The sequence below is a fragment of the Enterocloster sp. OA13 genome (assembly GCF_022440595.1).
GTDB classification, from domain to species: domain Bacteria; phylum Bacillota; class Clostridia; order Lachnospirales; family Lachnospiraceae; genus Enterocloster; species Enterocloster hominis.
On sequence record NZ_JAKNTF010000001.1, the window covers coordinates 922,745 to 980,415 of the forward strand.

Genomic DNA, 57,671 nt, shown 5'->3' on the forward strand with positions numbered 1-57,671 from the left:
GGACCAGACGCCGGAGGCAACCCTGGCAGTGGCGGACCGGAATGCGCCTGGGATTGCGGAGGCAATCCGCTATAAATCCCTTCAGATCACAGACAGGGCCATGCTCAGCAGGGGCGCGTCCGTAATCCGTAAGAAAACATTGATCGTAAACCTTCCGGGCAGCCCCAAGGCGGTTAAGGAAAGCCTTGGATTCATCATGGATTCCCTGGAACATGGGATTAAGATACTGCGCGGAAGCGCATCCGAGTGCGCCAGACACTGAATGGCGGGATACGGGGCGGACGATTGCCGCGGCAGGCAGCAACCGTTTAATCACAGCATATAACGGATACAACCGGCAGGCCCACCTGTCATGGGTGGGCTTTTGCCTGGACTTCGATATATCCATTCGAGTATAACGGACGGTTCTTGTCCGTTTACAATACATCATATTATAATAAAAAGGAGCAGAAGATTATGAAAAAACACATTACCATGATGATGGCGGCCGTGATGGCAGCAACCGTACTGGCAGGATGCGGGGCATCCAAGGAAGCGGCAACCACAGCAGCACCTTCTGAGACTGCGGCAGAAGCCGGGACCACGGCAGGGACTGAGGCGGGGACAGAAACCGAAGCAGATACCAAGGCGGAGGCAGATACCAAGGCGGAGGCGGCCTCCGGCCAGGAGACCGAAATCCTGGTGGCGGCAGCGGCCAGCCTTAAGAATGCCTATGAGGAAGAACTGATCCCCATGTTCCAGGCCAAGTATCCGGGCGTTACTGTGAAGGGGACCTATGACAGTTCAGGCAAGCTCCAGACACAGATTGAGGAAGGCCTGGAAGCCGATGTATTCATGTCGGCGGCAACCAAGCAGATGACGGCCCTTGACGGGGAAGGGATGATTGCTTCTGACACCATCACCAACCTGCTGGAGAACAAGATCGTGCTGATCGTACCCGCGGGCAGCGGTTCTGGCCTTGCCAGGTTTGAGGACATTGAAAAGGCTGAGAGCATTGCACTGGGAGACCCGGCCAGTGTCCCGGCAGGACAGTATGCGGAAGAAGCATTGACGAGCCTTGGGATTTGGGATAAAATTCAGGATAAGGTAAGCTTTGGCACAAACGTGACAGAGGTGCTTAACCAGGTTGCGGCATCCAGCGCGGACGCAGGCATCGTATATGCAACCGATGCAGCCAGCATGGCAGACCAGGTTCAGGTGGTTGCAGAGGCTCCGGAGGGCAGCCTGGCCAAGAAGGTAATCTATCCGGTTGCCGTTGTGAAGAACACTGCCAATGAAGAGGCTGCTAAGAACTTTGTCGAATTCCTGAAAACTGATGAAGCCATGAAGGTGTTTGAGTCTTACGGATTCACAAAGGGAGAATAATGAAGGTAGAGAGGGGATATACATGGATTGGTCACCCATACTGATTTCGATGAAGACAGCCAGCCTGTCGATTTTGATTACATTTTTCCTTGGGATTTTTGCTGCCTGGGCAGTGGTAAGCCTTAAAAATGAGGTGTGGAGGCTGTTCTGGGACGGGGTGCTGACGCTGCCGCTGGTGCTTCCGCCTACGGTGGCCGGCTTTTTCCTTCTCTATATATTTGGGGTCAAACGCCCGGTAGGGCAGTTTTTTATTGACTATTTCAGCATTAAGATTGCATTTTCCTGGGCGGCCACCGTCATTGCGGCCATCGTCATGTCCTTTCCGCTGATGTACAGGTCGGCCAGAGGCGCATTTGAACAGGTGGACCAGAACCTGGTGGCGGCGGCCAGGACCCTGGGTATGAGCGAGTGGAGTATTTTCTGGAAGGTATTGATTGCCAACGCAGTGCCGGGCGTTGTCAGCGGGGGCGTGCTGGCCTTTGCAAGGGGGCTTGGGGAGTTTGGCGCCACGGCCATGATTGCCGGCAACATCGCGGGCAAGACAAGGACCCTGCCCATGGCGGTCTATTCCGAGGTGGCTGCCGGAAACATGGATAAGGCATACAGCTATGTGGCTATCATTGTGGTGATTGCATTTATTTCGGTTTTTCTTATGAACTGGGCGGCCCTTCGGACCGGAAGCAGGAGGGGTTAGGATATGGTTGTGGATTCAGGACATGATCTCCGTTTGGGAGTGGATATAAAAAAGAAGCTGAAGGAATTCAGCCTGGACATTGGATTTGAGGCCGGAAGGGGATGTCTTGGGATACTGGGACCATCGGGCTGCGGCAAAAGCATGACCCTTAAATCCATTGCAGGCATTGTAAGGCCGGATTCGGGCAGGATAGCAATCCAGTATGCCCAGGGGGAAGCGGCAGGGGGAAGGGTGCTTTACGATTCATCCTTAAAGGTCAATGAAAGGCCCCAGGTGCGCAGGGTAGGCTACCTGTTCCAGAATTACGCCCTGTTTCCCAACATGACGGTGGAACAGAACATATTGACCGGCTTAAACAGCGCGGGCGGAAGGAAGGCCGTGTCCAGGAAGCGCCAGCCCCTGACCCAGAAGGAGAAGGACGGAAAGGTCAGGGAAATGCTTTCAAGGTTCAGGCTGGAAGGCCTGGAACAGCGCTATCCGGCACAGCTTTCCGGGGGGCAGCAGCAGAGGGTGGCCCTGGCCCGCATCCTTGCATATGGGCCGGAGGTGCTATTGTTAGATGAACCATTTTCAGCCATGGATACGTATCTCAGGGAAGGGCTGAGGCTGGAACTGGCCAGCGTCCTGAAGGATTACGACGGGGTCAGCGTCATGGTGACCCATGACAGGGATGAGGCGTACCAGCTTTGTGACAGCCTTCTCCTGCTGGACAGGGGAAGTGTGCTGGCTGGCGGGAAGACCAGGGATATATTCCAGTGTCCCATCACCTGCCAGGCAGCCAGGCTCACGGGATGTAAGAACATATCCAGGATTGGACGTCTGGGTCCGCGGCGCATAAAGGCCCTGGACTGGGGCGGGTTAGAGCTTACAACGGACCGGGATGTGGACGGTTCCATCACAGCGGTGGGTATCAGGGCACATGATTTTGAACCCCTGTCCGATGGGGAGGCAGAGCAATGGAAAGGCAGGGAAAACGGAAACCTGATCCAGGTGGGTTCTCCCAATATTTCCGAGATGCCCTTTGAGTGGTACATTACATTGTCCAACGGCCTGTGGTGGAAAAAGGAAAAGGATATCCACACCCACAATACCGCCGGGCTTGTACCGGGGTGGCTGCGGGTGGAGCCTGCGGCACTGCTGTTACTCACAGGGGAGTTAAATGGATAAAAGGAGAATGTGGATATGAGGACAGGCGCAGTGGTTGTTGCGGCAGGGCACAAAAGTTCCGTAAGCAGTTTTTCACCCATGCTTCCCATAGGGGACAGTACGGTCATCAGAAGGATCATCATCACCCTTAAGCGGTCCGGCATTGACCCGGTGGTGGTAATCACAGGGGAACAGGGGGATGAGGTGGAGAAACACATTGCGGGCCTGCGCGTCATCTGCCTGCGCAATCAGAATTATGGGCATACCCAGATGTATAACAGCATCTGTCTGGGCCTGAACTATATTGAGGATTTATGCGACCGGGTATTCATCCTGCCTGCCAAGTTCCCCATGTTCCTTCCGGAGACCATAAAGCGGATGATGGATACCGATGCCCAGGTGGTCTGCCCTGTATTTGAGGGAAGAAGGGGGCATCCGGTGCTGGTTTCCAGCGCCGTCATCGGTAAACTGCTGAATTACAAGGGGGAACAGGGGCTTCGGGGCGCCCTCAGGCAGGCGGATGTGTACCGGTGCGCGGCCGAGGTTGAGGTGGAGGACCAGGGAATCATCCTGGCCGTGGAAACGGATGAGGACCGCGCCCAGAGTAACCTGGACAATGAACGGCTGGACATTTTCCCCCAGGTCCAGCTGACTCTGGAGCGGGATGACGGGTTTTTCGGTCCCTCCGTGGCCCAGTTCCTGTCCTTGATTGACCATACGGGTTCCATGCAGACAGCCTGCAGACAGATGCACATGTCCTATACCAAGGGCTGGAAGATACTGAAGGCAGCGGAAAAACAGCTTGGATACCCCCTGCTGATTACCCAGTCAGGCGGGGCAGAGGGAGGTTCGTCCCTGCTGACCCCCAAGGCCAGGGATTTCCTGGCCCGTTTCCTCCGGATGGAGAAGGAACTGAGGGAGGATGCGCAGAAGCTATATGAAAAATATTTTTCCATGGAGGATGAGACAGGTCTATGAAAGCATTATTTGAAGAGTTATCCAATGTATTGGCAAAAGGGGAGGAGGCTGTGCTGGTCACGATCATAGCCAGCTCCGGCTCCACGCCCAGGGGCGCCGGTTCGCGCATGCTGGTGAGGCAGGACGGCACCATCAAGGGGACCGTGGGCGGCGGATCAGTGGAATACCAGGCCATACTCACGGCCATGGAAGCCATGAAACATAAATCTTCCTATACAAAGGGATTCACCCTGAACCGGAACCAGGTAGCTGATATCGGCATGGTCTGCGGCGGCAACGTGGTGGTTTACTTTCAGTATATCCGCCCGGATGACAAGGCATTTGCAGAATTCTGCACCAAGGTGCGGGACGCCCTTGGCAGGGATGAGGACAGCTGGCTGCTCCTGGACATAACGGACGAAACCTGCTGGCAGATGGGGCTTTACAGCAAAAGCACAGGCCTTACAGGCATGGACAGGCCGGAGCAGGCAGAGCTGGCGCTTCAGGAACCGCTCTTTACAGGCAGGACCCTTCAGCAGGAAATCGGGGGACGCAGATATTACATCGAACCCTTGGTCCAGGCAGGGACGGTCTATATCTTCGGCGGCGGACATGTGGCCCAGGAGCTGGTGCCTGTCCTGTCCCATGTGGGGTTCCGGTGCGTGGTCATGGACGACCGGGAGGAATTTGCCAACCGTGAAGTATTTCCCCAGGCAGCAGGAACCATTGTCGGGAACCTGGAAGAGATTGGCAGTTACATTGACGTCAGGCCCTGCGACTATGTGTGCGTCATGACCAGGGGCCACCAGTTTGACTACTATGTGCAGCGCCAGGCCCTGTCCATGAAGCCGGGCTACATCGGCATCATGGGAAGCAGGAATAAAATCAGGGTGGTAACGGACAAACTGCTGGCAGACGGCTTTACAAGGGAAGAGATAGAAGCCTGCCACATGCCCATCGGGACGGAAATCCGGGCGGAGACACCGGCAGAGATAGCCATCAGCATTGCAGGCGAGTTAATCTGTGAGCGGGCTGCCAGGATGGGACGCAGGAAGTGAGGATAAGACTTCGTTAAATAAAATACAAAAATTTTTAGGTAACCTAAAATAATTTGTATTAATAAACAAAAACAGAGGATGTACGGTCTGAAAGATCATCTATATTGCGGATTGTGCGCCAGCGGGTTCCGGGCTATAATCAGAGTATCCAAATGATAAGCAGAATACTTTGAAAGAAGGGAACGCAGATGGCAGTAATCGCAATCATACTTGCATACGGCATCCTCAGTGTGGAGCTGTATGGCGTCATCAGGGATAACATCCGTAAATAAAATGGGAAGCAATTGACCAAATGATAGGAAAAACAGTCAGGAACACAGGGCAGGGCCGCTGGTTCCCGGCTGTTTTTGTGCGTTTATGGCTTTCCTTAAATTGTAATTTATGTTAAGATAATCTGTACGGGAAACTGAAGGGTTGGAATGGGAAGGATTGGAATGGCGCACAGGAGGGAGGATGGGCATGGATGCATACTATAAGGACGGAGGCGGATGGAACCGGTCGGACAGGCTTTTTGACGCGCTGGACCTGAAAGGGCGGATGGGACAGAAGGCAAAAAAAGGCAGCGGGCCATATGTGATTTCCTTAACAGGCGGAGGCGGAAAAACCTCCCTGATCCGCCGTCTTGCATGGGAGGGGATGGAACGGGGGCTTAAAGTCCTTGTGACCACCACCACCCACATGGCCGTGCCGCTGCGCCTGGGCGTTTTTTCGTGCAGGGAAGAGGATGTGAAGGCAATGCTTGACCGGGAACACGCCGTGGTGGCCGGGCAGACCAATGGGGAAGGGAAGATTTCCTACATGGGGGACGCGGCCTATCACAGGTTGTGCGCCCTGGCCGACCTGGTGCTGGTGGAGGCGGACGGGGCCAAACGGCTGCCTCTCAAGGTGCCGCGGGGCAATGAGCCGGTCATACCGGACAATACGGATTTAATCCTCTGTGTCAGCGGACTTACGGCCGCAGGCAGCCTGGCCGCTGAAAGGTGCTTCCGCCTGGAGACGGCGCAGCGTGTCATGGAGATCCATGGGCGCAGGGATTATGATGGTGGGGAAGACGGACAGTGGCGGATAACCCTGGAGGACATGGGCTGCCTGATGCGGTATGGGTATCTGGAACCGCTCCGGGCGCAGTATCCGCAGGCAGAGACCATACCTGTATTGAACCAGGCCGACACGGTGGAACTTGCACGGGCTGCGTCCGGGCTTTTGGATGAAATGAAGGAGGAGGGCGGGATTGCAGCAGGCAGGCTGCTGGAGGAAACGTCCGCAGGATTATTTTAACATGAATATATCATTTATCTATATGGCGTCCGGATATGGCAGCAGGTTCGGTTCCAACAAACTGTGCGCCATGCTGGACGGCAGGCCGCTGTACCGCCATGGGCTGGAATGCCTGCTGGCGGCGGCCGGGGAACTGAGGGAAAAGGATGGATTTGACGTGCGCCTGATACTGGTCAGCCAGTACCGGGACATATTGGAGGATGGGAACGGCCTGGGACTGGAAACCGTGTATAACGGTTCCAGCAGCCAGGGGATTACGGCTTCCCTGCGCCTGGGCACTGAAGCCGCGGGGGAGGATGCGGACATCCTTCTGTTTTTTGTGGCGGACCAGCCCTATATGAGGGGGTCCACCGTGGCCTCCTTTGTCCGCGGGTTTGCAGGATGCGGATCCGGGATCGGCTGTGTGGAAAGCGGGGGCCGGAGAGGGAATCCGGCGGCATTTTCCCGCAGATACAAAAAGGAGCTGCTGGCGCTTATGGGGGACCGGGGCGGCAGCGTGATCATGAAGGCGCACCCGGAGGATGTATGGACCATGGAGGTCCCGGAAGGGGAATTAAAGGACATCGATGTGCAGGAAGACCTGGAACGGTAACCGTACCGCGGGACCGTGCGCGGGCCGTGCCTGTGGGAAAGGGGGGATTGTATGAGTGAGATGAATGACTTTTCAAAGGGCAGCGTCATAAAGAATATCCTGAAGCTGGCCCTGCCCATGACCCTGGCCCAGCTGATTAATGTACTGTACAATATCGTGGACCGGATATACATTGGGATGATACCGGAAAACGCCACCCTGTCCCTGACCGGATTGGGGCTGTGCCTTCCCATCATATCCATTGTCATTGCCTTTGCGAACCTGTTCGGCATGGGAGGCGCCCCGCTGTGTTCCATTGAACGGGGGCGGGGCAATACATCTGAGGCAGAGTCCATCATGGGCAATGCCTTCGTGATGATGATGGCAGTGGGGATCCTCCTGACGGCCACGGGGCTTATATTCAAACGCCCCATGCTGTATCTGTTCGGGGCCAGCGACGCAACCATAGGCTATGCGGACGCCTACATAACCATCTACCTGATGGGCAATATCTTCGTGATGACAGGTCTTGGCATGAACAGCTTCATCAACTCCCAGGGGTTCGGGACCGTGGGCATGATGACCGTGCTGCTGGGCGCTGTGAGCAACATCATACTGGACCCCATATTTATTTTTGTGTTCCACATGGGCGTCAGGGGGGCTGCCCTGGCAACCATCCTGTCACAGTTCCTGTCTGCTGCGTGGATCATCGCGTTCCTCACCGGAAAAAGGACAATCCTGCGGCTGCGCCCGTCCGCCATGAAGCTGGAAGGCGCCCGCATCCTGCGCATTGTGGGGCTGGGCATGTCCGGCTTTACCATGTCCATCACCAACAGCTCCGTGCAGATCATGTACAATGTCATGCTCCAGAAGTTCGGCGGTGACCTGTATGTTGGGATCATGACGGTCATCAACTCGGTGCGGGAGGTCATTTCCATGCCAGTCAATGGCCTTACCAACAGCGCCCAGCCGGTGATGGGGTTTAATTACGGGGCAAGGGAATACGGCAGGGTCAGGAAGTCCATTGTGTTCATGTCCGTGGTCAGCATTGCATACACGGTGGTTGTATGGCTCTTTGTACATGAATGTCCGGAATTCTTCATCCGCATCTTTAACCGGGAAGGGGAACTGGTGGAAGCGGGCGTTCCTGCCATGCGGGTGTATTTCTTTGGATTTTTCATGATGTCCCTCCAGTTTGCGGGCCAGGCCGTGTTCGTGGGGCTTGGAAAATCGAAGAATGCGGTGTTCTTTTCCATTTTCCGCAAGGTCATCATTGTCATTCCGCTGATTCTGATCCTGCCGTCCGTATTCAATCTGGGTACGGCGGGAATATTAATGGCAGAGCCAATCTCCAACTTTATCGGCGGTACGGCATGTTTCGGGACCATGATGCTCACGGTGTGGCCGGAGCTAAAACGCGGGGCGAAGGAGAAAACCAACCAATGAAGAGAAATGTACTTAGGATAACGGCAGCACTTGGGGCGGCGGCCTTTCTGTTCACCACCGGATTTGCCAGGGCGGAAGACCATGCATCCGGCAAGGCGGGATATTTAAGGTCCGCCACCTATTATTCCGATGACTGGGTCATCAATTTCTGGAACAGTGAAAGCAGCCGTATGGATGAGGAACTGGCGCAGATTGCCGAAGACGGGTTCAACAACATCATCCTTGTGGTGCCTTGGAGGGAGTTCCAGCCGGACACATCGCCCTGCACCTATAACAGCTATGCATGGGATAAGCTGGACCGGGTCATGGAAGCCGCCGCGGACCAGGGACTGAGCGTCATGCTGCGCGTGGGGTATACATGGGATTATTACGGAAGGGATAATGTGCTCTCCCGCTACCGGGGGCTTATGTATGACGGGGAGGTCCGGGACGCCTGGATGGAATATGTGGGCCGTCTTTATGAACGGGCCTCGTCCCATGGGAATTTCTGCGGGGGCTTCATCACATGGGAGGATTTCTGGAACTTTACGGACACCAGCGCCAGCCTGGGAAATAAAGCCAGCGGAAAGAAAATGGCCAGGCAGTGCGGCTATACGGAGTATGCCGGGGAACATTACACCCTTGAGGAACTGGAGGACATATACGGGCATTCCCTGGAAAGCTATGACGACCTGTATTTTCCGGAAAAGGATTCCTATGCCAGGAAGATATTCTTTGAGTTTTATGATGATTTCCTCAATGGACTGCTGGCTGAAAGCCAGGAAGCATTTCCCGGCCTTTCCATGGAGGTACGGCTGGATGTGGATCCTGTGGAACACGGGGACGGGTCGCTGGAGGGATTCATGCATTCATCTACCTTCCCATGCGGGGATGCAGCCTATACAAGCACCATGTACAGCGTGCCAATGGGCTTTTTGAATGAACATGAAAGGGTTACGGCAGAGGAGGTCCTGGAGAAACTTCCCGTGTTCATGAACCGGCTTCACGTGTACAGCGGCGGAAAGCCGGTGTACATCGACCAGTTCCTTTTCACGGACAACACAGTGGGATATGAGCACAACGCCCAGCTGATGGACGACCAGAAGGCACTGTTCCTGGAGAAGGCGGCCCCTGTCTTAAAAAGCATGACCATGGGATACGGCATATGGACATACCGGGATTACGGCGACAATAAGCTCTACAATGCCCAGTTCGGGCTGGGACAGGAAGGCTGGAGGTTTTCTGGCGGCAGCAGCGTGGTCACGCGGGACAGCACCAGGCAGGCCATGATCCCGGGCGGCGCAGGCATTTACCAGGATATCGGAAACCGTATGACAGGCACAACAGGAAAGGATACACATGTAAGGTTCCTGGCGGAAAGCGAGGGCAGCAGCCAGCTGTCCGTCAGCGCGTTAGGGCGTACCAGGACCTTGGAGGTAAAGGGCGCGCGCACGGTTGAGCTGGTTTTTGAAAATTGCAGCGCAAAGGATTTCTCCATCAGTGTCAGCGGAAGCACCGCCTATGTGGATGACGTCCAGGTATTTACATTCACGACCCAGGGCGAACTGTACCAGATGGACGGTTCCGAGGGAAGCTGCATTGAAGCGCTCCGTCTAATGAATCAAAATCTATAAAAAGCGCATACTATCCTTGTCATCGGTAGACGTTTAAACCATGAGAAGGAGGAAATGATCATGACTAAGCTGGAATGTAGCGTTAAGAACTGTGTGCACAATGCGGATAACTGCTGCTGCAAGGCGGCCATTGCCGTGGACGGGAACAAGGCAAAGGAAGCTGAGCAGACATGCTGTGCAAGCTTTGACGAGAACAAGGGCGGAAGGTTCACCAACCTGTTTAAGACTCCTGAGACAAGGCTCGATATTGCCTGCGACGCCGTAAAATGCATTTACAACGAGGAGCACCGCTGTACTGCTGAGCGCATTGACATCAGCGGGGACGGGGCCTGTGAATGTACGGAGACCAGGTGCAATACATTTAAAGCAAAATAAGATTGGCTTTGGCTGCAGATTGAGGCTGCCATACCGGAAGGATACGGTATGGCAGCCTCAATTTTCTGTTTTTCACGAAATTCCGGTTGCCAAGGGACAGGATTAAGGGCCGGAATGTGTGAACTGCTTGCAAATCAGGGCGTTTTATCATATAATAATCTGGATAAGGGTCCAAGATTTTTGCCTTGGGAAAAGAGGAGATGAAGCATATGAGCCGCAGCACAGCCGGGAGGATTGCAGGTATATGGTGCATTGCCATGCTGTTGGGGGCATTGACAGGCTGCAGCAGTCAGGCAACAGAGGAAAAGACCGTGATCAGGGTTCTCTATTTAAGCAGCTTTAAGGAGGTGGAGGCACTGGTTGAGTCCACCTATGACGATATTGACCTGCAGGTGGAGATATCGCCTTATTCCAGCGAACAGCTAAGGCGCCTGGAACGGGGCGTGGGTCCGGACCTGGTGGTCACCATGCAGCCGGATTCCAATATGGTGGAAAAATATCTGCTGGACATCAGCGATACAAAGGCCAGTACGGCGTATGACGGCACTGTCATGAACGCCTCCAAACTGGATGGGAAGACATATCTGATCCCGCTGCCCGGTGTGTACAGCGGATATGTGGTCAATGAAACCATGTTTGAGCGGGCAGGCCTGCCATTTCCCACAAGCAATGAAAACCTGGTGGACTCCCTTTCCAGGCTGAAGGAAAAAGGAATCGGCATCGGGGAAGATGATATTAATTTTTCAATCATGAGTGATTATAACACGTCGGTGGGCATGTTTTACGTGGGTTGCATGGTGCCTGATTTCCTGGGGACCGTTGAGGGGGTTAAGTGGCTGGCGGATTTTAAAAATAAAGAAGCGTTCTTTTCCGGGGTCTGGGAACAATGCTTTTCGCTGTCGGATTCCCTGGTGGAGGCCGGTGTCATGGATCCTGTCGCCATTGCCCGGCAGCGCAATTCAATACTATGCAAACAGCGTTTAAGCAACGGTACCCTGGCAGCGGCTTTTGGGGATTCGGCATTGTACTATGAATGTATTGAAGCCAACCGGAAAGAGGCAGAGGAGGGGATTTCGGAGGCATATACCTACCGGATGCTTCCGCTTTTCAGCGATGAAGGGAATAAGCCCTGGTTTCTGTTTTCACCCTCAGCCCTCATGGGTATTAACAATGCCGCCAGCCAGGAAAAACAGGATGCCTGCAAGCGTATACTGGACCTGCTTTCAACGCCTGAGGGGCAGGACGCCCTGATTAAGGATTTGGGGGCAGGCATGTCCTGCCTGCGGGATTACAGCCAGCAGAAGGATCTGATCCCAAAGGGCGTGGAAGGATATGTGGAATCAGGATACATTTACAATGTCCTGTTCCCAAGTAAAACCGTGGAATACCTTGGCGGTTACGTAAGGAAAATCATGAATGGGACATGCTCTGTGGAGCAGGCATTACAGGCAATCGACCAGTTTTACTGCGAGGGGACGGACCAATCTGCCTACGATTTCACTGTCATCGGAACTGTAAGCCATGACCTGATGGCGCAGGATTTTAATGTGCGGCGTGGCGAGACCGAGATTGGGAATTTCATAGCGGATTGTGTTGCCCAGGCATCCGGGGCACCGATAGCGGTGGTCAATGGAGGCGGGATCCGCGCCAGCTTTTATCAGGGTGTGGTCTATGGCGGGGATATGGCAGCGGTATGCCCCTTTGACAACCAGGTCATTGTTCTGGAAATGGACGGCAGGACCGTGTGGGATATGCTGGAAAACGGTGTGTCTGCCTGCACGGATGAGTTTCCCGGCGGCCGCTTTTTACAGGTCTCAGGTCTCAGGTATACCTTTGACAGCAGCAGACCTGCCGGAACCAGGCTTGTAAGCGTGACATTGCCGGATGGTCAGGATCTGGATTTAAGTGCGGACTACCAGGTGGCGGTCACGGACTATATGGCCGGTGCAAAGAGTTACGCTGAAGGCAACGGGGACGGATATACCATGCTCAACTGCTATGACGCCGGCCTGCCGAAGGGCAATGTGGAACTGGTAAAGGAAACAGGGCTGTATTACCGCGATGCCATGTCGGCTTATTTTGAACAGCACAGGGACATCGTGGCAGATCCCCGGTTGGAAGGAAGGATCTGCGATTTAGGGCAGGACGGATAGACAGACAGGCCTCCTGCGCGGAAAGGATAGGTGCCATTGATGACTCACAACAAGAGGAATGGGGAATACCGGATACCGCTTTTTGTTTCCGCGCTGCTTCTGATGGTGGCTGTCCTCTGTGTGTTTGCGGTTAATGTGTATAAAAAAGAGTCAGAACGCACCGTGACAAATATCAGTAAGGTTTACTTACAGGAAATGGCCGCCCAGATCGGCAGGCATTTCAAAACCAACCTGGACAGCCAGTTCTTCCAGATCCGCACCATTGCCAGTGCAGTATCTAAGGATGACTTAAAGGATGAGGAGAGCCTGGAACGTTTTCTGTCGCAGGTGCTGCTGGCGGACAATGACTTCACGCACGTGGCAGTCATCAGTGATAAGGGAATCGCCTATTCTCCCAGCGGCCCGGTTCCGGCCATGTCGAAAATCTCCGGTCTTGATAAGCTTCTGGCCGGTTCGCAGGAATTGATTTCCGTCAATGAATCAATCTGGGAAAGCGATACAATCCTGCTCGGCACACCCATAAGCCCCTTGCCGTTTAAAGACGGACAGCTGGTTGCCTTCATTATCGGAATCCCCACTCCTGACATGGGGGCAAAGCTGGGACTGGACAGTGAGAAGGAAACGAATTCCTCTACCAATATCATAACCAGGAACGGGGACTTCGTGATTAAGAGCGCCTTTTCAGAGGACGTGCTATACGGTTCCAACCTGTTTACAATCTATGGCCAGCAGGCTGTTTTTGATGAGGGCTATGACCTGGAGGGAATACGCACGGCGGTCAGGGCAGGGGAAAGCGGCATGACGCTGCTTACCGTGGGCAACCGCCATGATTATATTTATTATATGCCGATTCAGGGAACGGACTGGTATATGGTTACCAGCATGGCATACGAGATAGTGAACCGGCAGATTTTATATCTCAGCCAGTTCATGGTTACTGTATGCGTGGGTATTTTCCTGATCATACTTACGACGGTCCTTGCATTCTTTTTATTGCTGAGGCACAGGGAAAAGCTCAGCAGTGAACTTCTTCTTGCGGAAAAAGAGCGGGCAGAGGCGGCCAACAGGGCCAAGAGCGACTTCCTGTCCCAGATGTCCCACGAAATCAGGACTTCGCTCAACGGAATCATGGGCATGGCGGAGCTTGGAAAAAGCCATACAGGGGAGCCGGACAGGATGCGCAATTGCCTGGATAAGATCACGCTTTCATCAACACACCTTCTTTCCCTGATCAACGACATACTGGACATGTCCAAAATCGAAAGCGGGAAAATTGAACTTCATATGGAACGGTTTGATCTGGGACAGCTTCTGCGTGCCCTGACAACCGTGTTCCATGTGCAGGCGGTCAGCCGTCAGATTGATTACCATATTTTCCTTTACGGGGAGATAGAGGAATATCTGACAGGGGATTCGCTCCGTCTGAACCAGATCCTGACCAACCTGCTGTCCAATGCATTAAAGTTCACGCCTGCACAGGGGCAGGTCAGCCTGAACGTATCGGAACTGCGGCGTGATGAAAGCGGGATATGGCTCCGTTTTGAAGTCAGGGACACCGGACGGGGGATTGCCCCGGAGAATATTGACCGGGTGTTTGAGGTTTTCACACAGGAAAACAGCGGAATTGCCCGCCAGTACGGCGGGACCGGGCTGGGCTTGCCCATTACGAAGAACTTTGTGGAAATGATGGGCGGCTCCATAACCGTTTCCAGCAAGGTAGGCGCCGGCAGCATATTCACGGTTGATATACCCTTTGCCTATGCAGGGGATGAGGGGGAACGGGATGCGGATTACTGCGGCAACGGCCAGCCGGTCCTGGTCATGAATCAGGTTACGGAATTGGAAACACATCTGGCTGCCCTGCTGACAAAGGAAAGGTTCGTGGCTGACAAGGCGTCCACTGAGGATACTGCCCTGCGCATGATGCGGGCGGCCGTGGAAAACGGGAATCCATATGAATTGTGCTTTATAAAGTGGGATTTTTCGGAAGATATGAAGCGTTTTACTGAAACTCTCCGAAAAACAGGGAAAAATAGCAATCTTAAAATCATCCTGACAGGACAGGACCAGGATGAACTGGACGATGCCGCCGCATTATGTGATGCCGATGCAACCCTGTGCCGGCCTGTATTCCATTCTGACCTTGCCGGGCTTATGACGGAGTTCAGGGCCCGGGCGCAGGGAAAGGGAATCCCGGAACAATCCGGCGGATTGAACGGGGAACAGGTTCTGGTGGTGGAGGATAATGAAATCAACCTGTATATTGCAGTGGCCCTTCTGGAGGATGCAGGGGCCATTGTCACCACGGCCAGTAACGGGCAGGAGGCGGTAAAACGGTTCCGCGAAGCCCCGGAAGGTTTCTATAAACTCATACTGATGGATGTGCAGATGCCGGTTATGGACGGTTACAGCGCGACGCGGGCCATCCGCGCGCTTCCCCGCTCCGATGCAAAACGCGCCATCATCATCGCGATGACGGCCAATTCCTTCCATGAGGATATCCAAAAATGCCTGGACAGCGGCATGGATGCCCATATTGCAAAGCCCTTTGTCATGAATGATATTTACAGTACATATGCAGAGGTCTTGGATGAAAAGGACATGATTGATGAAAGGGAACAATGATTTGAAATACGAGATGATGATGTATGAGAGGGTATACCGGATTTTAAAAAATAAAATAGAAAGCGGCCTGCTTCCGGCCGGGTCCAGCCTTCCCTCCCGCGCGGACCTGCGCCTGGAATTCGGGGCTTCGGAAAAGACAATCCGCCGTGCCCTTAACATGTTAAAGGAAAAGGGATTCATCGAAACCGCACAGAGGAAACGCCCTGTGGTGGCCGGTCATATAAGCACGGGACATCTCGCCACAACCCTTGCCTTAAAAAGAATTGACACTGACATCACCAATGATGTGCTGAAAACAGGCGTGCTGCTGTGTTATCCGGTGATTAAAAAGGGAATCGCCCTTTGTGGACAGGCTGACCTGGACATTCCGCGCAGGATCCTGGAAAACATGGACCCCCAGGATCCGTCAGGGTTTTGGAAACTGTCCAAACAGTTCTTGCGGTTCTTTGTTGCCCGCAATGGGAATGCCCTGGTTTTGCAGGCAGTGGACAGCCTGGGCCTGTCCGACTTGAAACCCCTGCAGGACAGCCTGGAAGCCAGGATTAGATATTACGGACAGCTGCGGGAGCTGATGCATGCCATTGAAACCGGAGGCGCACCGGAAAGCGTCCGTTTTGATGATATGTCCGGGATGTATGGGCTGACGGGCAAAAGCCGGCCGGCCTTTAAGGTTGCCTCCGACTCCGCGGTCCTTCTTGGCAGGAAGCAGCTTGAAAAGATGCTGCAGGGAGCCGAGGTACGGTATTCTGCGGTGTATATGGATCTTATGGGGCTGATTGCGGCGGGACGCTACCAACGCGGGGACCAGCTTCCTTCCCACAAAGAACTTCAGGAAATTTACGGCGTCAGTGTTGACACGACCCTTAAGGCGGTACAGATCCTGCAGGAATGGGGTGTCGTGAAGACCGTCCGGGGCAACGGTATATTTGTGGAGATGGACCGGAACGATATCCGGGACGTCCATATACCTCCACGCCTGATTGCTTACCATGTCAGGCGCTATCTGGATACCCTGGAACTTCTGGCCCTGACAATCGAAGGCGCCGCTGCCTGCGCGAAAGCCCATATCACCAAGGAAGGACTGCAGGCAGTGAAGGCGGAGATAGACCGCCAGTGGAATGAGGATTATCTGTATGAGCGCACGCCGGCCATCCTTCTGGATTTCATTGCCAGCCACATAGGCATAGATGCGTTCGGCGCCATTTACATGTTCCTGCAAAGGGATTTTAAGATTGGCCGCAGCATTCCGGGCCTGCTGGACACGGAAAAAATAACCGTGAACCGCCAGGTCCATGAACAGTGCGTGGAAGCCGTTGACTCGCTTTCCATGGGGAATGAAGGGGGATTCCCTGAAAAATGCGCCCGGCTATTTGATGCCATACGTCACCTGGTAATTGGGAAATGCCAAAGCCTGGGATACTATGAGGCTGCAATGGGCGTCTATGACGGAACAGCGCTATGGAAGTAACCTGTAAAAATAACCTGTAAAAAAACATTGACAAACGGTCCGGAATGTAGTAAAGTAATAAAAGTTGTGAGAACGACTGACAGGAAAGCAGGTATCCGCCTCACCCTGGCACGAGTAAGTGACCCGGGTTCATAGATGAAGTGATGTGCTGTAGCATTTCCATGGGAGATGGGTCAGCAGATGATTTTATGTGTGTTAAGAGTGGATGGTCTGACTGTCCGCTTTATTTTTTGCCCTGGAGACAAAAACGGGGCGTGCTGATTCCTGAACATATTGACTTATTTATTATGGAGGTGTACGACCATTAGCGAATTAATGATTAACGAACAAATCAGAGACAAGGAAGTAAGACTGATTGGCGAAGACGGAGAGCAGTTAGGCATAGTCCAATTTAAGGACGCACTTAAGATGGCTCAGGATGCTGAGCTTGACCTGGTAAAGATTGCGCCTACCGCGAAGCCGCCGGTATGTAAGATTATCGACTACGGTAAGTACCGTTATGAGCTGGCACGCAAAGAGAAGGAAGCCAGGAAGAAACAGAAGGTAATCGAGATAAAGGAAGTTCGTTTGTCCCCCAATATTGACACCAACGACCTGAATACAAAGGTGGGGGCTGCCAGGAAGTTTTTAGAGAAGGGTGATAAGGTGAAAGTCACACTCCGTTTCCGCGGACGTGAGATGGCCCACATGTACAAATCCAAATACATCCTGGATGATTTCGCTGAGAGTCTTAAGGACATTGCAGTAATTGATAAGCCCTCTAAGGTAGAAGGAAGAAGCATGGTAATGTTTTTAACTGCAAAACGTTAAAATAGAAAGTTTTAAGGAGGAAATTAATATGCCAAAGTTAAAAACCAGCAGAGCAGCAGCAAAGCGCTTTAAAAAGACAGGAACCGGTAAGTTAGTCCGCAATAAAGCTTACAAGTCTCACATCTTAACTAAGAAGTCCACTAAGAGAAAGAGAAATCTTAGAAAAGATATCGTTACCGATGCTACCAACTCAAAGGTAATGAAGAAGATTTTACCATATCTGTAAGTTGAATTGTAGAAGGAGGAAATACCGATGGCAAGAGTTAAAGGCGGTTTAAATGCAAAGAAGAAACACAATAGAGTCTTAAAGATGGCAAAGGGCTACAGAGGCGCCCGTTCCAAACAGTATAGAGTAGCAAAACAGTCCGTAATGCGCGCACTGACCAGCTCCTACGCAGGCAGGAAAGAGAGAAAGAGACAGTTCAGACAGCTGTGGATTGCACGTATCAACGCAGCAGCACGTATCAATGGCCTGTCCTACAGCAAGTTCATGTATGGCTTAAAGTTAGCTGAGGTGGATTTAAACCGTAAGATCCTGTCCGATATGGCTATCAATGACGCTGAGGGATTTGCAAAGTTAGCTGAGCTGGCTAAATCCAAGATTGCTTAATTATCTGCATAATTGAATCTGTAATCATAAAAGGTGCTGTAAACCGATGGCGGGTAACCGCGTGAAGGGCTGCAGCACCTTTGTTTGTTACCTGGCCTCCGATAAGGTGGACAGGACGGCCTTTATATCCGGTTCATTGGCCTGGTCTGAGACAGCGGCAAGGACGGCGTAGTAGCTGCCCATGCTCCGTACATATAGGTAACCGGACAGGGAACCGGACTGGGCAGGAGGGAAGTAAAAGCGCAGGAACTCAAGGTTCCCTGCCTGCACTGCTTCAATCCTGCCGCCTTCCTCCAGCGTGTGGGAACCGCCCTGGAACATGTTCAGGAAAGCCATGGCCTGGTCCGCGGCATCCCCTTCTTTGTTGGGGGCGTAGAGAAGCATCACGGCGCAGTTTTCATTTTTCATGGACAGCATGTCCAGGAAGGCGTCCGGGCCTGCAAGCCGTGACAGGGAAGAGGAATCGTAATTAATGAATCCCTGGGGAACGGTAAGGCGGATATTGGACCAGTCATTGACAAAGGTGGAACCTGTCCAGCGGCCCATCACAGGTGCCTCCCCGGCCTGGACAGTCATTGCGCCGCTGCGGTCAAAGGTGTAGGGGACATTGTCAATGGTCATGGTGGTGTCCGATACCATGGCCCCGTCCGGGCCGAGATAGTACCAGATTCCCTCCTTCTGCTGCCATCCTGTGAGCATGTAGCCGTCCCGGTCAAACAGATACCATGTCCCGTCTATCTGTTCCCATGTGTCTGCGGGATAGGACCTGTCCTCCCTTTCATACCAGTATCCGGTGCTGTTAAGCTGCCATCCTGCGGCAAGGGAAGGGACGGCCCACATGACGGAGAGGGCCAGGGCGCCTGCCAGGGCAGTGATGGATCTGCATATCCTCATATTACTCCTCCTTCTTATTTTATGATATGAACATTATATGAAGGGGAATGGGGAAATACAACCTGTACTTATCATATGCGGCATATCATATGTATGGGAGGGAATACCAAGATTACGGATGGGAGGAAAAGAACATGAAGAAAGCTTTATTTTATGGAATACTGGCATCGTTTTTCTTTGCCTTTACATTTATACTGAACCGGAGCATGAACCTGGCCGGAGGATACTGGCTGTGGTCGGCCTGCCTGCGGTACCTGTTCACCCTTCCCATGATGGCGCTTATGCTTGCGCGGGAGAAGGGGGCTGTGACAGAGGTACTGAAGGCAATCAGACACAGGCCTGGAAGCTGGTTTTTGTGGAGCACGGTGGGGTTCGGGCTGTTCTATGCCCCGCTCACCTTTGGCTCCGTGTTCGGGGAGTCCTGGCTGGCGGCGGCCACCTGGCAGCTGACCATTGTGGCGGGGGTGGTCCTGACACCCCTTTTTGGAAAAAGGATCCCGGTTAAGAACCTGGCCTGGTCCATGTTCATCCTGGCCGGTATATTCTTTCTCCAGGTGCCCCATATGGAACAGACGGACGGGAGGACGGTGTTCCTTACCCTGGCCCCCATACTGGTGGCTGCATTTTCCTATCCCCTGGGGAACCGGAAGATGATGGCGCTGTGCCCGCCGTCCATGACGACCATTGGGCGGGTGGCCGGCATGACGTTCTGCAGCATGCCCTTCTGGCTTCTGCTGTCCATATTGGCGGCGGTGCGCACGGGGATGCCGGGACGGGGACAGGTGCTTCAGTCCGTCTGTGTGGCCCTTTTCTCCGGCGTCATAGCCACGGTCCTGTTCTTTAAGGCAACCGATATGGTGAAGCACAATCCAAGGCATCTGGCCGTGATTGAGGCCACCCAGTGCGGGGAAGTGGTATTTACCCTGCTTGGAGGCATTTTCCTGCTGCATGACGGGGTACCGGATGCAGTGGGGCTGGCCGGGATTGCCGTGATCGTGGCTGGCATGATCGGCAACAGTTTGGCGGCCGGCGGGGAGGATTAGGTTAGGATTCCGTTAAGAAATGCGTAATAATTATTATTTTGCATTAGGCCCTAAACTATGATACACTGATTTATGAAGTTACAGAATTAACAATAATCAGGAGTGGTTTAAGACAATGCTGGAATTATCGGGAATATGCAAATCCTATCGCAGACAGAACATCCTTGACGGGGTGGAACTCACGGTCAGACCGGGGGAGTGCGTGGGGATTGTGGGATATAACGGCTGCGGGAAAACCACTCTTTTGTCTATTATTGCAGGCGCATTAAAGGCTGACAAAGGAAGCATCCTGTTTAACGGGAAGCAGGCGGTGGGCCATCCCCGCGTGTTTGCAGAGGAAGCAGCCTATGTCCCCCAGGAGAATCCCCTGATGGAGGAACTGTCGGTCAGGGACAACCTGATGTTGTGGTACCGGGGCAGCAGGACAAGGATGGAAGAAGACCTGCGAAGCGGCGCAGCCGCCATGCTGGGAGTGGATAAGATGTTAAACCGCACGGCCGGCAAGCTTTCCGGAGGTATGAAGAAGCGGGTCAGCATTGCATGCGCCCTGTCCAACCATGCGCCTGTGCTGATCATGGACGAGCCGGGGGCGGCCCTGGACCTGGAGTGCAAGGAACTGATACGGAATTACCTGCGGGAGTATATGGCAGGAGGCGGCGCCGTGGTGCTGACATCCCATGAACTGGCTGAACTGGCCATGTGCACGGATATGTATGTGCTGAAGCAATGCCGTTTGACAAAGATCGTTAATGGTTCGTCAGCAGAAGAGCTGATCCGCCAGTTTCGATAGAAATACGAAGGCACATGCCACCCGGCATGGACCTGATGTAAGGGAGGAAAATAAGAATGAAATGCAAAAAATGTGGTGCTGAGTACGGGGAAGACGTAAAGTTCTGTACCCAGTGCGGCGCTCCTATGGGAGATGAAGGCCAGGATTCCCAGGCAGGGACAGAGCCTGCCATGGATGCCCAGGCAGATGGGGAATTAGAAGCCGGGACAATCAGCGCAGAGGCGCCGGCGCCGGAAGAAGGACAGCCGGAGGCGGCAGAGACGGTTACTGAGCCTGCTGAAGAGGCCGGGACAGAGCCATCACCGGCAGAGCCTGCTGTCAAGGCAGAAGAGCCAAAGGCAGACGGTCCCATGTCGGTTCCGGTACCGGCGTCAGGCGAACCGGAGCCAAACAAGAAGTTCCTGAAGATCCTGTTCGCGGTCATCGCGGTATTGGCAGTGATTGCCGTCGCGGCAGTGGCATACGTGAAGATGAATGCCAAAGACCCCAAGCAGGTGGTAATCGATGCATTTGAGAAGGTCTATACCGAAGGCCAGGTGTTCCCGTCAGAGGAACTGTTCGGCTTTAAGGATTTCTCAGAGGCAGCGCTTAAAGCTGACATGGAAAGCGGTCTTACCCTTAAGATGGACAGCTGCTCCGACCCGGATGTAAACCAGTTTGCGGGAAGCGGGCTGCGTCTCGAGGGCAGGAGTGACAAGACAAATGGCAAATCCTCCTTTAATATGGGTGTGATTTATAATGGGATGGACCTGGCTAACCTGGATGCCTACTACGGTGAGGACACCCTGATGATGGCGGTTCCTGAACTGAGCGGCAGGGTGTTTACCCTGGACCTGGGAGAAGGCCTTGGGGAGCGCATTAAAAATTCACCTACAGTAGGTCCGCTGCTGGCAGAGAACGGCGTGGATGTGGACGGACTGGCCGGATACTTTACAGACCTGATCGACGAGGCCGAGAAGGCTGAGGAAGAGGGCAAGGCCCCATTTGATATCGAAGCCCTGCTTACCCGCTACAGGGAAGGCAGCAATGCACAGGAGAATTTCAAGGCGGCCATGACCGTTGAGAAGGCTGACAAGGGCACCTACACCATGAACGGCGCGCAGGTCAGCTGCCAGGGATACGATGTGACGATCAGCAAGGATTCCATGATTGAATTCCTGCGCACCTCTTCTGATTTCTTCCTTCAGGATGAGACCTTGAAGGCGGATTACCTGAAACAGCTGGAAGCCACGGTCAGGATGAGCGAGCTGATGGGCAGCGCCATGACCGGCATGGGTTCCATGTCTGCCGAGCAGATGCAGGAACAGGCCTACGATGAAGTAAAAGATGCTGTGGATGAGATGATTACATATCTGGACAAGTCCCTGACCGATATCCAGATGACGGTTTATGTGGATAAGGACGGTAACCTTGCGGCGTTAGAGGGAAGCACAAACCTGTACGTGGATGATTCGCTTGCGGAAGAAGAGGGCTATGTTGCAGTGACATTTAACCTTACGCTGGAAGGCGGCGCATACCTGACACAGAACGTAAAGGGCAATATAACACTGGAAGACGCAGACGACACGGTTAAGGTGGACCTGTCAAAGCAGGGAACCTATGACGGAAAGATGCTGACCTGCGACCTGTCGGTGGATGTGACTGCACCGGATGCATCTGTTTATAACTTCATGTACACAGGCACCTATGATTCCAATGACGGCAGCTACCATGCCGCTGTGGAGCTTGGAGGCGAGGGTTCCCAGCTCTTTAAGATGTCTGCAACCGGTATTGTGGACCAGATGGAAAAGGGCAAGGCTTACCATATGGATATCGATGCCCTGGAGATTGCCGCCATGGATAATTCCATGAACATGGTACTCAGCGGCGAGCTTTACAGCCGTCCGTTAAGCGCTGAGGTAACACCTCTTGATGGCGAGCCGATGGACGTACTGTCAGCAACCGAAGAGGACTGGAACAATGTCCTTATGGAAATGGTATTCGGCATCATCGGACTTTCAGGACAGCTTGAAGTTCCCATGGGCTGATGCCAAAAACGGTAAAACAGGAATAAAACAGGGCCTTTGGTTCATTTCCGTCCGGAGATGGGCCGGGGCCGGATCATAACAAAAAGGAATGGGGAAATATGTCTGCACGTCTGGTTTATCTCAAGCTGGAGTTAAAACGAGCATGTAAAAAGCTTCCCCACATCATTGCAGGGGCAATCGTGCTGTTACTATTAGCGGTTACGGTTGCCTTTTTGGCAAGCAGGATGTTGTATGGGGAGCAGGCAGCAGGGAGGATTACCGTGGGGGTAGTGCTTCCTGAGGGTGATGCCGTGGCACAGAAGGCGGTGGCCATGGTCAGCTCCCTGGAAAGCGTAAAAAGTATCTGTGATTTTGAATATATGGACAAGGAAGAGGGCATCCGGAAACTGAAGGAAGGGAAGCTTTATGCGGTGATGGAAGTGCCTGAAGGATTTGTGCAGGATATCATGAACGGGACCAACACGCCTGTGCGGATTGTACTGCCTGGGGGCGCGGGTCTGGAGGGCAGGATATTCAAGGAACTGACGGACGCAGGGGCCAAGACCCTGGGGGCCAGCCAGGCGGGAATCTACGCCGGGGATGAACTCTGCGTCCTGGAAGGCATGACGGACTCCATCCCTGTCCTGGAGGCGGACCTGAACCGGATTTTCATGGGATACAGCCTGCCAAGGATGGACTATTTCAGGAATATGAAGGTGACTGCCACAGGGGATGTGGATACCCTGCATTTTTATGGTATCAGCGCGGCGGTGCTGTTCCTGCTTCTGTGTGCCATTCCCGTATCGGCGTACCTGTCACCGGCCCGTCCCGTGATGAAACAGAAGCTTAAGATACTTGGAATCGGGAACGTGACGGTCCTGGGGGTCAGGATACTGGGCCTGGGACTGCTTCTGGCAGCGGTTGCACTTCCGGCGGCGGCAGCGGCCGGCGGCGCGGGATTCATTCCATGGGGGGTGAAGACCGTGCTGCCTGTGACCGCCGTATGCCTGTCGGCTGCTTCCATGATCGTGTTCCTGTATCAGGCTGCGGGAAGCCTGATGGGAGGCGTCATGCTGCTGTTTTTGACCGTGACGGCCATGCATTTCATGGCAGGCGGATTCCTTCCGCTGGTGTTCCTTCCGGCATCCATCCGGGCGGCGGCGCCGTTCCTGCCGTCCTATATATTCATGGAGGGCATGAAGATGGCGGTGACGTCTGTCATGGACCCTGTCATATTTGTCAGGCTGGCGGCTGTCATGGCGGTATGCTTCCTGCTCAGCCTGTGGGTGGAGGTGGGAAGACGATGAAAAAGGTCATGATCTGGTTCCTCCTGTCCTGCAAGCGGTATGTGCGAAAGCCATCCTTCCTGGTCATCCTCCTTCTGCTTCCCCTTGGAATCCTGGCGGCAGACAGGAGCCAGGGCCATAAGGAGCAGGAGATTAAGATTGCTGTCAGCGTCCAGGGAGGCGATGGGAATGAACTGGGCCGGCGGCTGGCAGAAAGCCTTGTGAACCGCGGGCGGGGCGTTGATGCGGGTATGTTCCTCTTTTACGAATGCAGGGATGAGGAACAGGTAAAGGATGAGGTGGCTTCCAGACGGGCGGAATGCGGCTATGTGATAACGGAAGGACTCCGGGAAAAACTGGATTCCGGCAAATACAGACGCAGCATCCTTGTTTATTCCGCTCCCTCCACCGTGGCGGCATCCCTATCCACGGAAACCGTGTTTGCGGCGCTGATGGAGATTTACGACCGGGATTTACTGACAGCCTATGTGGCGGAGGAAAGCCTGTTTGATTCCCTGGGAGCGCCGGGAAGCAGGGACAGGGAACAATCTGCCCTGGAGGCCGGCGCACTGTATGACAAATGGCTTGACAATGGAAGCACCTTCCGGTTTGAATACAGCTTTCAGGGTCAGGAAGGGGCCGCAGACCTGCCCGGTACGCAGACTCAGGAGACCGTGTTCCCGGTAAGGGGCATGGTTGCTGTTTACGTGTTCGTGACAGGCCTTTACGGGGCCGTGGTGCTGTGCGGGGATGAGGAGAGAGGGCTGTTCCTGCCCCTTTCCTATGGTTACAGGACGCCCTGCCGCCTTGCATCCATGGCGGCTCCCGTGGCCATGGCAGCCGTGTCCGGCCTGCTGGCTTTGTGGGCCAGCAGAAGCCTTGTTGGCCCTGTAAAGGAAATCGTGGCAATGGCGGTCTACTGTATGGCTGTGACGGCTGTTTCCTGGCTTTTAAAGGTTATCTGCCGCAGGCCCCAGGTCCTGTGCTGTATCATTCCTTTTTTTGTCATCGGAAGCCTTCTGTTCTGCCCGGTGTTCATTGACGCGGGACGGTATCTGGATGTCCTTGACCAGGTTGGGAAAATATTCCCGCCCTGGTATTACCTCAGGTGGTTCGGATAATAAACATTGTATTCTGATGTAAAGGCTGGTATAATAAGGGTTACGGTAACTATAAAGGAGATGATTCTGTCCGGCGCACTTGATGCTGCACAATCAGCAGCATAAGTGGAACGTGGAAACCAAGATGATCAGAACTGCATAAGGGACAAGGCCTGTATCTACAGGTTCTGTTGTCGTGCCAGCATGATTATCAGGAATTCCGCGTTAATACGATTTAACATTAACTGTGGGATTCTTCCACAGTTTTTTTAATCCCCATAGTTACCGTAAGCTGCCGTAATCCAAATTGAAAGGACAGGATATCATGAAGAATTTATTGAAAATGTTAAAAGAAAAACCAGCTTTATATGAGGCCTCGCCTGTGAATATGTGGGATGACCCACATATATCAAAGCAGATGCTGGCCGCGCATCTGGATGAAGGATTCGATTCCGCAACAAGGAAGATGGATTTTGTAAGGGAATCCGCAGGGTGGATTGCATCCCTGCTTCCGCCTGAACGTTACAGGAGGCTTCTGGACCTGGGCTGCGGTCCGGGTATTTATGCTGAACTGTTCTGCCATAAGGGGTATGAGGTGACCGGCGTGGACATATCGAGGCGCTCCATCGGGTTCGCCCGTGAGTCGGCCGGACAGAAGGGTCTGGCAATCCAATATTGCCGGAAGGACTATACGGCGTCCGGCCTTGGGGGCTGTTATGACCTGATTACCCTGATATACTGTGATTTTGGCGTGCTGGCCCGGGATACGCGGATGACGCTGCTGGCCCGCATTTACGATTCCCTGGCCCCGGAAGGCGCATTGCTGTTCGATGTGTTCAAACCGGTAAGATACAGCGGGATGGAAGAAACCAGGGACTGGAAGGTGGAGGAAAATGGTTTCTGGCATGAGAAACAATACCTGCTGCTCCATTCGTTCTGGCGGTATGATGAGGACAACACATTCCTGAACCAGTATGTGGTTGGGATGGAAGATGGAACCGCCTATTATAATATCTGGGAGCATACCTTTACATTTGAAGAGCTGGAACGGGATTTGAGGAAGGCCGGATTTGGCCGGATACAGTTCTACGGCAATGTTGCCGGTAAAAAATGTGAAGATGCAGATGATACGATCTGTGTCCTGGCTATGAAGTGACAGTAAACAAAAAACCCGGATTCCATGATTGAAATCCGGGTTTTTCCTGCAAGTGCAGAAGAAGGGAGTCGAACCCTCAAGGTATTACTACCACACGGACCTGAACCGTGCGCGTCTGCCAATTCCGCCACTTCTGCGTCTGATGCCAGGCTGTTGTCTCAGGCAACGAAAGTTATTATAAGATAGGTTGGCCTTTTTGTCAACACTATTTTCAAAAAAATTTCCTGTGATTACCAAATTTATTGCGCATAAAACTTACATAAAAAAAATTAGAAAAAATTTCAAAAAATAGTTGCCAATTTAAAAACTCTGTGATATACTATCATTCGTGTTGCGGGAGTGCTGGAATTGGCAGACAGGCTAGACTAAGGATCTAGTGGTTGTATGATCGTGTGGGTTCAAGTCCCATCTCCCGCACTATTTGTAAGAGGAATCTTTGCTGGATTGCAAAGGTTCCTTTTTTTCTGCGCATGTGGTTCCGGACACACCTTGGGACAGGCCCGGGATTTTACAAAATACAGGTGTAATTTGGGATGGGATATGCTAAAATGAAAACATGTGGATAAGAACATATGACCTGAGAGTGACAGATCAGACGATGTGTATATAAAACCGGCGGCAGTGTGGGAATCGCTCATGTCCGGTTCCGGTAGAAGGAGGCATTATGGATTTAAATACAATACTTACACTTCAGGAGGCTGGGGTGGATACAGAGGGCGCAGTGAGGCGGTTCAGCGGCAATTCAGGGCTTTATGAGCGGTTCCTTAATAAGTTTTTATCCGACCCAACCTTTGGGATGGTGTCGGATGCATTTGCGACAGGGGATGAGCAGAAGGCCCTGACAGCCACCCATACCTTTAAGGGGCTGACGGCCAACCTGGGGCTTACAAAGCTTTATGATATTTCATCTGAGATGGTGAACCTGATAAGGGGCGGTGATTATGGGGCGGCGGCCGGGACTTTCCCTGACCTGAAAACCGCATATGATGAAATCTGCGGGATTCTGGAAAAAGGCTTTCTTTAAAAATACTCCATGGAACGGAAGTGCGGATTCACGGGGATCCGTAGAGAGGAAGAATTGACATGCGTCAGCGAGATACGATTCTGATAGTAGATGATATGGAGGTTAACCGGGTCATACTGAGCGGTTTGTTCCAGGAAGAATATCATCTGTTGGAAGCTGAGAACGGAGAACAGGCCCTTCTGCTTCTGAAGCAGTATCACAGCAATATAGCAATCATGCTGCTGGATGTGGTCATGCCTGTTATGGATGGATATCAGGTCATGAAGGAGATGGGGGGCAGCGGACTTCTGGGTGAGGTGCCGGTGGTGGTCATTACAGCAGATAACTCCCTGGAAGGGGAACTGCGCTCCTTTGACCTGGGCGCCTCGGACATCATTGTAAAGCCCTTTGAGCCACATGTAGTGAAGCGGCGTGTACATAATATCATTGAGCTTTACCTGCATAAGCATAACCTGGAGGACATGGTGGACCAGCAGGCCCATAAGCTGAAGGAATCCAATGACGTGCTGGTGGACGCCCTGTCCTCTGTCATTGAGTACAGGAGCCTGGAATCGGGCCAGCACATAAAGCGGATCCGCCTTCTTACCAAGGTCCTTCTTCAGGAACTGGCCAAAAACTGTCCGGAATATGGACTGGACCAGCATAAGATTGAGGTGATTGCATCTGCCTCAGCCCTCCATGACATTGGCAAGATTGCCATTGAGGACCGCATCCTCAACAAGCCCGGGCGCCTGACCCCGGAGGAGTTCAATGTGATGAAGACCCATACCACCAAGGGATGCCAGATACTGGAAAGCCTGGGGCGGATGAGTGACAAGGAATATCTGCAGTATGCCTATAATATCTGCCGCTATCACCATGAACGGTGGGATGGAAAGGGATATCCGGAAGGACTCTGCGGGGATTCAATCCCGGTCTGCGCCCAGGCCGTGTCGGTGGTGGATGCATTTGACGCCCTGACTTCGGACCGGGTATATAAGAAGGCAATCCCTTACCAGCAGGCCGCCAATATGATCCTCAATGGGGAATGCGGCACATACTCCCCCAGGCTGATGGAATGCTTTAAGCCGGTGCTGCCGGTGCTGTCCGCCCTGTGCCAGAAGTATGCCGACGGCAATGTGCCCTTTGGGGACCCGCTTAACATGCAGGACCAGGAGCAGGCTGCGGTTGAGAACGGCATCAGCGCGCTTCAGTTGGAGCAGCTGAAATACCTGGCCATGCTGCGTTATGAGAATACGATGGTGGCCGAGGTGGATTTTTCTTCGGGAAGCTATCACCTGGTATATGCGCCCAATCTCCGGATTAAGCGTGCCTTTCAGGGAGAGCGCCTGGAGGATGCGGCAGAACGGTATATTTCCGAGATGGTCAAACCGGAAGACCGGGAGTACATGCAGATTGCATGGAAGGAGGAAATGCCCGGGTTCTTTGCGCAGGGACTGTTAAAGCAGTCCTGGAAGCACCGTGTCAGGGAAGGGCTGGGCTGGTGCTGGTATGAGCTGACCATCCTCAGGATTGATACGGAGCATCCGCGCCAGAGAAAGGCCCTGCTTTTGTGGAAAGCCCTGGAGGAGGATTTGGCTGGGGAAGGGAAACAGGCTGTTCCTGAGGATAAAGATGACAGCCGGATCCTCCATCAGATATTAAAGGGGATTTCCCGTTACCGCAACGACCAGTGGTTTACCATCCTTGATATTGACGATGGATTCATGGGATATGGAAGGGATGCCATCCGCAGTAAGTTTAATGACCGCTATCTGGAAATCATCCATCCGGAGGACAGGGGACGTGTTAAGAAGGAACTGCTGGACCAGCTGAACAGGGGAAGTGAGTTTGAGCTGGAGCACAGGGTGATTGATGCGGATGGATGCATCAACTGGGTGCTGACCAAGGGCTGCCTGATGACGGACCGGTCGGGCCAGGAGTATCTTTACAGCGTGGTCATTGATATCAACCAGACAAAACATGCCCAGGAGGAACTGCGCCTTGGCCTGGAGCGGTATAAAATCGTCATGGAACAGACCAACGATATCTTTTTTGAGTGGGATGTGGAAACAGATACGGTTGCCTATTCCTCTAACTGGAAGACAAAGTTCGGATACGATCCCATCTCAACCAGGGCATCGGAGCGTATACCCAAGATATCCCATCTCCATCCGGAGGATATGGCCCCCTTTGGGGCATTCATTAAGGAAATGCGTTCCGGCAGACGTTACGGGGAGCTGGAGTTCAAGGTATCGGATTCCAGGGGCCGCTACCAGTGGTGCAAGCTCAGGGCAACCATGCAGTTTGATGACCAGGGAAGGCCGTGCAAGGCAATCGGGATTGTGATAGATATCAATGACGAGAAAATGGCGGCCCAGGAACTGAAGGCCAGGGCTGAACGGGATACCCTTACCAAGCTGTACAATAAGGCCTCTGCCCGCCAAAGGATTGAATACATGCTGGTGAACCGGGAAGAGGGGGAAGGGCTTGCCCTGTTCATCATTGACATTGATAACTTTAAGCTGGTCAATGATATGTACGGTCATATGTTCGGCGATGCCGTGCTTACCAAGATTGCGGCCCAGCTCTCCCGTCTGTTCAGAAGCAGCGATATTGTATCGCGTATCGGCGGGGATGAGTTCATGGCCCTGCTCCAGGGCGTGCTGAACGGGGATCAGGTGCGGGTGGTTGCGGACCGTATCCTGGAATGCTTTGACCGGGTCCTGGAGGAACTGCCCAAGGAATGCAGTATTACATGCAGCACGGGAATTGCAGTGTGCCCGGAAGATGGGGAGGATTTCCAGACCCTGTTCCAGAAAGCGGATGTGGCCCTGTACCATGCAAAGGCCTGCGGCAAAAAACAATACCAGATTTATGAACAGTCCATGGAGAATAAGGCATATGGCCAGAATGCCCCAAGACAGACAGCTGCCAACACGACCATCGAATCGGAGGAAGGCAGTGAAGTGGTGTTGAACGACCTCCTTCCACGGGCCTTTAATATCTTCAGCAAGGCGGTGCAGCTGGACCGGGCGGTTGAGAATGTGCTGGAGCTGCTGGGGGAACGCCTCCAGGTAAGCCGTGCCTATATATTTGAGAATTCAGAAGACGGCCGGTCCTACAGCAATACATTTGAATGGTGCAGGGAGGGAATCAAGTCCCAGAAGGATATGCTCCAGGACATGCCATACGCCGGTCTGAGCGTGGATTATAAAAGCTTTTTCAACGAGAGGGGCATCCTCTACTGTGATGACATAAACAAGCTCCCGAAGGATATAAGGGAGAATCTGGCCAGCCAGGGAATCCAGTCCATGCTCCAGTGCGCAATCAAGGATAATGGTGAATTTAAGGGCTGGGTGGGTTTTGACGACTGTACGTCCAAATGCATGTGGACCATCAGCCAGATAGAGGTCCTGTCATTTATCTCCGAACTGCTGTCCCTGTTCCTTCTAAAGCGCAGGGCCCAGGACAATGCCATGGAGCTGGCGGAGGATCTGCGCACGGTGCTGGACCACCAGAATTCATGGATATATGTGGTGGATGCAGAGACAAGGGAGCTTCTCTATATCAATGAGAAGACCCACGGGATTGCCCCGGATTCCAGGGTGGGGATGCGCTGCCATGAAGCGTTTTTCTGCAGAAATGAGCCTTGTATCAAATGTCCGATGAATGATATTAGACAGAAAATCAACTGTACGCTGGAGGTATATAACCCAATCCTTAAGGTATGGTCGCTGGCGGATGCCTCCCTGATCCGCTGGGGAAAGCGGGACGCCTGCCTTCTTGCATGCCATGATATCACCAAGTATAAGGAAGGCCGGGAGGAAATAACAAAGAATTAAGATTTTCAGGGGCACATATGGAAGGAACGGAATATCCTGATTATAAAGAAACAGGTGCTGCCTGGTATCAATAGCCGGATACCCTCAGTGTACCGGGGCCAACCCCCTGTACACTGGGGGTATTGTATCCCTGATCCATACCCGGCGGCGCCAAGAGGAGTTACCATATGAAACGTTGTGTACCACTAGAGCCGGCAGCGGAAGCTGTCTGCGAGGCCAATTCCAAACCGCCCCTTATATTTGAACTTCCCCCTGCCCAGGGAAGGATGGCGTTAGAAAAGGCCCAGGACAGTCCGGTGTACAAATATCCTGCCCAGGTAAGCCGGGTCAGTGTCAATACCGGAAGATGGGGGACGATACCGGTTTACCTGGTGAATCCGGGCAATACGCCGGCGTTGTCCAATGTGATTTTCTTCATCCACGGCGCCGGCTGGGTGTTCGGCAGCTATCATACCCATGAGAAGCTGGTGCGGGAGCTGGCGTCCAGGACCGGTTCCCTGCTTATCTTCCCGGAATACAGCCGTTCCCCGGAGGCACGTTACCCTGTGGCCATTGAGCAGTGCTATAGCGTACTGTGCATGGTGCCGGAATTGGTCCGGTCCATGGGCTTTACCGCCAATCCGGGAACGCTGACCGTGGCCGGGGACAGCGTGGGAGGCAATATGGCCACGGTGATGACAATCATGGCAAAGTACAGGAAAGGGCCTGCCATCCATAAGCAGCTGCTGTATTATCCTGTGGCCAATGCCTGTTTTGACACATGTACCTACCGTGAATTCGCGGAAGGATATTATCTGTACCGGGCCGGGATGGAGTGGTTCTGGAACCAGTATACCATGTGCCAGAAGGACAGGAACCAGATAACAGCATCCCCGCTCAGGGCTGTAAGGGACCAGTTAAAGGGGCTGCCTCCTGCCATGATCCTCAATGGGGAAGCCGATGTGCTCCGGGATGAAGGCGAGGCCTATGCCAGGCGCCTGAGGGAAGCCGGGGTGGATGTGACCGCCATCCGCTTCCAGGCCATCATCCATGATTTTGTCATGCTCAATTCCCTGGACCAGACCAGGGCGTGCAGGGCTGCGATGGATGTTTCCACGGAGTGGATAAACCGGAAAAACAGATAACAGCGGCCCCGGTTTTTCAGGTAAAAAGGAAACATCTTGAAATTAACCTGCTTATATTCTATACTAAGTAACAACAAACAGTCGGACCGTACATACCCTGGCAGCAGGAAAATGGGATGTACGGGACTGAATTGCATAAGAGGGGCGGGCAGGTTATGATAAAGGTATTTCTTGTGGAAGATGAGGTTGTCATGCGCAATGGCATCAAGAACAACATTCCGTGGGAAAAGGAGGGCCTCATGTTCGCAGGTGAGGCAAGCGACGGGGAACTGGCGTATCCCATGATAAAGAAAGCGCAGCCGGACATCCTGATTACGGATATCCGCATGCCGTTCATGGACGGACTGGAGCTTTCAGAGCTGGTGAAAAAGGAATTCCCCAAAATCAAGATCATCATCCTCAGCGGTTATAATGAGTTTGACTATGCAAAACAGGCCATCCACATCGGGGTCACGGATTACCTCTTAAAGCCCATTACCGCGTCCAAACTGCTGGAGGCAGTGAAAAAGGTGGCGGATGTGATTGAGAAAGAGAGGGAAGAGGAGGGGATGCTGGAGCGTTACCGCCTGGAGATGGCGGAGAACACGGTGCTGGAGCGCCAGCGCCTGTTCAAGGATCTGGTGACCAGCCGCATCAACTTTAAGGAGGCCTTTGAACGGGGGGAGGAGCTGGGCCTGGAGCTGTCGGCCTCCTTTTACCAGCTCATGCTTTTTAAGCTGGTTCCTTCCGGCCCTTCCAGCATATGGTCCGACATGGTGGTTTCCTGCCAGGAGGCCATTGAGGAACATATGGAGGGAAGGTCCCACATCCTTGTATTTGACCGGGGGGACGAGGGCTGGGCCTTTATCCTGACCGGGGAGTCCGAGCAGGAGGTGGGGCGCAGGATGAAGGAATGCGCGGTCCGTCTGGGGGAACTGGTGCATACATACAGGGACATACAGTATTTTGGCAGTATCGGGAGCTGTGTCAACCGGCTGGGGGACCTCCAGCAGTCCTACCAGCAGGCCAGCCAGGCATTTGCCTGCCGCTTTTTCTCGGAAATGAACCAGGTGGTGGATTACAATCAGATGGAGCAGATGTTTTCCGCCACAGGGGAACCCATTGACATCCATTCGGTGGACGGCTCCAAAGTAAACCGGAAGACCCTGGAGAATTTCCTGAAGCAGGGGACCGCAGAGGAGGCCAGGGGCTTTGTGGAGGAATATTTCCAGAATGTGGGTGAGAAGAATTACCAGTCCTTCATGTTCCGCCAGTATATCATCATGGACTGCTATCTGTGTGTGCGCACCTTCCTGGAGGAACTGGGAATGGATATGTTAAAGCTTCCCGAGGGAGTGGCTGACATGGATATGGTGCTGAAGGAAAGCCACTCCATTACGGCCTTAAAGGAGAGCCTGATCCGTCTGTTTGAGGGGACCATGCTCCTTCGGGACAGCCAGACAGCCAGCAAATACAGTCAGGTGCTGGAGGAGGCCAGGGCGTTCATCCGTGAGAACTATGCCAAGGAGGAGATTTCCCTTAACACGGTGGCTGCCAGGGTGAACATCAGTCCCAGCTATTTCAGCTCCATATTCAGCCAGGAGATGGGCGTGACCTTTGTGGAATACCTGACCGGCGTCAGGATGGAGCGGGCCAAGGAACTGCTCATGTGCTCCAACATGAAAACCACTGAAATCGGCTATGAAGTCGGGTATAAGGATTCCCACTATTTCGGATATCTGTTTAAGAAGACAGTGGGATGCACGCCAAAAGAGTACCGGGCAGGAAGCAGGGAGCGCTTATGAGGGCGCCCGGACAGTTCCGGGAAAGGGAAAAACGGCTTTTAGACCGCCTTCCCCTGGAAAAAAGGCTGAACACCATGACATTCATCATCATCATCCCGCTGACCGTGCTGGTCATCTATCTTATGGCCACTGTGGTGAAGTTCTGCAATGCCTATAACCAGAGCATTGTCAACATCACGGATGTGAATAACAGCATGGCGTATTTCCGGGAAGACCTGGACTACACCATGTACCGGATTGCAATCGGCACCATGACCTACCAGGATATCCATGATATGCCTGAGGAGGACAGGCCATATGGATGGGAACAGATAAAGGATCCCCATGAGATGATTAATTCCACCAGGAAGGTGTACCGCCAGCTCTTAAAGCGGACCACGGATGATGGGAACCGGCGCAGGATTACCTGGATCATCCACTGCCTGGACCAGCTGGAGGACAGGGTCAATGAGATAGAGGACAACCTTCCCTACGGCGGCTATGACAAGAACATGCAGCTTCTGGACATGGGAGTCTATATGCTGACAGAGGATATCGCGGAACAGAGCCAGGAATACATCTACTATGAGACGCTTCATGTGCAGGAAATCCAGCGGCAGCTGGAACGCCAGGAACGCACGGCCATGGTGGTAAGCCTGAGCCTCCTGGGGATGATCCTGGGCCTGGGCCTGATCCTCAGCCGCAGGATAACAAAGAGCGTCACGGAGCCAATCCAGAAATTATGCAACGAGACGGAACGGGTGGCGCGGGGGGACTTTACCTCGGGGCCGAAGATTGAATCAGGGGATGAACTGGCTATCCTCACCGGAAGCTTTGACCATATGAAAGGGGAAATCGGCCGTCTGATTGAGGATATACGCCAGGAGCAGAACCAGCGCAGGGTCATGGAGCTGCAGCTTTTGCAGGAGCAGATCAATCCGCATTTCCTCTACAACACCCTGGACACCATTGTATGGCTGGCAGAGGGAGGGCAGAACCGGGAGGTGGTGGACATGGTTACCTCCCTGTCCGAATTCTTCAGGACCACCTTAAGCGGGGGAAAGGATTTCATAACCATCAAGGAGGAGATGGGCCATATCGAGAGCTACCTGCAGATTCAGAAAATCCGCTACCAGGATATCCTGGATTATGAAGTGACGCTGGATGAATCCCTGGAAGAGTACCGCATACTCAAGCTTACCCTGCAGCCTCTTGTGGAAAATGCCCTCTACCACGGCATTAAGAACAAGCGGGGCAGGGGCCATATCTGGGTCCGGGGATATGCCAGGGACGACATGGCTGTCTTCGAGATCCGGGACGATGGGGCCGGGATGACGCAGGAGGAAATGGAGGCGGTGCAGCGCAAGCTTAAGGGCGGGGACCGGCCTTCGGACAGGAACGGATCAGCCTCCAAGGGCGGGTTCGGGCTGTTCAATGTGGCGGAACGGCTGAGGCTTAACTATGGAGGGCGGTGCAGCCTGGAATTCCACAGCGTCCAGGGAGAGGGGACCACTGCGCTGGTATGCATCCCTCTGGACATGGAATATGAGGCTGTTTAAAAAATCCCCCCTTTTTTCGTAAAAAAACACCCGGAAGTATGAACAAACTGTGAAAATTCGAAAAATCGTGTACAAAACAACGGAGAAATTCCGTTGTTTTTGTTATTTACAACTGGTATCATATAACCATCAACAAGGGGAAACAAAACATCAAATCTAAGGAGGTTTACGTATTATGAGGAAGAAAACATTAAGTGTTGTATTAGGTGCAGCAATGGCAGCGTCCCTGCTTTCAGGGTGCGGCGGAGGAAGCAAACCAGCTGACGCAACAACGGCGGCTCCCGCAGCAGAGACAACCGCAGCTCCTGCAGCTGACACAACAGCGGCTCCTGAGGCTGACACAGAGGCTCCCGCAGCTGAGGCGGCATCTTCAGATGACCTGATCGTGGTTGGATATGCCCAGGTCGGAGCTGAGTCTGACTGGAGGACAGCAAACACAGAGTCCTTTAAATCCACATTTACGGAAGCAAACGGATATAAGCTGATTTTCGATGATGCACAGCAGAAACAGGAGAATCAGATTAAGGCCATCAGAAGCTTCATCCAGCAGGACGTTGATTACATCGTGGTAGCGCCCGTGGTTGAGACCGGATGGGAAGCAGTCCTTCAGGAAGCACAGGAAGCTGGGATCCCGGTCATCCTGTCCGACCGTATGATGGATGTGGATGAAAGTTTATATGAGTGCTGGGTTGGCGGCAACTTCATCAAGGAAGGTGAGGACGCGGGCAACTGGCTGGCTAAGTACTTAGAGGACCAGGGCAGGGGCGATGAGGAAATCAACATCGTAACCCTTCAGGGAACCATCGGAGCATCCGCACAGGTTGGCCGTACGGACGGTTTTGCAAACATCCTTGCACAGCACAGCAACTGGAAGATGTTAGATAAGCAGACCGGTGAGTTCACACAGGCCAAGGGCCAGGAAGTCATGGAATCCTTCTTAAAATCCTATGACGATATCGATGTGGTAGTGGCTGAGAACGATAACATGGCATTCGGCGCAATTGATGCAATCAAGGCAGCAGGCAAGACCTGCGGACCTGATGGTGACATCATCATCTTCTCCTTCGACGCAGTTAAGGCGGCATTTGACGCAATGATAGCAGGCGACTTAAACGCAGCATTTGAGTGTAACCCACTTCACGGACCACGTGTGGATGAAATCATCAAGAAGCTGGAAAAAGGCGAGACGGTTGAGAAAATCCAGTATGTAGACGAGGCTTACTTCGATACATCCATGGATCTGGAAGCCATCAAGGCTGAGCGTGCTTATTAATAGTCATTAGAGGAAAGGCGGTGGGGAGAGTCGTTTCACGGCTCTCCCCCTTTTAGGGCCTGGCAGCCAGGCAGACAGCAAAAACGTGCCCTGTGGATGGGGCGGAAAACGGTAGAAAGGCGGAAATCGCATGGAGCAGAACGTTGTTTTGGAAATGCGGGGGATCAATAAGAATTTCCCCGGTGTAAAGGCACTGCAGAATGTGGATTTTACTTTGAGGAAAGGCGAAATTCACGCCCTTATGGGTGAAAATGGTGCCGGAAAGTCTACGCTGATAAAGGTGCTGACCGGTGTGGAGGAATTTGAGACCGGCACAATCCGAATTGATGGTTCGTCCAGCACAATCATCAACCGGTCGCCCCAGGAAGCGCAGGAAAATGGAATCAGCACAGTGTACCAGGAGGTCAATCTCTGTCCCAACCTGTCCGTGGCAGAGAACCTCTATATCGGCAGGGAGCCAAAACTTGGGCCTATGATTGACTGGAAGGCCATGAAGAGGAATGCGCAGGAACTGCTTAAGAGCCTGGACATCTACATTGATGTGACGGCGGCAGTGGAGAATTACTCCATCGCCATCCAGCAGATGATAGCCATTGCCCGGGCAGTGGATATGTCGGCCAAGGTATTGATACTGGATGAGCCAACCTCTTCCCTGGATGACGGTGAGGTGGAGAAATTATTTGTGCTGATGCGCCAGCTGCGGGATAAGGGAATCGGAATCATTTTCGTGACACATTTCCTGGAACAGGTGTATGCGGTCTGCGACAGGATCACGGTCCTCAGGAACGGAACCCTGGTGGGTGAGTTTAAGACAGAGGAACTGCCCAGGGTACAGCTGGTGGCCAGGATGATGGGTAAGGATTTTGATGACCTGGCAGCCATTAAGAAGGAAGGCGTTTCCACGGTAAAGGAGGATGTGATCATCCGCGCCAAGGGACTGGGACATAAGGGAACCATCAAGCCCTTTGACCTGGATATCCACAAAGGCGAGGTCATCGGGCTTACAGGACTTCTGGGCTCTGGACGTTCCGAGCTGGTCAGGGTCATCTACGGAGCGGATAAGCCTGACAGCGGGGAGCTGACCGTGAAGGGGAAGAAGTTAAAGGCCAGCACACCCATTGATGCAATGATGCAGGGAATGGCGTACCTGCCCGAGAACCGCAAGGAGGAAGGCATCATCGCCGACCTGTCCGTGCGTGAGAATATCATCATTGCCCTTCAGGCCAAACAGGGCATGTTCAAGCTGATGTCCAAAAAGGAACAGGAAGAATTTACGGATAAATACATTGATATCCTCCAGATTAAGACGGCTGACAGGGAGACGCCCATCAAGCAGCTGTCAGGCGGCAACCAGCAGAAGGTAATCCTGGGAAGATGGCTTCTGACCCAGCCGGATTTCCTCATACTGGATGAGCCGACCAGGGGTATTGACATCGGAACCAAGACAGAGATACAGAAGCTGGTACTCAAGCTGGCTGAAGATGGGATGAGCGTGGTGTTCATTTCCTCAGAGATTGAGGAAATGCTCCGCACCTGCAGCCGTATGGCGGTCCTGCGTGACGGCGAGAAGGTAGGGGAGCTGGCAGAGGGCGAGCTGAGCCAGGATTCCATCATGAAGGCAATTGCAGGAGGAGGGGAAGAATAATGGAAAAAGTGAAGAAGATAACAGGATACCGGCTTTTTCTCCCGCTGTCCTGTCTGCTCATCGTACTGCTGATCAACCTGATAACAACGCCTACATTTTTCAAGATATCCATTACCAATGGAGTCCTCTACGGCTACATCATCGATGTCATCAACCGTGCCAGCGAGCTGGTAGTGCTGGCAGTGGGCATGACCCTGGTGGTGTCCGCCTCGGCTGGTACGGATATTTCCGTGGGCGCAGTGATGGCGGTGGCTGCTTCCGTGTGCACCCGCATCCTTGCGGCAGGGGAGGTGTCGGTCAATGAATACGCCAACCCTTATATCCTGGCGGTCCTGGGAGGCCTGGCCGTGGCGGTTGTGTGCGGCTGCTTTAACGGTTTCCTGGTGGCGAAGCTGAAGATACAGCCCATGGTGGCGACCCTGATCCTGTTCACGGCAGGGCGCGGCATCTCACAGCTGGTTACCAACGGACAGATTACATATATCCGTGTGGACGCATATAAGCTTCTGGGCAACAATATTCCGGGAATCCCCATCCCAACCCCGATTTTCGTGGCTGTAATCGTGGTGGCCCTGACCTATGTGCTTCTCAAGAAGACGGCCCTTGGCATGTATATACAGGCAGTGGGCATCAATGAGCGGGCCTCACGGCTGGTGGGACTTAAATCCACCAAGATCATCTGGCTGGCCTATGCGTTCTGCGGCCTATGCGCAGGCATTGCAGGACTGGTGGCATCCTCCCGTATCTATTCCGCGGACGCCAATAACATCGGTCTTAACATGGAGCTGGACGCCATTGCGGCCGTTGCCCTGGGCGGAAATTCACTGGGAGGGGGAAAGTTCTCGCTGCTGGGTTCCGTCATCGGCGCCTATACCATCCAGGCCCTGACCACCACCCTGTACGCCATGAGCGTGCCTTCCGACCAGATTCCCGTGTATAAGGCAATCGTGGTCATCCTGATTGTGGCGGTACAGTCTGAGGAACTTAGGAAACTGAAAAAGCGCATGACTGCAAAACATACATCCAAGACAGTGGAAGGGGGAGCGGCATAATGAAAAACAGCAATAAGAAAAAACTGGACGGCAACTCCTTCCTGCTGGTCGTGACTATCGTACTGTTCTTTGCAATGTACATTGTGGGTATCATCATGTTCGGTGACCGCGGATTTGCAAAGGTACAGAATTTTCTGAACCTGTTCATCTCCAATGCCGGACTGATTGTGGTGGCTACCGGCATGACCATTGTCATGATTACGGGCGGCATTGATATTTCCGTTGGCTCCGTGGTGGCCCTCATATGCATGATGCTGGCATGGATGATGGAAAAGGCGGGAATCGGCGCGGTTCCGGCAATCATCATCGTGCTCATGACAGGCTGTGTGTTCGGCCTGGTGCAGGGCTTTTTGGTGGCGTACCTGAAAATCCAGCCCTTTATCGTGACCCTGGCAGGCATGTTCTTTGCAAGAGGCATGACCTCCATCATCAGCCAGGAGATGATAAGCATTAACAACGAAACGTTTAAATCCATTGCAACCTTTAAGATGTACCTGCCCTTTGGGGGATACCTGAACAAGAAGGGAATCATGATATACCCTTATATCTATCCCAGTGTCATCATTGCCCTTGTGGTGCTCCTGCTGATTTTCGTGGTGCTGAAATATACGAAATTCGGACGCTCCATCTACGCCATCGGCGGAAATGAACAGTCAGCCCTGCTTCTGGGCCTGAATGTCAGGAAAATCAAGCTTCAGGCTTACATACTGGATGGCTTCCTGGCCGGACTTGGGGGACTCCTGTTCTGCATGAATACCTGTTCCGGTTTCGTGGAGCAGGCCAAGGGATTTGAGATGGATGCCATTGCATCATCTGTAATCGGCGGGACCCTTCTTACGGGCGGTGTGGGAAATGTAATCGGCAGCCTGTTCGGAGTGCTGATTAAAGGTACCATTGAATCATTTATCACCTTCCAGGGGACGCTGTCTTCCTGGTGGGTAAGGATTACCATTGCGGCGCTGCTTTGTTTCTTTATTGTGCTGCAGAGTTTGATTGCGGCGTTTAAGAGGAAGAGTAAGTAAGAGATGGGCGTTTGGCGGATGAGGCTGGCGGAGGCTGCGTCCGCGGAGGATGCCAGGACGGGCGGCGGTTTGGGCGCTCAGTTCCGGAGGCCGCAGCTTCTAAGACCCTGACAGGCGGAAAGACGGGGGACCGGTGCTATTCGCTGAGAAATCCTGATGGACTTTCTCAGCTCAGAGCACCTTGGATTCTTGCTTTGATGCAGGAATCCACCCCCGTCTTTCCGCCTGCCAGAATCTAAGAAGCTGCGGCCTCCTCCACAATGCGCCCAAACCGCCGCCCGCCCTGGCATCCTCCGCGGACTGGGGACTTCCGGCCGGATATGGGCCAAATGGCCAGGAAGGCAGGTCAATTGTTTCAATGGTGGTTAGAGGCGTAGGATTTCGATGCCTACCAGGCCCGGACCGGTGTGGACGGCCATGGAGGGGACGATGGATTTCTCCATGATGAGATGTCCGCTTGGAATGCCTGAAATCAGCCTGGGACGCAGGGCATTGGCAGCTTCCTGGCCCTGGCCGTTTAACAGTGCGGTCAGGCATGGGCCGCTGCCGGCAAATGCCCGGGCTTCTTCCAACAGCCTGGACTGCCCATGTCTTGCTCCGCGTATCTTGGCAACCGTGTAATAAACGCCGTCATCATCACAGGAGATGATGGGCTTGATGTTTAACATGCTGCCTACCACGGAGGTGACCAGGCCGATGCGGCCGCCCTTGCGCAGGTAGGTCAGTGTATCCATGTAATAGAATACTTTGGAATCCTTGACTTTCTCAGGAAGTATTTCCGTCAGTTCATCAAAGGTTTTTCCTTTTTCTAATTCCATGGCAGCCCAGACAGCCAGGACTCCGGCGCCAAAGGATATGTTCCGGGTGTCCAGGACAAAGGTGGTCAGGTCCTTTTCCTGCTCCAGGACGCAGCATACCGTGTTGTAGGTCCCGCTTAAACCACTGGATATGCAGAAGGCCAGGACATGGGTGTACCCTTCTGATTTGATTTCTTCTGCCATGCTCTGTACTTCCTGGGGACTGGGGGTGGATGTGATGGGAATCTCACGGGGGAAACGCTGATAAACGGTTTCAGCCGTGATGTTCATGTCGTCAACATAATCCCCTTCCGGGTAAATGACATGAAGGCGCATCACCTTCATGTGGTATCTCTGAACCAGCTCTTCTGATACATCGCAGCCAGAGTCAATTAATATTGCAGTCTTCATACAGCACCTCCGTATGTAGTATTTAAAACTATATATTAAAGTATCTCATAATATATAGGCTGTGTCAAGGTGAAAGGTTGGATGGAATGTAATTTATAAATAAAGTTGTATGTACAAATTTTTGAGAATTAAAAAAGTTATCAATACTTATTGACAATGATGGATGAAAAATGTATAGTAGGAGTATAGAAGATTTATTGGAGAAATGAACGGAATTGATTGGAAAATTTATGGGGGAATCAGTGAAAAGTACTGATGACTGCATGGGCTGGGCGGTAAGATTCGTTTGGTGTTGGGAAATAGCGAAAGATAAATGGATTGTTGGTATAAAACAAGTTGTACGTACAGAAGTGCTGGTGGTGTAGGTCTGGTGGTATGAGACTTGGTGATGTGGCTGGTGGCTGGTGGCTGGTGGCTGGTGGCTGGTGGCTGGTGGCTGGTGGTTGATGGTTGATGGTCGAAAACTGAGAATTGATGATTGATGGCTGAAAACTGAAAACTGAGGACTGATGATTGAAGGCTGACATATGAGAATCACGCCCTAAGACTCGGGAATCAGGATTAGATGGATGCAGGCATGACCGGGGGATGAATAAGGAAAAGGAACAGGGATGCTTATGGGGATACAGGAGCCTAAGTATAAGGCAGTTTATAACTGGATTGTTGATAATATCAACAGCGGGGAGCTGAAGGCGGGAGACAGGCTTCCTTCGGAGAATGAGCTTAGTGCGCGGTTTGGGCTGAGCCGTCAGACAATCCGCCATGCCATTGACCTTTTAGGACAGCAGAAGCTGGTGACCAGGGTCAGGGGCAGCGGGACCTATGTGGGCGGGGAAGTCAGGCAGGGACGCCGGGAGCGGTATATGAATATTGCTGTCATCAGTACGTATGTGGACAGCTACGTGTTCCCCACCGTGTTAAGGGAGATTGAGAGCGTGCTGTCCGGGAAGGGATATACGACCCAGATTGCATTTACAGGCAACCGGGTTGGCAGGGAGCAGGAGATATTAAGTAACCTGATTGATAAGGATATCATTGACGGGCTGATTGTGGAACCGGCCAAGAGCGCCCTGCCCAATCCCAACCTGCATTATTACAGGGAACTGATGAAGCGGCAGATACCTGTCCTTTTCTTTAACAGCAATTATCCGGAACTGGGGCTGCCCTACGTGGCCATGGATGATGTCCGGGTGGGAAGGAAGGCTGTGGAGTATCTGGTGAAGGCCGGACACGGGCGGATTGGAGGCATTTTCAAGTGTGATGACGGCCAGGGACTCCTTCGGTATAAAGGATTCATGCAGGGGATGCAGGAAGCCGGGCTGAGGGCAAAGGACCGCAGTGTGGTATGGATTGATTCAGAGGATCTGGTGGATATGGAATATTGGTCGGACTATCTGTTTCGCAGGATAGGGGACTGTACGGCCCTTGTGTGCTATAACGATGAGGTGGCTTATATACTTTCAGGAATCTGCGAAAGACGGGGAATCCGTATACCGGACCAGTTATCGCTGGTTGGCATTGATAATTCCGAGCTTTCCACACTGGCCGATGTGCAGATTACATCCCTTCCCTATCCTATGGAGGAACTGGGCAGGAAGGCGGCGGAGAATATTGTGAAGATGATTGAGAATCCGTGTTTTGACGGGAATTACCTGTTTGATTCAGATGTGGTGGAACGGGTTTCCGTGAAGATACTTGGCAGTGGCAGCTAAAAGGAGGCGGCTTATGGAGAAAGGGAAGGACAGGGGAGGCGCAAAACCTCTTCAGGCAACGGTGGTCATACGCCTGATTGCGGGAGGGTATCTGGTGTATCTGGCCCATGATTTATTTAAGATTTATCTTAATCCCGCGGAGGGCGGGAAGATTTACCAGCTGGGATGTGCTGCGTTTTTCTTTGCAGTGGGGGCCGGACTGGCTGTCTGGTCTGGAATGAAGCTTATAAAAGGTGATTATGTGAAAAACGGTGAACGTGCTGATGGAGGGGAAACGCAGACGGACGAAGAATCGGCTGAGGATGCGGGAGCGGCTGATGGGACAAAAGAAGCTGCGGAGGAAACGCCTGAGGCAGATGACACCGAAAAAATAATAAATATTCAGGAGGACGATGGAAATGATAGGAGTTAAAAGTTATAAGTTCTGGTTCTGTACCGGTTCACAGGATCTGTATGGGGATGAATGCCTGGCGCATGTGGCGGAGCATTCCAGGATTATTGTTGACAACCTGAACCAGTCGGGTATCCTGCCCTATGAGGTGGTGTGGAAACCAACCCTGATTACCAATGAACTGATCCGCAGGACCTTTAATGAAGCTAATTCTGATGAGGAGTGCGCGGGCGTCATCACATGGATGCATACATTTTCACCGGCCAAGTCATGGATCCTGGGACTTCAGGAGTTTCGGAAGCCTCTGATGCATTTCCATACACAGTTCAACCAGGAGATTCCCTATGACACCATTGACATGGATTTCATGAATGAGAACCAGTCCGCGCATGGGGACAGGGAATACGGACATATGGTTACCCGCATGGGTATTGAGCGCAAGGTCATTGTGGGACACTGGAGCGATGAGAAGGTGCAGGGACGCATTGCCGGGTGGATGCGCACCGCGGTGGGCATCATGGAGAGCAGTCATGTAAGGGTGGCAAGATTTGCCGATAACATGAGGAATGTTGCTGTTACCGAGGGCGATAAGGTTGAGGCCCAGATGAAGTTTGGCTGGGAAGTGGATGCATATCCTGTGAATGAGCTGTGCGAATATGTGAAGGCAGTTCCAAAGGGGGATATCACGGCCCTGTTGGATGAGTATTACAGTAAGTACACCATCCTGTTAGAGGGAAGGGACCCCGAGGAATTTAAGCGCCATGTGGCTGTCCAGGCCCAGATTGAGGCTGGCCTTGAGAAGTTCCTTGTTGAGAAGGATTATCATGCGATTGTCACACATTTCGGCGATTTAGGCGAGCTGCAGCAGCTTCCCGGCCTGGCAATCCAGAGACTGATGGAAAAGGGTTACGGATTCGGCGGGGAAGGCGACTGGAAGACGGCTGCCATGGTAAGGCTGATGAAGATCATGGCCCAGGGAGTGAAGGATGCCAAGGGCACATCCTTTATGGAGGATTATACATATAACCTGGTTCCGGGTAAGGAGGGCATCCTGGAAGCGCACATGCTGGAGGTCTGCCCGTCCATTGCCGACGGGGATATCAGCATCAAGGTGAACCCGCTGTCCATGGGTGACAGGGAAGACCCTGCAAGACTGGTGTTCACATCCAAGACGGGTCACGGAATCGCCACCTCGCTGGTGGATCTGGGAACCAGGTTCCGCCTGATCATCAATGATGTGGAATGCAGGAAGACGGAAAAGGCAATGCCTAAGCTTCCGGTTGCAACCGCATTCTGGACACCGGAGCCAAGCCTGGCAACCGGAGCAGAAGCCTGGATCCTGGCAGGAGGCGCCCACCATACGGCATTCTCCTATGACCTGACGGCGGAGCAGATGGGCGACTGGGCAGATTCCATGGGCATTGAGGTTGTGTATATTGACAAGGATACAACCATCCGGGGCCTGAAAAATGAACTGCGCTGGAACGCAGCGGCTTACAGATAGGAAAACGCGGGTGAAGCCGCAGCCGGGATGACGGCTGCGGCTCCCGGTGTTTCAATGAAGGAGGGGTAATTCATGAGTTTAGATCATAATGCAGTTAAGGAAGGAATCGAAAAGGGAAATACATCGCTGGGAATCGAGCTGGGCTCCACCAGGATCAAGGCAGTGCTCATTGGGGAGGACCATACGCCCATTGCCTCCGGAAGCCATGACTGGGAAAACCGGTATGTGGACCATATCTGGACCTATACCCTGGAGGACATATGGAATGGAATCAGGGACTGTTATTCAAAGATGGCGGCTGATGTGAAGGAAAGGTACGGCGTAACCCTTACCACCATTGGTTCCATTGGATTTTCCGCCATGATGCACGGGTATATGGCCTTTGATAAGGATGGGAAGCTGCTGGTTCCCTTCCGCACATGGAGGAATACCATTACAGGGCCTGCCTCTGAGAAGCTGACCCAGGTTTTCCAGTACAATGTACCCCAGAGATGGAGCATTGCCCATCTGTACCAGGCTATCCTTAATAAGGAGGAACATGTAAAGGATATTGATTATCTCATTACATTGGAGGGGTATGTGCACTGGATGCTGACCGGGAAGCGGGTTCTTGGCATTGGCGATGTGGCAGGCATGTTCCCGGTGGACATCCATACAAAGGATTTTGACCAGAAGCGGATTGACCAGTTTGATGAACTGGTGGCAGGGGAGCATTTCCCATGGAAACTGAGGGACATCCTTCCAAAGGCCCTGGTGGCCGGACAGGATGCGGGCGTATTGACAGAGGAAGGCGCAAAGCTGCTTGATGTGTCCGGAAACCTGAAAGCCGGCATCCCCATGTGTCCGCCTGAGGGGGACGCGGGGACCGGGATGGCTGCCACCAACAGCGTTGCGGTGCGTACGGGCAATGTTTCCGCCGGTACAAGCGTGTTTGCCATGGTGGTGCTGGAAAAGGAGCTGGAGCATGTGTATCCTGAGATTGACCTGGTAACCACGCCGGCAGGCGATATGGTGGCTATGGTGCACTGCAACAACTGTACGTCCGACCTGAACGCCTGGGTAAACCTGTTCAGGGAGTTTGTACAGACAATGGGCATGAAGGTGGATATGGATGACCTGTTCGGGAAGCTTTACAACAAGGCGCTGGAAGGGGACGCGGACTGCGGCGGACTGCTGGCGTACAATTATTTCTCAGGAGAACACATCACCCACTTTGAGGAGGGACGCCCGCTGTTTGCGCGTATGCCTGACAGCAGGTTTAACCTTGCCAACTTCATGAGGGTGCACCTGTATACTTCCCTGGGCGCCCTTAAGACCGGCATGGATATCCTGTTAAAGAAGGAAAATGTGAAGGTGGATACCCTTCTGGGACACGGCGGCCTGTTTAAGACAAAGGGCGTGGGACAGAGGATACTGGCAGGCGCAATGAACGCCCCGGTGTCCGTCATGGAGACGGCCGGTGAAGGCGGCGCATGGGGAATCGCGCTGCTGGCATCCTATATGAGGAACCGGGAAGAGGGCGAGACACTGGATGCATATCTGGCAGATAAGGTCTTTGGCGGTGATAAGGGCATCACGGTGGAACCTGTTAAGGAAGATGTGGAAGGATTTGAGGCATTCATGGAGCGGTATGCAGAGGGCCTTGCCGTTGAGCGGGCTGCTGTGGAGCATATGAGATAGGAAACAGGATAGAAGGGCTTCAAGGGCTGCGGGCGGCCGGGGTGACGGAAAGCAATGTTTAGACGCGCCCTGAGATGCCGCCTGGATATGGATGATTGGATACGGTTGAAAATGACGGAGGAACAAAAATGTTAGAGGAACTGAAACAGATTGTATATGAGGCGAACATGGAATTGCCTAAGAGAGGGCTGATTACCTATACCTGGGGCAATGTCAGCGGCATTGACCGGGAAAAAGGCCTTTTTGTCATTAAGCCCAGCGGTGTGGATTATGATAAGCTGAAGGCATCGGATATGGTGGTAATGGATTTGGACGGCAATAAGGTGGAGGGGGATATGAACCCGTCCTCCGACACGCCGACCCATGTGGAGCTGTACAAGGCATTTAAGGAAATCGGGGGCATCGTGCACACCCATTCCCCTCATGCGGCTGCCTGGGCCCAGGCCGGAAGGGCGCTTCCCTGTTATGGCACCACCCATGCGGACTATTTTTATGGGGAAATCCCGTGCGCAAGGAACCTGACCGCCCAGGAGATTGAGGAAGGGTATGAGATGAATACGGGCAAGGTAATCATCGAGACCTTTGAGGGTAAGAATCCGGTGTATATCCCGGCCGTGCTGTGCAAGAACCATGGGCCGTTTACCTGGGGCAGGGATGCGGCTGAGGCAGTGCATAACGCGGTGGTCCTGGAGGAAGTGGCTAAGATGAACTTCATGACGGAAATGCTGAACCGCCAGGTGGAACCGGCGCCCCAGTGGCTGCAGGATAAGCATTTCATGCGTAAGCATGGACCGAATGCTTATTATGGACAGGGACATAAGTAGGGAATGGATTTTCAAACACGCCCGGGATTGTTGAGTGGCGCATCGCGGTGTGTACGCCGCGATGCGGAATCGGAAGTGCGGATTCGGAAGTGCTGATATAGTGTGCACATGAGAAGAAGCGGATTGGGTAATATGTATATGGAAAATGCAGGCAAGACAAACATGGATTTTTACCGCCGGGTAGGAATCGTGCTGAGGGCTGTTCCTGAGGGACGTGTGGTATCCTATGGGCAGGTTGCCCTTCTCTGTGGCAGGCCAAAGAATTCACGTCAGGTTGGGTATGCCCTGAGGAATGACCTCTCCGGACCGGTTCCTGCCCACCGGGTGGTTAACGGGCAGGGGTATCTGAGCGGTGCGGCCAGCTTTGATTATCCGGGACTGCAAAGACGCCTTCTGGAGGAAGAGGGCGTGAAGGTGTCCGGGGATAACAGGGTGGATTTAAAGGAGTTTGGCTGGAAGAATACCATGATGGAAGCAGAAATGCTTCTGAGGCAATTTGAAAGGGAGAAAATCTGAGACCAGAGTAGCGGTTATCCGTCACTCTGGTCTCAATCTGCATACTTCATTATATAGAGTTAAATTGGTCCGGCGGCTCCGCAGATGGGATATTTATTGTATGACGGCATTGGAAAGGATGTAAAATTCTTCCTGGCCCGCCTGGTACTTTTTCTCCATCCCTTCAAATCCCTGGTCAAAGCGCTGGGCTTCTTCTTCATCGATTTTCATGGCAGGGCTGTCGCGGTAGAACCATTTCCTGCCGTCCAAAGCATTTGGCTTAAGTTCCTTTGCCATCATCGCTGCGGGATAAGTTCCGTTCTCAGCGCAGATGTTATACTTTTTACAGCTTTTAAAGCCACGTCCGACGTAATTACCGGGATTCCCGAATATTACAATCACATCGTAGCCGAGTTCAACGGCCTTTTTAAAGGAATGTTCCATTAATGATTTCCCATATCCCATCCTCTGGTATTCGGGCAGTATGGATACCGGGCCGAAGGTCAGGATTTCTTTTTCTTCTCCGGCCTCATCGGTCAGCCAGGATTTTGTATACATGATATTCCCTACGATTTGATGGTTGTCTTCGATTACAAAATCCAGTTCCGGGAGAAAGTCCTCGTGGGAACGCATGACATGCACAAGATAGTGCTCGGCGCACCCTGGGATGTATATGTTATAAAAAGCCTTTCTTGTGAGTTCCTCCACAGTCCTGTAGTCTGCTGCTTCTTCATTTCTGATTTTAATCATATAAAAACCTCCTACTGGTTTTATTATAGTATAATGAGTTTGGCATGGCAATCTTATTTATGGAATCAGTCCTGGACCAGGCCTGGATAATTATGGTTAGTATTTACGGTTTCGATACAAGGAGGACGCTGGACGTGTTTGCGCCGGGCGGCACTGGGACAGATATGCTATAAAAAGATTTTGGAAAATAAGTTAGGAATTGTAAAAAGTGCATAAAAAAATAGAAGCAATTTTGAATAATATGTTTATTGTACTAATGCTAATATCATGTTATTATAAAAACATAATAAGTTAGGAGTGAAACAGATGGCAACACAATTTATAGATAAAGGCAACAATATCCCCCTGTACCTTCAGCTTCTGTCTATTTTCATGGAAAACATCAGGAAGGGAATCTGGGAAGCAGGGGAGAAACTTCCTTCGGAAAAGGAACTTTCCCATACATATGGGGTATCTTTGATTACGGTCAGGAAGACACTGGAAGAACTGAACAAGCAGAACCTGATTTACAAGATACAGGGAAAGGGCAGCTTTGTATCCTACGGGGAGTCGGAAAAGTATAATCTCCGGTTCAAGGAGCTGCGGAGTTTTACGGAGGAGATGGAGCAGAGCCGCAGGACCGTAGGGGCGGTAGTCCTCAAAGTGGAAGAGGCGGCCGTGGATTCCCGCAATGCAGGTGACTTTGGGATTCCTGAGGGGACCCGTGTGCTTCGGATTGTCCGTCTCAGGACGGTTGACGGTATTCCGACCCATATAAGTACTTCGGAGGTTTTTCCGGGAATCGGTGAGAAGCTGAAGGATTGTGATTTGACCCAGTCAATTTATGGACACCTTAGGCGTTTGGGGCATCAGCTGAGCCATGGGACAGAGGAGATTGTGGCGGCCATGCCTACCAGGGAGGAGGCCGGATATCTAAAAATCAGCTGTGATACGCCGGTGCTGGATACCCGGAGTATTGTAGAGGAGAATGGAAGACCGATCCTGATTACCCGGTCCCTTATTAATAGTAAACGGATGAAGATAACGGTGGAACTTGCAGGAGAAGAGTAAGGATAGAGCTGGGTGCCAGCTTTTCCTTTTCATCTAACATATTATGTTTTTATAATAACATTATAACGAGAGGGGGGAATAAGATGTCGAAAAAGGGAATAGCGGTTCTGGCGGTCGTGTTACTGGTGCTTGTGATTGCCGGCGCCCTTATGGGTGGGGTGAAGGCCGGAACACCTATGTTCCAGGCCGTGGGAGCGGTGCTTCTGGTTGTTGCGCTGGCCATGTTTTTTATGAAGAAGAAAGAGTAAAAGGAGAATGAGGTATGGAAAACTATTTGGGAATTTTAAGGGTATTGGGTGCTATATCGTTCGGTCTTGGGGGAATCGCATTTTTACTGTCATTCAAATGGAGGCTGGACGGGCTGAAGCTTGTGAAACATCATATCCGCTGGGACGCTTCTGTGATTACCATAATCGCAATATCTGCGGCATTAAATGCCGGGGCGGCGATTATCACAGGACCGATCCGGTTTGGATGGATCAGTTTCCGGCCGGGAGCGGCAATTACTCCTGTGCTGGGAATCCTTTTTGGGATACCCGGGGCCATTGGGGCGGGCCTGGGAAATGTGATTTCAGACATATTGAAAGGTTTTATCTCACCTGCCAGCGTCAGTGGTTTTTTGGGGAATTTCTTCGCATTTGCCCTGATACCCGGGATGATTGTAAGGGATGCTTCACTAAAGAACAAAAACAGCTGGATGCAGTATATTGCGGGCATATGCATCGGCGCCGGATTTGGGATGTTATCAATGCCGTGGTTCATTGATGTGACGGGGACCATGCCTCCGGTGGCGGCATGGACAACGGAACCCTTTGCCTTGCTGATGAACAGGATTTTGTCACCATTGCTGTTAGGACCGGTTTTCCTGAAGATTTTATATCCTTTTACAGTTAAGAATGGGATGTACTGGAGGCAGGAGAACACCACTACCGTAGAGAATCTGTAAAGGAAATAAGGAGATACAATGAGTGAAACATTAATAAAAGCGAAAAATCTTAAATTCCGCTATCCCGGGACGGATAAGCTGGCTTTGGATGATATCAGCTTTGAGATTCACAAAGGGGAAGTGATTGGGATCATCGGACCTAACGGCGCGGGAAAGACCACACTCTGCTCTGCAATCAAAGGGATTATCCCGCATAAAACAGGAGGGGCATGGGGTGGGGAGCTGGAGGTCTGCGGATTGTCAGTGCGGACTGGATCTACTGCAAAGCTGGTGCCCCATGTATCCATGACATTTCAAAATCCGGAAACCCAGATACTGGGTACAACCGTGGAGGAGGACCTGGCATTTACTCCGGAAAGCCTTGGCATGGAACCGGAGGAAATCCGCATGAGGATGGATCAGGTAATGGAAACAGTAAGGCTGCCTCTGGATTACAAGAAGAGGGCTCCGTTCCGTATGTCCGGCGGGGAAAAGCAGCGGCTTGCCATCGCGGCTTCCATTATTTCCGCACCGGATATCGTAATCCTGGATGAGCCTACAACGGAGCTGGATCCGGTGGGGAAGGCGGAAGTCCTTAAAATCGTGGGGAATCTGGCGGGAAGCGGGGAGAATACAGTAATCGTGGTGGAGCAGGATATCGATTATCTTGTAACCGTGGCGGACCGTCTTCTGGTCCTGGAGGAAGGAAAACTCATTGCCCAGGGGCCCACAAGGGAAGTGATGGCCAGGACGGAATTCTTAAAAAAGGCAAAGATTAATGTTCCGGATGTGTCTCTTTTATGGAAGCAGATGGGGTTTGACGGTAAATACCCGGTATTCCTTACCGTGGAAGAGGCCAGACGTGCACTGGCCCTGGAAGGGCTGACACAAACAGAAGCATCAGCTGTTGACAGACATGAGGCAAAAACAGGGGATGGGGAAAGGCCCGAGGCGGCTGCTTATGAGCATACGGTGTTTTCCTACGGCGAACGGGAGATTTTGAGCGATATCAGCCAATCCATACAGACCGGGGATTTTATCGCGGTACTAGGAAAAAATGGAGCGGGAAAAACCACTATGGTGAAACATCTAAATGGGCTTTTAAAACCTACCGGCGGTCATGTGTATGTATGCGGAAGGGATACGGCAGCCTGTTCCGTGGCTGATTTAGCCCATAGCACTGCGTATGTGTTCCAGAATCCGGATCACCAGCTGTTTAACCAGACCGTGGAGGAAGAGATTGCCTTTGGTCCGAGAAATCTGGGATGGGATGAGGGAAAGGTGAAGGAAGCAGTGGAACGGGCCATGGAAATCAGCGGACTGGAGGAATGGAGGAATGAGACGCCCCTGTCTTTGGAGCGCGGATTAAAACAAATTCTGATCCTGGCCTGTGTCATAGCCATGGATGTGGACATTTTTGTGGTGGATGAGCCTACCACAGGACTCAGCAAGTCTTTCAAGGACCGGATCGGCAGTATCCTGGACCGTCTGAATCAGGAGGGAAAGACAATCCTGCTGGTGACCCATGATATGCAGTTTGTGGCCGAGCATGCCCGGAATATCTGGGTGGTGCAGGATGGGAATATTACCCTGCAGGGAGGAATCCGGGAGGTGTTCAGGGAGAAGGAGCGGCTGCGGGAGGCATATCTGTTCCCGCCGCAGATAACACAGCTTGGGCTGGAACTGGGCTGGACATCTGTTTTGCTTAATAATGAAGAATTTATGGAGGTGGCCGGATATGAATGCAGTAGGCAGTTACATTGACCGGGATTCGGTGATTCATCATCTGCATCCTGTCACAAAGAATCTGTTATTTATCGGTACATTCGTGATTTGCCTTTTAACGAACCATCCGGCAATCCTGGCAGGGCTGTTCCTGGGGGTAATCCTTGTAGGCGCAGCGGCAAAGCTGCCAATCGGCCAGTCCCTTAAGCTGTTGAAAAGCGTTGCATTGCTGATTGTGATATTTTCCCTGGTAATCTGGCCCTTTACGCTGAAGGAGGGACAGGTGCTGGCACAGGCCGGAGGGCTTAAGGTTTATTCGGTAGGCGTCTGGTATGGAATTGCCATGACGTTCCGTTTCTGCACCATTGTGCTCATGAGTATCTACTGGATGATGTTCACCAGTATCAGTGAGATTACTTTGGGCCTGGTAACACTGGGGATGCCGTATAAGATGGCATTTTCCTTCTCAATGTCCCTGCGTTTTGTGCCGTTAATCATCAACGATCTTCATACCATCAAGGACGCGCAGCGGTCACGGGCGCTGGAGATGGACAAAGGGAGCCTGTATGGCAGGATTAAAAAGAATGTGGCAATTTTGATTCCGCTGTCCTCAAGGGCCCTGGGACTGATTAAACAGATATCCGTAAGTCTGGAGGCCAGGGGATTTGAATCGGGAAACGGGAAACGGACATCCATCAGTAAACGGCCTTTTACCGGCCGGGATTTTGGGATGACAGCCGGTCTTGTGTGCCTGTTTGCGGCGCTTGTATTGTTAAGGGTCACGGCAGTGGGCCTGATTACAACATCAGTATTATAAAGGGAGGTTTTTATGCAGGAATATCGGGATATGATGACGGAGATTGAACGGCAGGGGAGTCTGGGCCCGGGTTTAAAACAGATTGAGGCAGCGGTAGCAGAGACCTGTAAGGAAATTATGGAAAAGGGGAAGAACAGAAAAATCTTTTTCCTGGGATGCGGGGATTCCTACTTTGCGGGGCTGGCTGTTAAAAATTATTTCTTGAAAAAGACGGACAGCCTCTGCTTTCCGATGACAGCACTGGAGTTCTCCACATATGGGATTCACCAGGTGGATGAGGAGAGCACGGTGATTGCGGTTTCTATGTCCGGCAACGTGGCCCGGACCGTGGAGGCTGTGAAGGCGGCACAGGAGAGAGGGGCATATGTGGTGGGAATCACCAATTCCCTGACCGGACGTCTCTATGAAGTGTGCAGCCACCCTGTTTTTCTGGGGCTTAAGGAGGAACCGGGCTGGACGCCTGGGACATTAACCTACACCGGCACCTTATATGCCCTGTTCTGCCTGGGCGCAGGGCTTAGCCGGGAATCAGAAAGGGATGGATGCCAAAAGGAACTGGCACGGACAATGGAACTGATTTCCCATGTGGTTACCCAGTGCCAGGATACGGCAAGGCAGGCAGGAGAGAACTTTATCTATAATGGACATCAGTTCCCTGTCTATATACTGGGCGCAGGTCAGAGCTTCGCAACAGCCAAATACGGGGCAGCCAAATTCCTGGAAGTCTGCGGGGTGACCGCCATAGGCCAGGAGAGCGAGGAGTTCGCGCATCAGGAATTCTGGGTGATTGATAAGAACTGTCCGGTTTTCCTTGTGGCGCCCAAGGGGGACAGTTTCCAGAGAACCATGGAGGTTGGTGCGTGTCTCCGCCATTTTGGCTGCGACCTGTTTGTGATTTCCAATAGTGAGGAACTATGTGATATGGGGAAATATGCGTTTGCCATGCCGGAGGATGTGGAGGAATTATATGCGCCTCTGCTGTATGCGGTCCCCATACAGCTGACAGCTTATTATTTTTCCAGGAAACTGGGGCTGGATCCGGACCGCAGGAGCCATAATGACCCGTTCCGGAAAAAGGTAAGCCGGATGTTGACAAGAGGAACCGTTAATCTTGATTAGGGGGATTGGGATGGGAGAGGAAAAAATATTGGTGGCAGGTCATCTTTCACTGGACCGGATTAAAACCCCGGACCGGGAAGAAAACCAGGTTCCCGGAGGAGCGGCCTTATATACATCGGTGGCTGCCAGCGTATATGGCGGGACCACCGGGCTTTTAACCACCTGCTGCAGTGATTTCCCGGGGGAAGTATTGCAGCGGATTGAAGGTTTGGGGATTGATGTGTCTGAGGTACTTCCGGTGCTTGGTGAGCAGCGGAGAAGCTTCATGGAATATTCGGAACAGTTTGAAAGGGTGACACATAGCCATGCCAGGAAGATATGGTATGAGAAAACCTTGGAACAGACCCCAAGACATCTGCCCCGCAAAGAATATACGGTCCTGGTATTGCCGCCCATGCTGCCGGCTGTTCAGCTGGAATATGCGAAATGGGCGAAAAAACGCGGAATGCAGGTCTGTGTGGATACCAGTGAATATTTTGCTGAAAAGGACGGGGAAAGCCTGAGGGAGGTTTTAAGCTGGTGTGACATATTCCTGCCCTCGGATGTGGAACTGGACCTGCTCTGGCCGGGCTGCGGGGATTCCGCGGAGACATTGATAAGGCGGCTGGCCGCAACCTCCATTACCGCAGCAGTGATAAAACGGGCGGAACAGGGAGCTGATATTTATGATTTCCAAAGCAGGACAGCCTACCGGATTGGAATCCGGCATACGGTGGTAAAGGATGCCACTGGCGCGGGGGATACGTTTAACGGCGGATTCCTGTCCGCCTGGTGCAGGACAGGGGATTGGAAAAGCAGCGGCACATATGGGGCTGCCCTGGCTTCCCTGTGTATCGAGGCGTTTGGCTTTGAGGGAGTGGCAGGGAGGAAACGCAGTGAGGTGGAAAAACTGGCTGGGCAGGTGCCGGTAGAGGAATGGGGATTTTAAGGACAATCCTCTATGCCGGGAACCGGAATGATGAAAAGAGTTGGATCAGGAGGAGATACAGGATGGGAAAGTCATGCAGGATAACGGGAGTGGTTCATCTTCCGCCTTTCGGGGCAGACAGGCTTGATTTGGAAGGGCTGGAAAGCTGGCTGCTGGAGCAGATAGGCATACACGCGGAATGCGGGATCACAAGTATGATGATACAGGACCAGACGCCGGGAGAGCTGGCCGGATTAAAACACGTGGCCATCCTTTCGGCCCTGGGCAGAACGGTAAAACGGATGTTTCCGGATCTGTCCCTGGGGATAATACTGGAGGCAAACAACCCTTCTGCCGCAATGTATATTGCAAATGCCTGCGGCGCGGACTTCATCAGGCAGAAAGTGTTTATCGGAGCCATGGTTAAGGCAGGAGGCGTAATGACCGGCCGCGCAGGGGAAGTATGGGAAGCAAGAAAAGACATGGATCGGCCTGTCCGTGTACTTACGGACATCTATGACCGTACAGGTGTCCCGCTGGGTCCTCTTCCCATTGAGACGGCTGCCGGACAGGCGTTAAAGTACGGTTCTGACGGTCTGATACTGACCGGGAAGAACTTTGAGGAATCCCTGGACCTGGCGGACCGGGTGAGGAAACAGTACCCGCAGGCCCCTGTCTATCTGGGCGGAGGCATCACGGAGAAAAATGTGGGGGAAGCAGTTAAACACTGCGATGGAATGATTGTCAGTTCCTGCCTTATGGAGGATGGGAAGGATAATGTCTGGAGCAGGCAGAAGATAAGAAGATTTATGGAATGTGTCTGTGGATAATGAAATACAAGCTCACTTACCATATATGGAGAAAAATTATGTAGTGAATATTTAGCCGATTTTTGATGTTGTTTAGAATATAATTTCCCATTTATCAACCCGGGTATTTATTACAATAGAAATAGCAAGGGATTTATGATATAATCAGAAACAGAAAGCAAGAACGAGGGCTATAATTATGAGCGATTTATCATATACTACTTCTATGGTACAGGAAATCAAAGAATTATTATCCGGCGCACGTCAGCGTGCCGCGGTACAAGTCAATACGGAATTGCTGTCTACTTACTGGAACATCGGTCGCATTATTGTAGAGCATGAACAAAATAGTCAGGAACGCGCCGCTTACGGAAAACAGACACTAAAAGAAGTATCCAAAGAGCTATCAGAAGAATTTGGAAAAGGCTTTTCTGTTTCTAATATTCAATTCATGCGCCGCTTTTATCTGACCTATCAAATTCAACAGACGGTGTCTGTTGAATTGTCATGGTCGCATTACTGTGAGCTTTTGACGATTTCAGATGATGATAAGCGCCGCTTTTACGAAAAGGAAGCAATTAACTCCGGGTGGTCGATACGGGAACTGAAACGTCAGATTTCGACCTCTCTCTATGAGCGTTTGCTGCTGTCAGACGGGAAAGCCAACAAAGAAAAGGTTCTTGCTCTTGCAGAAAAGGGAATAGAAATGGCGCGGCCTGCAGATATGATAAAAGACCCGTATGTCTTTGAGTTTTTAGGTCTGCCGGAAAATAAGCCGCTTATGGAAAGGGAGCTTGAAAAGGCTCTTGTCGAACAGATAGAAAAATTTCTGTTAGAATTAGGACGCGGTTTTATGTTTGTGGGGACGCAGCAGCGCGTCACGTTGAACAATACACATTATTATGTGGATATGGTTTTCTATAACAAGATTCTCCGCGCCTATGTCCTGATAGAATTAAAAATGGTTAAGCTTATGCCGGAAGCCGTTGGACAACTAAATATGTATTTAAATTACTATGCAACAG

At 52.4% G+C, this 57,671-nt stretch carries 50 protein-coding genes and 2 tRNA genes (2 of these 52 running past the window's edge); 48 read left to right on the plus strand and 4 right to left on the minus strand.

The annotated features are described in order from the left end of the window. The 17 genes from MCJ35_RS04010 to rplT all read left to right on the plus strand — a co-directional run. Positions 1-262, plus strand: the final stretch of a protein-coding gene (locus tag MCJ35_RS04010) for a molybdopterin-binding protein (RefSeq protein ID WP_025482856.1). Its footprint begins 797 nt before the window's first position; 262 of the gene's 1,059 nt are visible here — the last part of the coding sequence; its start codon lies beyond the left edge, outside the window; its stop codon occupies positions 260-262. A gap of 194 nt (positions 263-456) precedes the next feature. Then, on the plus strand, positions 457-1,365 hold the full coding sequence (gene modA / locus MCJ35_RS04015) for a molybdate ABC transporter substrate-binding protein (protein ID WP_240299366.1): 909 nt from the start codon (positions 457-459) through the stop codon (positions 1,363-1,365). 22 nt (positions 1,366-1,387) lie between these two features. Further along, complete coding sequence (gene modB / locus MCJ35_RS04020) at positions 1,388-2,059, plus strand: molybdate ABC transporter permease subunit (RefSeq protein ID WP_025482854.1); 672 nt, start codon at positions 1,388-1,390, stop codon at positions 2,057-2,059. Between the two features lie 3 nt (positions 2,060-2,062). Next, positions 2,063-3,226 carry an ATP-binding cassette domain-containing protein gene (locus MCJ35_RS04025; protein ID WP_275891625.1) on the plus strand — a complete coding sequence of 388 codons (1,164 nt, stop codon included), beginning with the start codon at positions 2,063-2,065 and terminating at the stop codon, positions 3,224-3,226. A gap of 15 nt (positions 3,227-3,241) precedes the next feature. Next, positions 3,242-4,183: an NTP transferase domain-containing protein gene (locus MCJ35_RS04030; RefSeq protein WP_025482852.1), complete on the plus strand. Its 942-nt coding sequence runs from the start codon at positions 3,242-3,244 to the stop codon at positions 4,181-4,183. Continuing rightward, complete coding sequence (locus MCJ35_RS04035) at positions 4,180-5,220, plus strand: XdhC family protein (RefSeq protein ID WP_227809773.1); 1,041 nt, start codon at positions 4,180-4,182, stop codon at positions 5,218-5,220. Before MCJ35_RS04030 ends, MCJ35_RS04035 begins: the two co-directional genes overlap by 4 nt. 459 nt (positions 5,221-5,679) lie before the next feature. Continuing rightward, the gene (yqeC, locus tag MCJ35_RS04040; RefSeq protein WP_025482851.1) at positions 5,680-6,498 is read left to right on the plus strand and encodes a selenium cofactor biosynthesis protein YqeC; all 819 of its coding nucleotides are present in this window, start codon (positions 5,680-5,682) and stop codon (positions 6,496-6,498) included. Position 6,499: 1 nt separating this feature from the next. After that, on the plus strand, positions 6,500-7,090 hold the full coding sequence (locus MCJ35_RS04045; RefSeq protein WP_240299367.1) for a nucleotidyltransferase family protein: 591 nt from the start codon (positions 6,500-6,502) through the stop codon (positions 7,088-7,090). Positions 7,091-7,141: 51 nt separating this feature from the next. Continuing rightward, positions 7,142-8,515 carry an MATE family efflux transporter gene (locus MCJ35_RS04050; protein ID WP_025482850.1) on the plus strand — a complete coding sequence of 458 codons (1,374 nt, stop codon included), beginning with the start codon at positions 7,142-7,144 and terminating at the stop codon, positions 8,513-8,515. Continuing rightward, positions 8,512-10,128 carry a glycoside hydrolase family 113 protein gene (locus MCJ35_RS04055; protein WP_025482849.1) on the plus strand — a complete coding sequence of 539 codons (1,617 nt, stop codon included), beginning with the start codon at positions 8,512-8,514 and terminating at the stop codon, positions 10,126-10,128. The genes MCJ35_RS04050 and MCJ35_RS04055 overlap by 4 nt, the downstream gene beginning before the upstream one ends. Before the next feature lie 60 nt (positions 10,129-10,188). After that, positions 10,189-10,503, plus strand: a complete 315-nt coding sequence (locus MCJ35_RS04060; RefSeq protein WP_025482848.1) for a DUF1540 domain-containing protein — start codon at positions 10,189-10,191, stop codon at positions 10,501-10,503. Positions 10,504-10,712: 209 nt separating this feature from the next. After that, on the plus strand, positions 10,713-12,656 hold the full coding sequence (locus MCJ35_RS04065) for an extracellular solute-binding protein (RefSeq protein ID WP_025482847.1): 1,944 nt from the start codon (positions 10,713-10,715) through the stop codon (positions 12,654-12,656). Positions 12,657-12,695: 39 nt separating this feature from the next. Beyond that, positions 12,696-15,281, plus strand: a complete 2,586-nt coding sequence (locus MCJ35_RS04070) for an ATP-binding protein (protein WP_034576172.1) — start codon at positions 12,696-12,698, stop codon at positions 15,279-15,281. After that, positions 15,265-16,749, plus strand: coding sequence for a GntR family transcriptional regulator (locus MCJ35_RS04075; protein WP_034576170.1), 1,485 nt, complete (start codon positions 15,265-15,267; stop codon positions 16,747-16,749). The genes MCJ35_RS04070 and MCJ35_RS04075 overlap by 17 nt, the downstream gene beginning before the upstream one ends. A gap of 315 nt (positions 16,750-17,064) precedes the next feature. Continuing rightward, positions 17,065-17,559, plus strand: a complete 495-nt coding sequence (gene infC / locus MCJ35_RS04080) for a translation initiation factor IF-3 (protein WP_008722378.1) — start codon at positions 17,065-17,067, stop codon at positions 17,557-17,559. A 28-nt stretch (positions 17,560-17,587) separates the two neighbouring features. Continuing rightward, complete coding sequence (gene rpmI / locus MCJ35_RS04085; RefSeq protein ID WP_002565216.1) at positions 17,588-17,785, plus strand: 50S ribosomal protein L35; 198 nt, start codon at positions 17,588-17,590, stop codon at positions 17,783-17,785. A gap of 27 nt (positions 17,786-17,812) precedes the next feature. After that, entirely contained in the window at positions 17,813-18,169 is a 357-nt protein-coding gene (gene rplT / locus MCJ35_RS04090) for a 50S ribosomal protein L20 (protein WP_008722392.1), read from the plus strand. Positions 18,170-18,256: 87 nt separating this feature from the next. On the opposite strand, the gene MCJ35_RS04095 is transcribed toward rplT, so the two are convergent. Further along, positions 18,257-19,063 carry an N-acetylmuramoyl-L-alanine amidase family protein gene (locus MCJ35_RS04095; protein WP_025482841.1) on the minus strand — a complete coding sequence of 269 codons (807 nt, stop codon included), beginning with the start codon at positions 19,061-19,063 and terminating at the stop codon, positions 18,257-18,259. Positions 19,064-19,197: 134 nt separating this feature from the next. Here MCJ35_RS04095 and MCJ35_RS04100 point away from each other — a divergent pair, with 134 nt between their 5' ends. The 6 genes from MCJ35_RS04100 to MCJ35_RS04125 all read left to right on the plus strand — a co-directional run bounded on the left by MCJ35_RS04100 (position 19,198) and on the right by MCJ35_RS04125 (position 26,444). After that, a complete protein-coding gene (locus MCJ35_RS04100; protein ID WP_025482839.1) occupies positions 19,198-20,106 on the plus strand; it encodes a DMT family transporter in 909 nt (302 codons plus the stop codon). A 115-nt stretch (positions 20,107-20,221) separates the two neighbouring features. Further along, complete coding sequence (locus tag MCJ35_RS04105) at positions 20,222-20,896, plus strand: ABC transporter ATP-binding protein (protein ID WP_008722396.1); 675 nt, start codon at positions 20,222-20,224, stop codon at positions 20,894-20,896. 56 nt (positions 20,897-20,952) lie between these two features. After that, complete coding sequence (locus MCJ35_RS04110) at positions 20,953-22,923, plus strand: zinc ribbon domain-containing protein (RefSeq protein ID WP_240299368.1); 1,971 nt, start codon at positions 20,953-20,955, stop codon at positions 22,921-22,923. Positions 22,924-23,021: 98 nt separating this feature from the next. Continuing rightward, complete coding sequence (locus tag MCJ35_RS04115) at positions 23,022-24,209, plus strand: ABC transporter permease (RefSeq protein WP_025482836.1); 1,188 nt, start codon at positions 23,022-23,024, stop codon at positions 24,207-24,209. After that, a complete protein-coding gene (locus MCJ35_RS04120) occupies positions 24,206-25,309 on the plus strand; it encodes a hypothetical protein (RefSeq protein WP_025482834.1) in 1,104 nt (367 codons plus the stop codon). Before MCJ35_RS04115 ends, MCJ35_RS04120 begins: the two co-directional genes overlap by 4 nt. A 304-nt stretch (positions 25,310-25,613) precedes the next feature. Further along, complete coding sequence (locus MCJ35_RS04125; RefSeq protein ID WP_025482832.1) at positions 25,614-26,444, plus strand: class I SAM-dependent methyltransferase; 831 nt, start codon at positions 25,614-25,616, stop codon at positions 26,442-26,444. Positions 26,445-26,497: 53 nt separating this feature from the next. Here MCJ35_RS04125 and MCJ35_RS04130 read toward each other — a convergent pair. Further along, positions 26,498-26,581: transfer RNA gene (locus MCJ35_RS04130), tRNA-Leu, on the minus strand. A 196-nt stretch (positions 26,582-26,777) separates the two neighbouring features. Between MCJ35_RS04130 and MCJ35_RS04135 the strand changes: the two genes are divergently transcribed. The 10 genes from MCJ35_RS04135 (at position 26,778) to MCJ35_RS04180 (ending at position 40,730) form a co-directional block, all read left to right on the plus strand. After that, positions 26,778-26,861, plus strand: a tRNA-Leu gene (locus MCJ35_RS04135). Positions 26,862-27,108: 247 nt separating this feature from the next. Next, on the plus strand, positions 27,109-27,468 hold the full coding sequence (locus tag MCJ35_RS04140; RefSeq protein ID WP_025482831.1) for an Hpt domain-containing protein: 360 nt from the start codon (positions 27,109-27,111) through the stop codon (positions 27,466-27,468). Between the two features lie 59 nt (positions 27,469-27,527). Further along, entirely contained in the window at positions 27,528-31,292 is a 3,765-nt protein-coding gene (locus tag MCJ35_RS04145) for a sensor domain-containing diguanylate cyclase/phosphohydrolase (protein WP_025482829.1), read from the plus strand. A gap of 167 nt (positions 31,293-31,459) precedes the next feature. Continuing rightward, the gene (locus MCJ35_RS04150) at positions 31,460-32,416 is read left to right on the plus strand and encodes an alpha/beta hydrolase (RefSeq protein WP_025482828.1); all 957 of its coding nucleotides are present in this window, start codon (positions 31,460-31,462) and stop codon (positions 32,414-32,416) included. Between the two features lie 155 nt (positions 32,417-32,571). Next, entirely contained in the window at positions 32,572-34,200 is a 1,629-nt protein-coding gene (locus tag MCJ35_RS04155) for a response regulator (protein ID WP_025482827.1), read from the plus strand. Continuing rightward, positions 34,197-35,738, plus strand: coding sequence for a sensor histidine kinase (locus MCJ35_RS04160; RefSeq protein WP_050927334.1), 1,542 nt, complete (start codon positions 34,197-34,199; stop codon positions 35,736-35,738). Before MCJ35_RS04155 ends, MCJ35_RS04160 begins: the two co-directional genes overlap by 4 nt. Positions 35,739-35,913: 175 nt before the next feature. Then, positions 35,914-37,011, plus strand: coding sequence for an ABC transporter substrate-binding protein (locus MCJ35_RS04165; protein WP_025482826.1), 1,098 nt, complete (start codon positions 35,914-35,916; stop codon positions 37,009-37,011). Between the two features lie 130 nt (positions 37,012-37,141). Then, positions 37,142-38,656 (plus strand): sugar ABC transporter ATP-binding protein, encoded by a 1,515-nt coding sequence (locus tag MCJ35_RS04170; RefSeq protein WP_008722414.1) that lies wholly within the window; start codon positions 37,142-37,144, stop codon positions 38,654-38,656. Next, positions 38,653-39,708, plus strand: a complete 1,056-nt coding sequence (locus MCJ35_RS04175) for an ABC transporter permease (protein WP_025482825.1) — start codon at positions 38,653-38,655, stop codon at positions 39,706-39,708. Before MCJ35_RS04170 ends, MCJ35_RS04175 begins: the two co-directional genes overlap by 4 nt. Continuing rightward, positions 39,708-40,730, plus strand: a complete 1,023-nt coding sequence (locus MCJ35_RS04180) for an ABC transporter permease subunit (RefSeq protein ID WP_008722416.1) — start codon at positions 39,708-39,710, stop codon at positions 40,728-40,730. The genes MCJ35_RS04175 and MCJ35_RS04180 overlap by 1 nt, the downstream gene beginning before the upstream one ends. Positions 40,731-41,095: 365 nt before the next feature. Here the strand turns inward: MCJ35_RS04180 and MCJ35_RS04185 are convergent, their stop codons facing one another. Further along, on the minus strand, positions 41,096-41,938 hold the full coding sequence (locus tag MCJ35_RS04185; RefSeq protein WP_025482824.1) for a DegV family protein: 843 nt from the start codon (positions 41,936-41,938) through the stop codon (positions 41,096-41,098). Positions 41,939-42,555: 617 nt separating this feature from the next. On the opposite strand from MCJ35_RS04185, the gene MCJ35_RS04190 reads away from it, so the two are divergent. The 6 genes from MCJ35_RS04190 to MCJ35_RS04215 all read left to right on the plus strand — a co-directional run bounded on the left by MCJ35_RS04190 (position 42,556) and on the right by MCJ35_RS04215 (position 48,565). Beyond that, complete coding sequence (locus MCJ35_RS04190) at positions 42,556-43,650, plus strand: GntR family transcriptional regulator (protein WP_025482823.1); 1,095 nt, start codon at positions 42,556-42,558, stop codon at positions 43,648-43,650. Positions 43,651-43,663: 13 nt separating this feature from the next. Then, a complete protein-coding gene (locus MCJ35_RS04195) occupies positions 43,664-44,062 on the plus strand; it encodes a hypothetical protein (RefSeq protein ID WP_227809760.1) in 399 nt (132 codons plus the stop codon). Further along, entirely contained in the window at positions 44,049-45,545 is a 1,497-nt protein-coding gene (gene araA, locus MCJ35_RS04200) for an L-arabinose isomerase (protein ID WP_008722420.1), read from the plus strand. The genes MCJ35_RS04195 and araA overlap by 14 nt, the downstream gene beginning before the upstream one ends. Positions 45,546-45,617: 72 nt before the next feature. Next, the gene (locus tag MCJ35_RS04205) at positions 45,618-47,225 is read left to right on the plus strand and encodes a xylulokinase (protein WP_025482822.1); all 1,608 of its coding nucleotides are present in this window, start codon (positions 45,618-45,620) and stop codon (positions 47,223-47,225) included. 128 nt (positions 47,226-47,353) lie between these two features. Further along, the gene (locus tag MCJ35_RS04210) at positions 47,354-48,049 is read left to right on the plus strand and encodes an L-ribulose-5-phosphate 4-epimerase (RefSeq protein ID WP_008722423.1); all 696 of its coding nucleotides are present in this window, start codon (positions 47,354-47,356) and stop codon (positions 48,047-48,049) included. Between the two features lie 162 nt (positions 48,050-48,211). Next, positions 48,212-48,565: an MGMT family protein gene (locus MCJ35_RS04215; RefSeq protein WP_025482821.1), complete on the plus strand. Its 354-nt coding sequence runs from the start codon at positions 48,212-48,214 to the stop codon at positions 48,563-48,565. A gap of 93 nt (positions 48,566-48,658) precedes the next feature. Here the strand turns inward: MCJ35_RS04215 and MCJ35_RS04220 are convergent, their stop codons facing one another. Further along, positions 48,659-49,294: a GNAT family N-acetyltransferase gene (locus MCJ35_RS04220; protein WP_008722429.1), complete on the minus strand. Its 636-nt coding sequence runs from the start codon at positions 49,292-49,294 to the stop codon at positions 48,659-48,661. Positions 49,295-49,600: 306 nt separating this feature from the next. Between MCJ35_RS04220 and MCJ35_RS04225 the strand changes: the two genes are divergently transcribed. From MCJ35_RS04225 to MCJ35_RS04265, 9 genes are all read left to right on the plus strand, one after another. Continuing rightward, the gene (locus MCJ35_RS04225) at positions 49,601-50,344 is read left to right on the plus strand and encodes a GntR family transcriptional regulator (protein WP_008722431.1); all 744 of its coding nucleotides are present in this window, start codon (positions 49,601-49,603) and stop codon (positions 50,342-50,344) included. Positions 50,345-50,427: 83 nt separating this feature from the next. Continuing rightward, positions 50,428-50,592 (plus strand): hypothetical protein, encoded by a 165-nt coding sequence (locus tag MCJ35_RS04230; RefSeq protein WP_008722433.1) that lies wholly within the window; start codon positions 50,428-50,430, stop codon positions 50,590-50,592. A 14-nt stretch (positions 50,593-50,606) separates the two neighbouring features. Continuing rightward, a complete protein-coding gene (locus tag MCJ35_RS04235) occupies positions 50,607-51,290 on the plus strand; it encodes a QueT transporter family protein (RefSeq protein ID WP_008722434.1) in 684 nt (227 codons plus the stop codon). An 18-nt stretch (positions 51,291-51,308) separates the two neighbouring features. Next, the gene (locus MCJ35_RS04240; protein WP_025482817.1) at positions 51,309-53,033 is read left to right on the plus strand and encodes an ABC transporter ATP-binding protein; all 1,725 of its coding nucleotides are present in this window, start codon (positions 51,309-51,311) and stop codon (positions 53,031-53,033) included. Then, a complete protein-coding gene (locus tag MCJ35_RS04245) occupies positions 53,008-53,811 on the plus strand; it encodes an energy-coupling factor transporter transmembrane component T family protein (protein ID WP_025482816.1) in 804 nt (267 codons plus the stop codon). Before MCJ35_RS04240 ends, MCJ35_RS04245 begins: the two co-directional genes overlap by 26 nt. A 12-nt stretch (positions 53,812-53,823) precedes the next feature. After that, on the plus strand, positions 53,824-54,930 hold the full coding sequence (locus tag MCJ35_RS04250; protein ID WP_008722440.1) for an SIS domain-containing protein: 1,107 nt from the start codon (positions 53,824-53,826) through the stop codon (positions 54,928-54,930). A gap of 10 nt (positions 54,931-54,940) precedes the next feature. Further along, positions 54,941-55,858 (plus strand): carbohydrate kinase family protein, encoded by a 918-nt coding sequence (locus MCJ35_RS04255; RefSeq protein ID WP_025482813.1) that lies wholly within the window; start codon positions 54,941-54,943, stop codon positions 55,856-55,858. A gap of 62 nt (positions 55,859-55,920) precedes the next feature. Continuing rightward, positions 55,921-56,667 carry a BtpA/SgcQ family protein gene (locus MCJ35_RS04260; protein ID WP_025482812.1) on the plus strand — a complete coding sequence of 249 codons (747 nt, stop codon included), beginning with the start codon at positions 55,921-55,923 and terminating at the stop codon, positions 56,665-56,667. A 178-nt stretch (positions 56,668-56,845) separates the two neighbouring features. After that, positions 56,846-57,671, plus strand: the 5' portion of a protein-coding gene (locus MCJ35_RS04265; RefSeq protein WP_051400558.1) for a PDDEXK nuclease domain-containing protein. The gene runs 200 nt beyond the window's last position; only the first 826 of its 1,026 coding nucleotides appear in the window; its start codon is at positions 56,846-56,848; the stop codon falls past the right edge of the window.

What these genes read in the sequence shown, in the direction of transcription:
- MCJ35_RS04095 (WP_025482841.1), bottom strand. Translation starts at nt 19,063, where the DNA reads ATGAGGATATGCAGATCCATCACTGCCCTGGCAGGCGCCCTGGCCCTC.
- rplT (WP_008722392.1), top strand. Translation starts at nt 17,813, where the DNA reads ATGGCAAGAGTTAAAGGCGGTTTAAATGCAAAGAAGAAACACAATAGA.
- MCJ35_RS04065 (WP_025482847.1), top strand. Translation starts at nt 10,713, where the DNA reads ATGAGCCGCAGCACAGCCGGGAGGATTGCAGGTATATGGTGCATTGCC.
- MCJ35_RS04120 (WP_025482834.1), top strand. Translation starts at nt 24,206, where the DNA reads ATGAAAAAGGTCATGATCTGGTTCCTCCTGTCCTGCAAGCGGTATGTG.
- MCJ35_RS04055 (WP_025482849.1), top strand. Translation starts at nt 8,512, where the DNA reads ATGAAGAGAAATGTACTTAGGATAACGGCAGCACTTGGGGCGGCGGCC.
- MCJ35_RS04155 (WP_025482827.1), top strand. Translation starts at nt 32,572, where the DNA reads ATGATAAAGGTATTTCTTGTGGAAGATGAGGTTGTCATGCGCAATGGC.
- MCJ35_RS04035 (WP_227809773.1), top strand. Translation starts at nt 4,180, where the DNA reads ATGAAAGCATTATTTGAAGAGTTATCCAATGTATTGGCAAAAGGGGAG.
- MCJ35_RS04160 (WP_050927334.1), top strand. Translation starts at nt 34,197, where the DNA reads ATGAGGGCGCCCGGACAGTTCCGGGAAAGGGAAAAACGGCTTTTAGAC.
- MCJ35_RS04255 (WP_025482813.1), top strand. Translation starts at nt 54,941, where the DNA reads ATGGGAGAGGAAAAAATATTGGTGGCAGGTCATCTTTCACTGGACCGG.
- MCJ35_RS04185 (WP_025482824.1), bottom strand. Translation starts at nt 41,938, where the DNA reads ATGAAGACTGCAATATTAATTGACTCTGGCTGCGATGTATCAGAAGAG.
- MCJ35_RS04025 (WP_275891625.1), top strand. Translation starts at nt 2,063, where the DNA reads ATGGTTGTGGATTCAGGACATGATCTCCGTTTGGGAGTGGATATAAAA.
- MCJ35_RS04060 (WP_025482848.1), top strand. Translation starts at nt 10,189, where the DNA reads ATGACTAAGCTGGAATGTAGCGTTAAGAACTGTGTGCACAATGCGGAT.
- MCJ35_RS04100 (WP_025482839.1), top strand. Translation starts at nt 19,198, where the DNA reads ATGAAGAAAGCTTTATTTTATGGAATACTGGCATCGTTTTTCTTTGCC.
- MCJ35_RS04125 (WP_025482832.1), top strand. Translation starts at nt 25,614, where the DNA reads ATGAAGAATTTATTGAAAATGTTAAAAGAAAAACCAGCTTTATATGAG.
- MCJ35_RS04115 (WP_025482836.1), top strand. Translation starts at nt 23,022, where the DNA reads ATGTCTGCACGTCTGGTTTATCTCAAGCTGGAGTTAAAACGAGCATGT.
- modB (WP_025482854.1), top strand. Translation starts at nt 1,388, where the DNA reads ATGGATTGGTCACCCATACTGATTTCGATGAAGACAGCCAGCCTGTCG.
- MCJ35_RS04215 (WP_025482821.1), top strand. Translation starts at nt 48,212, where the DNA reads ATGGATTTTTACCGCCGGGTAGGAATCGTGCTGAGGGCTGTTCCTGAG.
- MCJ35_RS04140 (WP_025482831.1), top strand. Translation starts at nt 27,109, where the DNA reads ATGGATTTAAATACAATACTTACACTTCAGGAGGCTGGGGTGGATACA.
- MCJ35_RS04260 (WP_025482812.1), top strand. Translation starts at nt 55,921, where the DNA reads ATGGGAAAGTCATGCAGGATAACGGGAGTGGTTCATCTTCCGCCTTTC.
- MCJ35_RS04145 (WP_025482829.1), top strand. Translation starts at nt 27,528, where the DNA reads ATGCGTCAGCGAGATACGATTCTGATAGTAGATGATATGGAGGTTAAC.
- yqeC (WP_025482851.1), top strand. Translation starts at nt 5,680, where the DNA reads ATGGATGCATACTATAAGGACGGAGGCGGATGGAACCGGTCGGACAGG.
- rpmI (WP_002565216.1), top strand. Translation starts at nt 17,588, where the DNA reads ATGCCAAAGTTAAAAACCAGCAGAGCAGCAGCAAAGCGCTTTAAAAAG.
- MCJ35_RS04205 (WP_025482822.1), top strand. Translation starts at nt 45,618, where the DNA reads ATGAGTTTAGATCATAATGCAGTTAAGGAAGGAATCGAAAAGGGAAAT.
- MCJ35_RS04170 (WP_008722414.1), top strand. Translation starts at nt 37,142, where the DNA reads ATGGAGCAGAACGTTGTTTTGGAAATGCGGGGGATCAATAAGAATTTC.
- MCJ35_RS04150 (WP_025482828.1), top strand. Translation starts at nt 31,460, where the DNA reads ATGAAACGTTGTGTACCACTAGAGCCGGCAGCGGAAGCTGTCTGCGAG.
- MCJ35_RS04225 (WP_008722431.1), top strand. Translation starts at nt 49,601, where the DNA reads ATGGCAACACAATTTATAGATAAAGGCAACAATATCCCCCTGTACCTT.
- MCJ35_RS04110 (WP_240299368.1), top strand. Translation starts at nt 20,953, where the DNA reads ATGAAATGCAAAAAATGTGGTGCTGAGTACGGGGAAGACGTAAAGTTC.
- MCJ35_RS04220 (WP_008722429.1), bottom strand. Translation starts at nt 49,294, where the DNA reads ATGATTAAAATCAGAAATGAAGAAGCAGCAGACTACAGGACTGTGGAG.
- MCJ35_RS04050 (WP_025482850.1), top strand. Translation starts at nt 7,142, where the DNA reads ATGAGTGAGATGAATGACTTTTCAAAGGGCAGCGTCATAAAGAATATC.
- MCJ35_RS04190 (WP_025482823.1), top strand. Translation starts at nt 42,556, where the DNA reads ATGGGGATACAGGAGCCTAAGTATAAGGCAGTTTATAACTGGATTGTT.
- MCJ35_RS04195 (WP_227809760.1), top strand. Translation starts at nt 43,664, where the DNA reads ATGGAGAAAGGGAAGGACAGGGGAGGCGCAAAACCTCTTCAGGCAACG.
- MCJ35_RS04210 (WP_008722423.1), top strand. Translation starts at nt 47,354, where the DNA reads ATGTTAGAGGAACTGAAACAGATTGTATATGAGGCGAACATGGAATTG.
- MCJ35_RS04240 (WP_025482817.1), top strand. Translation starts at nt 51,309, where the DNA reads ATGAGTGAAACATTAATAAAAGCGAAAAATCTTAAATTCCGCTATCCC.
- MCJ35_RS04250 (WP_008722440.1), top strand. Translation starts at nt 53,824, where the DNA reads ATGCAGGAATATCGGGATATGATGACGGAGATTGAACGGCAGGGGAGT.
- MCJ35_RS04105 (WP_008722396.1), top strand. Translation starts at nt 20,222, where the DNA reads ATGCTGGAATTATCGGGAATATGCAAATCCTATCGCAGACAGAACATC.
- MCJ35_RS04045 (WP_240299367.1), top strand. Translation starts at nt 6,500, where the DNA reads ATGAATATATCATTTATCTATATGGCGTCCGGATATGGCAGCAGGTTC.
- MCJ35_RS04230 (WP_008722433.1), top strand. Translation starts at nt 50,428, where the DNA reads ATGTCGAAAAAGGGAATAGCGGTTCTGGCGGTCGTGTTACTGGTGCTT.
- infC (WP_008722378.1), top strand. Translation starts at nt 17,065, where the DNA reads ATGATTAACGAACAAATCAGAGACAAGGAAGTAAGACTGATTGGCGAA.
- MCJ35_RS04245 (WP_025482816.1), top strand. Translation starts at nt 53,008, where the DNA reads ATGAATGCAGTAGGCAGTTACATTGACCGGGATTCGGTGATTCATCAT.
- modA (WP_240299366.1), top strand. Translation starts at nt 457, where the DNA reads ATGAAAAAACACATTACCATGATGATGGCGGCCGTGATGGCAGCAACC.
- MCJ35_RS04235 (WP_008722434.1), top strand. Translation starts at nt 50,607, where the DNA reads ATGGAAAACTATTTGGGAATTTTAAGGGTATTGGGTGCTATATCGTTC.
- MCJ35_RS04070 (WP_034576172.1), top strand. Translation starts at nt 12,696, where the DNA reads ATGACTCACAACAAGAGGAATGGGGAATACCGGATACCGCTTTTTGTT.
- araA (WP_008722420.1), top strand. Translation starts at nt 44,049, where the DNA reads ATGATAGGAGTTAAAAGTTATAAGTTCTGGTTCTGTACCGGTTCACAG.
- MCJ35_RS04075 (WP_034576170.1), top strand. Translation starts at nt 15,265, where the DNA reads ATGAAAGGGAACAATGATTTGAAATACGAGATGATGATGTATGAGAGG.
- MCJ35_RS04030 (WP_025482852.1), top strand. Translation starts at nt 3,242, where the DNA reads ATGAGGACAGGCGCAGTGGTTGTTGCGGCAGGGCACAAAAGTTCCGTA.
- MCJ35_RS04165 (WP_025482826.1), top strand. Translation starts at nt 35,914, where the DNA reads ATGAGGAAGAAAACATTAAGTGTTGTATTAGGTGCAGCAATGGCAGCG.
- MCJ35_RS04180 (WP_008722416.1), top strand. Translation starts at nt 39,708, where the DNA reads ATGAAAAACAGCAATAAGAAAAAACTGGACGGCAACTCCTTCCTGCTG.